General features: G+C 38.5%; 53 protein-coding genes and 1 tRNA gene (2 of these 54 cut by a window edge). 40 read left to right on the top strand and 14 right to left on the bottom strand.

Features of this window, described 5'->3' with window-relative positions; all coding sequences use genetic code 11:
- The 7 genes from RR062_02910 to RR062_02880 all read left to right on the top strand — a co-directional run.
- Positions 1 to 902: the 3' portion of a pyruvate carboxylase subunit B gene (locus RR062_02910; protein ID MEG2026661.1), read on the top strand. The gene continues 487 nt to the left of window position 1, outside the view; 902 of the gene's 1,389 nt are visible here — the last part of the coding sequence; its start codon lies off the left edge, out of view; it ends in the stop codon at positions 900 to 902.
- A 10-nt stretch (positions 903 to 912) separates the two neighbouring features.
- The gene (locus tag RR062_02905) at positions 913 to 1,305 is read left to right on the top strand and encodes an OadG family transporter subunit (GenBank protein ID MEG2026660.1); all 393 of its coding nucleotides are present in this window, start codon (positions 913 to 915) and stop codon (positions 1,303 to 1,305) included.
- 2 nt (positions 1,306 to 1,307) lie between these two features.
- Positions 1,308 to 1,733, top strand: a complete 426-nt coding sequence (locus tag RR062_02900; protein ID MEG2026659.1) for a biotin/lipoyl-containing protein — start codon at positions 1,308 to 1,310, stop codon at positions 1,731 to 1,733.
- Between the two features lie 16 nt (positions 1,734 to 1,749).
- A complete protein-coding gene (locus tag RR062_02895) occupies positions 1,750 to 2,919 on the top strand; it encodes a sodium ion-translocating decarboxylase subunit beta (protein ID MEG2026658.1) in 1,170 nt (389 codons plus the stop codon).
- Positions 2,920 to 2,930: 11 nt separating this feature from the next.
- Positions 2,931 to 3,689 carry a biotin--[acetyl-CoA-carboxylase] ligase gene (locus RR062_02890; protein ID MEG2026657.1) on the top strand — a complete coding sequence of 253 codons (759 nt, stop codon included), beginning with the start codon at positions 2,931 to 2,933 and terminating at the stop codon, positions 3,687 to 3,689.
- Between the two features lie 256 nt (positions 3,690 to 3,945).
- A complete protein-coding gene (locus tag RR062_02885) occupies positions 3,946 to 4,674 on the top strand; it encodes an acyl-CoA thioesterase (protein MEG2026656.1) in 729 nt (242 codons plus the stop codon).
- 155 nt (positions 4,675 to 4,829) lie between these two features.
- Entirely contained in the window at positions 4,830 to 5,429 is a 600-nt protein-coding gene (locus tag RR062_02880) for an epoxyqueuosine reductase QueH (protein MEG2026655.1), read from the top strand.
- 235 nt (positions 5,430 to 5,664) lie between these two features.
- On the opposite strand, the gene RR062_02875 is transcribed toward RR062_02880, so the two are convergent.
- The gene (locus RR062_02875; GenBank protein ID MEG2026654.1) at positions 5,665 to 7,905 is read right to left on the bottom strand and encodes a U32 family peptidase; all 2,241 of its coding nucleotides are present in this window, start codon (positions 7,903 to 7,905) and stop codon (positions 5,665 to 5,667) included.
- A gap of 82 nt (positions 7,906 to 7,987) precedes the next feature.
- Positions 7,988 to 8,683 carry a JAB domain-containing protein gene (locus RR062_02870; GenBank protein MEG2026653.1) on the bottom strand — a complete coding sequence of 232 codons (696 nt, stop codon included), beginning with the start codon at positions 8,681 to 8,683 and terminating at the stop codon, positions 7,988 to 7,990.
- Between the two features lie 160 nt (positions 8,684 to 8,843).
- Between RR062_02870 and RR062_02865 the strand changes: the two genes are divergently transcribed.
- Positions 8,844 to 9,524: a GDSL-type esterase/lipase family protein gene (locus RR062_02865; GenBank protein ID MEG2026652.1), complete on the top strand. Its 681-nt coding sequence runs from the start codon at positions 8,844 to 8,846 to the stop codon at positions 9,522 to 9,524.
- A gap of 151 nt (positions 9,525 to 9,675) precedes the next feature.
- On the opposite strand, the gene pdxS is transcribed toward RR062_02865, so the two are convergent.
- Positions 9,676 to 10,542 carry a pyridoxal 5'-phosphate synthase lyase subunit PdxS gene (gene pdxS, locus RR062_02860; protein ID MEG2026651.1) on the bottom strand — a complete coding sequence of 289 codons (867 nt, stop codon included), beginning with the start codon at positions 10,540 to 10,542 and terminating at the stop codon, positions 9,676 to 9,678.
- 128 nt (positions 10,543 to 10,670) lie between these two features.
- On the opposite strand from pdxS, the gene RR062_02855 reads away from it, so the two are divergent.
- Positions 10,671 to 12,041: a PLP-dependent aminotransferase family protein gene (locus tag RR062_02855; GenBank protein ID MEG2026650.1), complete on the top strand. Its 1,371-nt coding sequence runs from the start codon at positions 10,671 to 10,673 to the stop codon at positions 12,039 to 12,041.
- 150 nt (positions 12,042 to 12,191) lie between these two features.
- On the opposite strand, the gene fabG is transcribed toward RR062_02855, so the two are convergent.
- Entirely contained in the window at positions 12,192 to 12,911 is a 720-nt protein-coding gene (gene fabG / locus RR062_02850) for a 3-oxoacyl-ACP reductase FabG (protein ID MEG2026649.1), read from the bottom strand.
- A gap of 45 nt (positions 12,912 to 12,956) precedes the next feature.
- Positions 12,957 to 14,159, bottom strand: a complete 1,203-nt coding sequence (locus RR062_02845; protein ID MEG2026648.1) for an acetyl-CoA C-acetyltransferase — start codon at positions 14,157 to 14,159, stop codon at positions 12,957 to 12,959.
- A gap of 197 nt (positions 14,160 to 14,356) precedes the next feature.
- On the opposite strand from RR062_02845, the gene RR062_02840 reads away from it, so the two are divergent.
- Both RR062_02840 and RR062_02835 read left to right on the top strand, forming a co-directional pair.
- Complete coding sequence (locus RR062_02840) at positions 14,357 to 15,109, top strand: GNAT family N-acyltransferase (GenBank protein MEG2026647.1); 753 nt, start codon at positions 14,357 to 14,359, stop codon at positions 15,107 to 15,109.
- A gap of 25 nt (positions 15,110 to 15,134) precedes the next feature.
- Positions 15,135 to 16,004: a DegV family protein gene (locus tag RR062_02835; protein MEG2026646.1), complete on the top strand. Its 870-nt coding sequence runs from the start codon at positions 15,135 to 15,137 to the stop codon at positions 16,002 to 16,004.
- A gap of 198 nt (positions 16,005 to 16,202) precedes the next feature.
- Here RR062_02835 and RR062_02830 read toward each other — a convergent pair whose 3' ends face one another.
- Positions 16,203 to 16,892: an anaerobic ribonucleoside-triphosphate reductase activating protein gene (locus RR062_02830; GenBank protein ID MEG2026645.1), complete on the bottom strand. Its 690-nt coding sequence runs from the start codon at positions 16,890 to 16,892 to the stop codon at positions 16,203 to 16,205.
- Positions 16,893 to 17,199: 307 nt separating this feature from the next.
- Between RR062_02830 and citD the strand changes: the two genes are divergently transcribed.
- The 15 genes from citD to RR062_02755 all read left to right on the top strand — a co-directional run bounded on the left by citD (position 17,200) and on the right by RR062_02755 (position 32,702).
- On the top strand, positions 17,200 to 17,475 hold the full coding sequence (gene citD / locus RR062_02825) for a citrate lyase acyl carrier protein (GenBank protein ID MEG2026644.1): 276 nt from the start codon (positions 17,200 to 17,202) through the stop codon (positions 17,473 to 17,475).
- A gap of 10 nt (positions 17,476 to 17,485) precedes the next feature.
- Positions 17,486 to 18,373 (top strand): citrate (pro-3S)-lyase subunit beta, encoded by an 888-nt coding sequence (gene citE, locus RR062_02820; protein MEG2026643.1) that lies wholly within the window; start codon positions 17,486 to 17,488, stop codon positions 18,371 to 18,373.
- Positions 18,374 to 18,376: 3 nt separating this feature from the next.
- Entirely contained in the window at positions 18,377 to 19,921 is a 1,545-nt protein-coding gene (gene citF / locus RR062_02815; GenBank protein MEG2026642.1) for a citrate lyase subunit alpha, read from the top strand.
- A gap of 1 nt (position 19,922) precedes the next feature.
- Positions 19,923 to 20,417, top strand: coding sequence for a citrate lyase holo-[acyl-carrier protein] synthase (gene citX, locus RR062_02810; GenBank protein ID MEG2026641.1), 495 nt, complete (start codon positions 19,923 to 19,925; stop codon positions 20,415 to 20,417).
- A 39-nt stretch (positions 20,418 to 20,456) separates the two neighbouring features.
- Entirely contained in the window at positions 20,457 to 21,431 is a 975-nt protein-coding gene (citC, locus tag RR062_02805; protein MEG2026640.1) for a [citrate (pro-3S)-lyase] ligase, read from the top strand.
- On the top strand, positions 21,421 to 22,230 hold the full coding sequence (locus RR062_02800) for a triphosphoribosyl-dephospho-CoA synthase (protein ID MEG2026639.1): 810 nt from the start codon (positions 21,421 to 21,423) through the stop codon (positions 22,228 to 22,230). Before citC ends, RR062_02800 begins: the two co-directional genes overlap by 11 nt.
- 116 nt (positions 22,231 to 22,346) lie before the next feature.
- Complete coding sequence (locus tag RR062_02795) at positions 22,347 to 24,602, top strand: hydratase (protein MEG2026638.1); 2,256 nt, start codon at positions 22,347 to 22,349, stop codon at positions 24,600 to 24,602.
- A 9-nt stretch (positions 24,603 to 24,611) separates the two neighbouring features.
- Positions 24,612 to 25,820 carry an NADP-dependent isocitrate dehydrogenase gene (locus RR062_02790; GenBank protein ID MEG2026637.1) on the top strand — a complete coding sequence of 403 codons (1,209 nt, stop codon included), beginning with the start codon at positions 24,612 to 24,614 and terminating at the stop codon, positions 25,818 to 25,820.
- Positions 25,821 to 25,831: 11 nt separating this feature from the next.
- Positions 25,832 to 27,217 carry an NADPH-dependent glutamate synthase gene (gene gltA, locus RR062_02785; GenBank protein ID MEG2026636.1) on the top strand — a complete coding sequence of 462 codons (1,386 nt, stop codon included), beginning with the start codon at positions 25,832 to 25,834 and terminating at the stop codon, positions 27,215 to 27,217.
- Between the two features lie 588 nt (positions 27,218 to 27,805).
- Entirely contained in the window at positions 27,806 to 28,861 is a 1,056-nt protein-coding gene (locus RR062_02780) for a branched-chain amino acid aminotransferase (protein MEG2026635.1), read from the top strand.
- Between the two features lie 20 nt (positions 28,862 to 28,881).
- Entirely contained in the window at positions 28,882 to 29,085 is a 204-nt protein-coding gene (locus RR062_02775; protein ID MEG2026634.1) for a 4Fe-4S binding protein, read from the top strand.
- The gene (locus tag RR062_02770) at positions 29,078 to 30,139 is read left to right on the top strand and encodes a 3-methyl-2-oxobutanoate dehydrogenase subunit VorB (protein MEG2026633.1); all 1,062 of its coding nucleotides are present in this window, start codon (positions 29,078 to 29,080) and stop codon (positions 30,137 to 30,139) included. The genes RR062_02775 and RR062_02770 overlap by 8 nt, the downstream gene beginning before the upstream one ends.
- The gene (locus tag RR062_02765; GenBank protein ID MEG2026632.1) at positions 30,136 to 30,882 is read left to right on the top strand and encodes a thiamine pyrophosphate-dependent enzyme; all 747 of its coding nucleotides are present in this window, start codon (positions 30,136 to 30,138) and stop codon (positions 30,880 to 30,882) included. The genes RR062_02770 and RR062_02765 overlap by 4 nt, the downstream gene beginning before the upstream one ends.
- Positions 30,882 to 31,403: a 2-oxoacid:acceptor oxidoreductase family protein gene (locus RR062_02760; GenBank protein ID MEG2026631.1), complete on the top strand. Its 522-nt coding sequence runs from the start codon at positions 30,882 to 30,884 to the stop codon at positions 31,401 to 31,403. The genes RR062_02765 and RR062_02760 overlap by 1 nt, the downstream gene beginning before the upstream one ends.
- Positions 31,404 to 31,406: 3 nt before the next feature.
- Positions 31,407 to 32,702, top strand: a complete 1,296-nt coding sequence (locus RR062_02755; GenBank protein ID MEG2026630.1) for an acetyl-CoA hydrolase/transferase C-terminal domain-containing protein — start codon at positions 31,407 to 31,409, stop codon at positions 32,700 to 32,702.
- 257 nt (positions 32,703 to 32,959) lie between these two features.
- On the opposite strand, the gene RR062_02750 is transcribed toward RR062_02755, so the two are convergent.
- Positions 32,960 to 34,543, bottom strand: coding sequence for a nucleoside recognition domain-containing protein (locus RR062_02750; GenBank protein ID MEG2026629.1), 1,584 nt, complete (start codon positions 34,541 to 34,543; stop codon positions 32,960 to 32,962).
- A 178-nt stretch (positions 34,544 to 34,721) separates the two neighbouring features.
- Between RR062_02750 and RR062_02745 the strand changes: the two genes are divergently transcribed.
- The 6 genes from RR062_02745 to RR062_02720 all read left to right on the top strand — a co-directional run bounded on the left by RR062_02745 (position 34,722) and on the right by RR062_02720 (position 42,549).
- Positions 34,722 to 35,498 (top strand): ABC transporter ATP-binding protein, encoded by a 777-nt coding sequence (locus RR062_02745; protein ID MEG2026628.1) that lies wholly within the window; start codon positions 34,722 to 34,724, stop codon positions 35,496 to 35,498.
- Positions 35,495 to 36,676: an ABC transporter permease subunit gene (locus RR062_02740; GenBank protein MEG2026627.1), complete on the top strand. Its 1,182-nt coding sequence runs from the start codon at positions 35,495 to 35,497 to the stop codon at positions 36,674 to 36,676. Before RR062_02745 ends, RR062_02740 begins: the two co-directional genes overlap by 4 nt.
- A gap of 219 nt (positions 36,677 to 36,895) precedes the next feature.
- On the top strand, positions 36,896 to 38,740 hold the full coding sequence (typA, locus tag RR062_02735) for a translational GTPase TypA (GenBank protein MEG2026626.1): 1,845 nt from the start codon (positions 36,896 to 36,898) through the stop codon (positions 38,738 to 38,740).
- A 290-nt stretch (positions 38,741 to 39,030) separates the two neighbouring features.
- Entirely contained in the window at positions 39,031 to 39,591 is a 561-nt protein-coding gene (locus tag RR062_02730; protein ID MEG2026625.1) for a TetR/AcrR family transcriptional regulator, read from the top strand.
- A gap of 90 nt (positions 39,592 to 39,681) precedes the next feature.
- Positions 39,682 to 41,031, top strand: a complete 1,350-nt coding sequence (locus tag RR062_02725; GenBank protein ID MEG2026624.1) for a hypothetical protein — start codon at positions 39,682 to 39,684, stop codon at positions 41,029 to 41,031.
- A 303-nt stretch (positions 41,032 to 41,334) separates the two neighbouring features.
- Positions 41,335 to 42,549 (top strand): ATP-binding protein, encoded by a 1,215-nt coding sequence (locus RR062_02720; protein MEG2026623.1) that lies wholly within the window; start codon positions 41,335 to 41,337, stop codon positions 42,547 to 42,549.
- 380 nt (positions 42,550 to 42,929) lie between these two features.
- Here RR062_02720 and RR062_02715 read toward each other — a convergent pair.
- From RR062_02715 to RR062_02690, 6 genes are all read right to left on the bottom strand, one after another.
- A tRNA-Ser gene (locus tag RR062_02715) sits at positions 42,930 to 43,021 on the bottom strand.
- A gap of 297 nt (positions 43,022 to 43,318) precedes the next feature.
- The gene (locus RR062_02710) at positions 43,319 to 43,723 is read right to left on the bottom strand and encodes a hypothetical protein (protein MEG2026622.1); all 405 of its coding nucleotides are present in this window, start codon (positions 43,721 to 43,723) and stop codon (positions 43,319 to 43,321) included.
- A 13-nt stretch (positions 43,724 to 43,736) separates the two neighbouring features.
- Entirely contained in the window at positions 43,737 to 45,161 is a 1,425-nt protein-coding gene (locus tag RR062_02705) for a metallophosphoesterase (protein ID MEG2026621.1), read from the bottom strand.
- 135 nt (positions 45,162 to 45,296) lie between these two features.
- Positions 45,297 to 46,598, bottom strand: a complete 1,302-nt coding sequence (locus RR062_02700; GenBank protein ID MEG2026620.1) for an FMN-binding protein — start codon at positions 46,596 to 46,598, stop codon at positions 45,297 to 45,299.
- Complete coding sequence (locus tag RR062_02695) at positions 46,588 to 47,532, bottom strand: hypothetical protein (protein ID MEG2026619.1); 945 nt, start codon at positions 47,530 to 47,532, stop codon at positions 46,588 to 46,590. Before RR062_02695 ends, RR062_02700 begins: the two co-directional genes overlap by 11 nt.
- A 185-nt stretch (positions 47,533 to 47,717) precedes the next feature.
- Complete coding sequence (locus RR062_02690) at positions 47,718 to 48,194, bottom strand: peptidylprolyl isomerase (protein MEG2026618.1); 477 nt, start codon at positions 48,192 to 48,194, stop codon at positions 47,718 to 47,720.
- 141 nt (positions 48,195 to 48,335) lie between these two features.
- Between RR062_02690 and RR062_02685 the strand changes: the two genes are divergently transcribed.
- Positions 48,336 to 48,995, top strand: a complete 660-nt coding sequence (locus RR062_02685) for a Pr6Pr family membrane protein (protein ID MEG2026617.1) — start codon at positions 48,336 to 48,338, stop codon at positions 48,993 to 48,995.
- Between the two features lie 255 nt (positions 48,996 to 49,250).
- On the opposite strand, the gene RR062_02680 is transcribed toward RR062_02685, so the two are convergent.
- Entirely contained in the window at positions 49,251 to 50,090 is an 840-nt protein-coding gene (locus RR062_02680) for an HAD family hydrolase (protein ID MEG2026616.1), read from the bottom strand.
- 165 nt (positions 50,091 to 50,255) lie between these two features.
- Here RR062_02680 and RR062_02675 point away from each other — a divergent pair, with 165 nt between their 5' ends.
- From RR062_02675 to RR062_02645, 7 genes are all read left to right on the top strand, one after another.
- Positions 50,256 to 51,212, top strand: coding sequence for a lipoate--protein ligase (locus tag RR062_02675; protein ID MEG2026615.1), 957 nt, complete (start codon positions 50,256 to 50,258; stop codon positions 51,210 to 51,212).
- A gap of 17 nt (positions 51,213 to 51,229) precedes the next feature.
- Positions 51,230 to 52,306: a glycine cleavage system aminomethyltransferase GcvT gene (gene gcvT / locus RR062_02670; protein ID MEG2026614.1), complete on the top strand. Its 1,077-nt coding sequence runs from the start codon at positions 51,230 to 51,232 to the stop codon at positions 52,304 to 52,306.
- A 37-nt stretch (positions 52,307 to 52,343) separates the two neighbouring features.
- A complete protein-coding gene (gcvH, locus tag RR062_02665; GenBank protein MEG2026613.1) occupies positions 52,344 to 52,700 on the top strand; it encodes a glycine cleavage system protein GcvH in 357 nt (118 codons plus the stop codon).
- Positions 52,701 to 52,710: 10 nt separating this feature from the next.
- Positions 52,711 to 54,006 (top strand): aminomethyl-transferring glycine dehydrogenase subunit GcvPA, encoded by a 1,296-nt coding sequence (gcvPA, locus tag RR062_02660; GenBank protein MEG2026612.1) that lies wholly within the window; start codon positions 52,711 to 52,713, stop codon positions 54,004 to 54,006.
- A complete protein-coding gene (gene gcvPB / locus RR062_02655) occupies positions 54,006 to 55,409 on the top strand; it encodes an aminomethyl-transferring glycine dehydrogenase subunit GcvPB (protein ID MEG2026611.1) in 1,404 nt (467 codons plus the stop codon). The genes gcvPA and gcvPB overlap by 1 nt, the downstream gene beginning before the upstream one ends.
- 133 nt (positions 55,410 to 55,542) lie before the next feature.
- On the top strand, positions 55,543 to 56,457 hold the full coding sequence (locus RR062_02650) for a hypothetical protein (protein MEG2026610.1): 915 nt from the start codon (positions 55,543 to 55,545) through the stop codon (positions 56,455 to 56,457).
- A gap of 125 nt (positions 56,458 to 56,582) precedes the next feature.
- Positions 56,583 to 57,671, top strand: partial view of a hypothetical protein gene (locus RR062_02645; GenBank protein ID MEG2026609.1) — the 5' portion only. The gene runs 315 nt beyond the window's last position; the window shows 1,089 of its 1,404 coding nt (coding positions 1-1,089); it begins with the start codon at positions 56,583 to 56,585; its stop codon lies beyond the right edge, outside the window.

The following is a 57,671-nucleotide window of genomic DNA, read 5'->3' as shown; positions in this document are numbered from 1 at the left end:
AGCAACTAGAAGATATGGGCGTTAACTCAATTTGTATTAAAGATATGGCGGGCGTAATGAGTCCGTTTGAAGCTTACGACTTAGTTAAAGCTATTAAGTCGGCGGTTAAGTTGCCCGTTATTTTGCACACTCACTGCACAACCGGTCTTGCATTTATGACTTATTTAAAGGGAATTGAAGCCGGCGCAGATATTATAGACACTGCAACGTCAAGTTTTTCAGGCGGTAGCAGTCAACCAGCAACCGAAACGCTTGCTTACGCTCTTAAACAATTAGGTTATAAAGTAGACATAGACTTAGATTTACTTAAAAAAGTTAACGACCACTTCAAACCTATTCGTGACAAATATTTAGCTAGCGGTTCGCTCAACCCTCGTATGATGGCGACGGACACAGACGCCCTTGTATATAAAGTACCCGGCGGAATGTTAAGCAACCTAGTAGCTCAATTAAAGTCGCAGAATTCGCTTGATAAGCTCGACTTGGTGCTAGAAGAAACGCCTAAGGTTCGCAAAGACTTAGGGTATCCGCCACTTGTTACGCCAATGTCGCAAATGGTTGGCGTTCAAGCCGCTAGTAACGTTTTGTTAGGCGAACGTTACAAGAGTATTAGCAAAGAAGTCAAGGCGTATGTTCGTGGCGAATATGGTCTTTCTCCGGCTCCCATCGACGCAGAGCTTGAAGCAAAGGCGCTTGCAGGCGAAACAAAAATTACCACACGTTTTGCCGACACTTTGCCCGACGAATTTGAAAAGACTGCAAAACAACTCGGTAAGACTGCTCGAAACGAAGAAGACGTGCTTAGTTACATTTTATTCCCCGCAGTTGCGCAAAAATTCTTTGAAGAAAGGGAAGAAAGGGAGAGTCGCACAGTTACTTACAGTATCACTCGCATAGAGTAGGGAGGTTACTATGACTAGCTTATTATTATTTGAAGAAATATCGCTTGGCAATATTGCATTACTTTCTTTGGTTGGTATGGCGTTAATTATAGCCGTGCTTGCCCTACTAATGTATGCGATTAAGCTTATGGCTCTTTTACTTAAAGACCGCAAACCCGCAACCGATTCGGCAACGCAAACAAATCAATCGGCAACGCAAACAAATCTAGACGTTGTTAACGCCCAACCGACTCTTACCACAACTACCGAACAAACACCGGGTGGCATAGGCGTAGGAAGCGTTAAACTATATGATTGCGAAGAACAAGACGCCGCATTAATTATGGCGATAGTAGCCGATACAAGCGAAATACCAGTTCAAGAATTACAATTTGTCAGTATCAAACGTGTCAAAGGAGAATAATTATGATTTATAATATTAATCTTAACGGTAAGACCTATGAAGTCGAAGTTAATAGAGGCGTAGCGAGCGTACTTTCGGTAAAGCAAGCCGAAACGTTAACAATCGCCCCGCAACAAACCGCCCCAGTAGTAGCTCCCGTAGCGGTAGCCCCAGTGGTAGCTCCCGTAGCAACGCCCGTTGTAGCGGTAGCCCCTGTTGCAGCAGCTTCTAGCGGAGCAACCTTAGTTAGTTCGCCTCTACCGGGAACGCTAGTAGACGTTAAAGTGACTACGGGTCAAAGCGTAAAAAAGGGTCAATGCGTTGCTGTAATTGAGGCTATGAAGATGGAAAATGAAATATCCGCCTCTCGTGACGGCGTAATCGGCAAGATTTTCTTAACTAAGGGCGTGCAAATCTCAATAGGAGCTCCAATTCTAGAAATTCTATAATAGACAAGGAGTTAATATGGACATAATTGAAATTTTTAAAAACTTGTGGTTAACTAGCGGTTTTGCCACAATGGATTATAGACAAGCCATAATGATTGTTATAGCTGGCTTGTTGCTTTTCTTAGGAATAGCTAAGAAATTTGAACCCTTGCTCTTAGTGGGCATAGCTATTGGTATGCTACTTACAAATTTACCTAACTCCAACGTATATACGCCCTCTCTTTGGGCAGGTAGCGGTAAAATTGATTATGTTAAAGTTCTTAACGACGGCGGATTACTTGACATTATGTATATCGGCGTTAAGACCGGACTTTACCCTTGTTTGATATTTATAGGCATAGGCGCTATGACCGACTTTGGGCCGTTAATTTCCGCCCCTCGCAATTTGCTTTTAGGCGCTGCGGCTCAACTAGGTATTTACATAGCTTTGTTTTTGGCTGTTGCGTTAGGTTTTACGGGAGCGCAAGCCGCTTCAATAGGCATTATCGGCGGAGCTGACGGACCTACGGCAATTTGGCTAACCAAATCTCTTGCGCCGGAGTTACTTGGTCCTATCGCCATTGCGGCATATTCCTATATGGCGTTAATACCCCTTATACAACCACCCTTTATGAGATTGCTTACCACCAAAAAAGAACGTCTTATTGTAATGGAGCAAACTCGTGAAGTCACTAAGAAAGAGAAGATAATATTCCCTATTATGGTTATTATTCTAACTTGTCTATTACTTCCAAGCGTAGCTCCCTTGCTAGGTAGCTTGATGTTTGGCAACTTAATGCGTGAATCCGGCGTTATGGCAAGACTTAGCGACACGGCGCAAAATTCTTTAATGAATATTGTAACAATCTTTTTAGGTTTATCGGTTGGCGCTACGGCTCAATACGCAACGTTTTTACAATTAAAGACAATCGAGATTATTTTACTCGGGCTACTTGCCTTTATCGGTTCAACCTGCGGAGGGTTACTACTTGGCAAACTTATGTGCGTAATTACTAAGGGCAAGATTAATCCTTTGATAGGCGCTGCCGGCGTTTCGGCTGTTCCTATGGCTGCAAGAGTGGTCAATAGCGAAGGCAGAAGGGCAAACCCCGACAACTACTTGCTTATGCACGCAATGGGACCTAACGTTGCCGGCGTAATAGGCTCGGCAGTTGCGGCAGGCTTTTTAATGGCAATATTTGGATAATAAACAAATCTATGCGTAAATTTTTTCTTAACAATTTAAAAGACAAGCAAGGTATATCTTTACCTTGCTTTTTTTATTCGAGCCTATCTAGCACAATGACGCAGGCTAAACAACTTGCTTTAAGCGGTGTTACTTGCGGTTGCGTAATTGCAAATAAACAAACAGGCGGTAGGGGTAGGTTCGACCGAACCTTCCTTTCTAAGCGTGGCAAGGGTATTTATCTTACTTTTTTTTCAACTTGGCAAGATTGCTCGACCCTACCTATTCTTAGCGGACTTGTTTCGCTTGCCGTACAAGAATTGCTTAGCGAGCTAGATATTGTTTCTTCAATTAAATGGCCTAATGATTTGCTGATAGACGGCAAAAAAATATGCGGTGTTTTATGTGAAAGCATAGATTGTGGACAAAGAATAGTTTTGTTAGGCGTAGGCGTCAATGTCAATTACGTTAGCAAAGATTTGGCAGTTTTGCCCAACAGGGCTACAAGTATAAGAATACTTTTAGGCAAACGCTATAATACTTTGCTTTTAGCCGAGCGACTAACTCAAAAGATTGCAAGTTTGGTAAATAATTTTGACCTAGTTAAAGATAAATTTAGACAAGATTATATTGCTAGCTGTATAACGCTAGGCAAGACCGTATCTTTTACGGAAAACGAAGTAAATTTAGTCGGCACAGCCGTCAGCTTGACAAGCGAGCTTGCCTTAGTCATTAAGGTAGGCAATCAAGAACATATTCTTAACTATGGCGAGATTAATTTGCAAACTTAAACATACAGGGCTTTTTACCATAGTTTAAGCTTTGTTACCCTAGCTAATATTGTTAAATTAGGTCTAAATTTTGTTAAATACAAACCATAACTTATTAAATTTCAGTCTAAGGTCTACTAAGAGTAAAATAACTTATCAATTTTTGCATAACACAGCGTAATTACGGTTATACATTATAAGTTTCACCAAACTTTTTAGCAAACTTGTCAAAATAGTGATATAATTATATCAATAATAATTAAGAAGGTTGTAGATAATGTACGCAAGCCAGTTTGTTGTGTTTCTTCACGACGTAGATAAAAATTTTATAGCTCGCCCAAGCTCGATTGTGCGGTATATGCAGGAAGCTACTAATCAACAAATGCGAGACCAACGTCCAAGTTATCAAGAATTGTTTAACAACGGTTACGCTTTTATATTAAGCCGATTTAATCTCAATATTTATCACCCTATGGCGATTAACGATGTTTTAACGGTAAAAGTTTGGGCTAGTTTTTCGGGTAGCGTAACGTATATTCGTTCCTATGTAATTGAACGGGACAATGTCGTTTGCGCTGAGGCTAGCGGTATCTGGGTTCTTTTAGAAATAGCCAAGAATAGATTTGTACCTTTTGGAGAGGTAGATTTATCTAATTACTCGACTTATCCGCCTCTACAAACCACTCTTTCTCGCCGTATAACCTTGCCTAACGCTCAATTTAGTAAGGTTGGGCAAGTCAACGTTATGTATGGGCAGATTGATTGTAACGGGCATCTTAACAACACCAATTACGCCGATATGCTGTATCATTTTTGTGTCGACCGAGATTTATTTAACCCTATCGAAATGACCTTTCACTATATTGCCGAAGCGCCCCTTAATAGTCCTATTGATATTTATTCGTACTCGGTTGAAAAAGGCGATGTCAAGACTTACTATTTCAAAACTTTTGTAGCTGACAAACCTAATGTCGTAGCCGAATTTGTCCTACGCAAAAAACAATAAACAAAGTAAAGAGCAAAACAAAAGAACGCAAAAAACAATAAACAAAGTAAAGAACAAGACAAAACAAGTAAGTAAAATACAAAAATTAGCAAGGCAAAAATTGACGGTTACATAGGCAAAAACAAAAAATTAAAGAGGCTAAGTTTTTTTAAAAAATGAACAAAATTAATTATCAAAATATTCTACTTAAAACTATTTCCAAGTTGACGACAAGACCGAAGTTGCTACTTCATTCTTGTTGCGCCCCTTGTACAAGCGCAGTTATAGAGAGTCTTGTAGACCACTTTGACATCACGTTATATTTTTACAATCCTAATATATTACCGCAAGAAGAATACTTGCTTAGACTAACCTGTCTACAAAAATTTATAATTGAGTTTAACCTTGCTAACAATAGTCAAGTCAAGCTTGTCGTACCCGAATACGACCAAAGCCAATACTTTTCTACCGTTGCCGATATCAAGCAGGAAAAAGAAGGGGGGAGCCGTTGCCAAGCTTGCTTAACGCTTAGACTTGCAAATTCCGCTAAGTATGCAAGCAAATATGGTTTTGATTATTTCTGCACTACTCTTACCGTTTCGCCCTATAAAAATTCTACCTTAATTAATCAGTTAGGCATTACGTTAGGTCAAGAGAATAACGTAAATTTTTTGTGTAGCGACTTTGCTAAAAACGACGGATATAAGCGCAGTTGCGAACTTTCTAAGCAGTACGGTCTTTATCGTCAACATTATTGCGGTTGTAATTTAGATTAGTTTTACAGCCTAATTAGCAAATTTTTAAATAGAACTTTTACTTATTTTTTTATTTATGCAAGTTAATTTTTATATATAAAATTGCTAAAAAAATTACAAAACCAAAAAAAGTTTTGTAATTTTTTATATATTTATTAGTACTTTTTTTAATTAGATATGTTGAGGTAAGAAACAGTAAATTTGTATATATTTCCTTATTAGCTAACAAATATGCGTTTTAGAGGCTCTCATTTGCCTACTGTACGCCTTTATTACTGTGTCCTCTTGTGTAGCTACCCATAATGTTTGTCAGCTGTGCGGGGGAGTCAAGGCAAGAAATTACCTTAGCTTTTAGACTTTTTTCAATGCCGACTAGGTTAACAATTCTATTTCCATTTTGCCTATAAAGTAAATTTGAGCAATTATATAGCGTAAATCTGCATTGAGAAATTTCATATCTTCGCAAAATATTTATTCTTTTATCTTTGTCAATTAGCGTGTGAAATTCGTTTTTAGCGCAATTTACACAGTCCTTACCCAGAGGGCAATAGGCAAATTGCATTATTTCTAAGCTACCGATATTTTGAATAAAAGCGTCGCTAACGGCGTCTTTAATTTTTTGGCTTTCTTCAAGATTTAATTCGTTTGATAACGATATATATTTCGCACTTTCTTTTAAGTATTTTGCCGAAATAGTATTAAAGATATTATAGCCAAATCCGCAAAAAAGTTGTTTGCCTAAGCGTTTGCTAAGTTCTATTCCATAGTAACCTTGAACAAATATCCCCTCAAAATTGTCGATTATTTTTTCAATAACGGCTATGTCTTTGCTTGTTAGAAAGTTAGGAAGGTAGAGATATCTTTGTTTGCCACAAGTATTATTTATAAATTTAGCAAGTTTGTCTTTGTCCTTATAATTATTGGGGAAATATACTGCGATGTCGTAGTTGTCGTAACCTTCAAATTCGTCGTCGATTACCGCAGTTAAACTAGATAAAATTGTGTTTAATTTGCCCATTTCTATCAAATTTAAATTTTGCGTAGGCGCTATTTCTTTCAGTCTTTCAGCCTTATTAACGTTGCCTAACTTTTCAAATAGCGTTAAATACGCAAGGCGCCTTAGCTCGTTAAGTTTAGAAGTCGGCATAAACACGTTGTCTAACTTTTCGATTACAATTTTTGGGTTAAAGGGATAGTCTTGTGTTTTTGAAAAACAAGTTGATAAACTTAGCTCAGTCAGTTGTTGATTTTGGGCTTGTTCAAGAATTTGTCCTTCTACCGTAATTATTGTGTCGCCATAAGAAAGGCTTACTTTTGATTGTTTGTTTATTTCAAAGTCGATTACGCAAGTTATGTCAATTTTTTTAGTTAAGCTTGGGCAAAGGGTAGTTTTAATCAGTCTTACCGAATCGCCAAACTTAATGTCGCCGTTATATTTAATTATTAAGTCGTTTGTTTGTTGCAAAAAGACGCCTGTTCCGCTTTCTTTGCCTTGACGAAGTAGTTTAAAGCAATCGTTAGTTTTAAATTTTTCTTTTGTAGAAATTACGCAAAAATTGCCGACTTTACTAACCAACCCTATTTCTCGTCCTATATGTCCTTGCGAAAGGTGAGCAAACAAATCTTTATTTTGCCCAAAAGCTAGCCCTTTGGTATATTCGCCTCTGCAATAACAACTTTGCATATCTAGATAAGCCTGTTTAGCGTCAAGTCCACGCATAATACAAGAGTAGTATTTTGCGCTAGAAGCGACATAGTCAACGCCTCTAAGCCTGCCCTCGATTTTAAAACTTTTTACGCCGATATTTGCAAACTTTTCTATATCTTCTCCTACCGATAAGTCCGCAAGGCTTAACGCATAGTTAGGCGGGCTATTATCTAGGCTGTATAATTGTCGGCACGGTTGTTTGCATAGACCTCTGTTACCGCTATTTCCGCCTACAACGCTACTAAATAAGCATTGACCTGATATTGAAGAACATAGAGCGCCTTGCGTAAATACTTCGGTGTCGATAATTTTAGTCATTAGAGCAAGTTCTTCAATAGGTGTTTCTCTTGCGACGATTATTCGATTAAAGCCCATAGCCTTTGCTAATTTTGCCCCCTCGACGTTACAAGTTCCGCCCTGCGTAGATAGATGTAGGCTTATATTCGGGCAAAGTTTAGCAATTTCCTTTGCTAAAAAAATATCTTGTACGATAAAAGCGTCTACGCCTTTTTGATACGCCTGCCTTGCAAGTTCAAGATATTGACTTACTTCGGTGTCTTTTATTAAGGTGTTAAGCGTTATATAGATTTTTACGCCTAAGTTGTGAGCATAACAAAGGTAGTAATCTAGATTATCAATATCGAAGTTTGTGGCTTTTTGTCGCGCGGAAAATTGCGTAAGCCCAAGATAGATTGCGTCTGCGCCATTATTTATTGCAGAAAAGAAGGCAAGTTTATCGCCTGCGGGGCAAAGCAATTCGCAATTAGAGTATTGAGGTAATTTGTTCAATGTGTCGTACTTCCATTAAATATTTTTCAGTTAAAGGTAATTAACGCTTATGCTTTAACATTTTGCTATATTAAAGTAATCGTTATAGTTTGGCTAGAATTTGTCTAAATTCGTCTAGTAGCCCGTTTGCATAAAAACTAAACGAACCGTCTATGCCAAAAATTGTATGTTCGACTAAGGCTACGTCAAGAGCGTTTAAAGCTATAAATAGCCTGCGGGTAAAAGAAATATCTTTTTGGCTAGGCGCGCAGTTTCCAAGCAAGTGAGAGTGCGCCACAAAGACTTTTACTGCGCCGACATTAAGTATCTTTTCTATCAATTCCTTAAAATTGACTATAACTTGATGTTGATTGTCGCTCTTATATTCGTATTTTCCCACAATTTTGCACGAACTGTCAAGGCATACTACAAACAAACATTCGTTTTTGCTGTTATCAAGCATATAGCGTGAGTAATCGTATATGTCGGCGGTAGAGAGTATAGCTAGGTCGTCTTTTTTAGATAGGTAGTAGTATTCGAGGAATTCGCCAATAAATTTGATGTTGATTGCGGTAACTCTGTTTATGCCGTCTATTTGCATAAGGTTAGGTACGGGCGCATTGAATATTGCGGTAAGGTTGCCAAATTTTTCAAGAAGGTCGTCGGCAATTTCAGTTACATTTTTGTAGGGGATAAGCATCATTAACATCATTTCGACAACGCTGTGCGGTTTAAAGTTTTTAAGCCCTTCGCTAAGAAATCTTGCCCTTACTCTTTCTCTATGACCTTGGTGATTCATTTCTTATTCTCCTAAGTTAGTAAAACTACTTATTACACTATCACAATAGCGTAGATAAGTAAATATCTTAGATAAAAAATTGATTAATATTTTAATTGCTATTGCGTAAAGTCGGGTTTTGCTATATAATAAAAGAATGAATTTTTAGTGGGGGTAACTTATGAACGTTTTAAATATTGTCTTGGTTTCCGCTTTTGGTTTTTGTTTAATCTTGCTTATAGTTTATTTGTGCGTAATCAAAAGTATGGAAGTCAATCGTGCAAATTCTTATAATTTAATCAACAAATCTGCTAAAAAGGGGGAAATTGTGTTCTTCGGCGACTCCTTGACCGACTTTTTTCCGCTTCAAGAGTTTATCGACGTGCCAACAATTTACAATCGTGGTATTGCCGGCAACACCACGGCAAACCTACTTGCAAGGCTAGATAATGTTATAGGTTTACAGCCCTCAAAGCTATTTCTTCAAATTGGCACAAACGACCTTTCGCAAGGCAAGAAGCCTGCGTTTATTGTAGCGAATATTAAAAAAATAGTCGACCAAATTAAACTTGCTTGCCCAAACATTAAGGTTTATGTAATCTCAACTTATCCAATAAGAAGAAGGAAGAATCTTTGGGCGCATATTGTATGCGGTTTAAGAACAATTAATAAATTACAAAAGATTAACGCTCTATTAGAAAAATTGTGTAAAGAAGAAGGTTTGAGCTACATTAATATGTGGGACACTCTTTGCGACGAAAAGAATATTTGCAAGAAAGAATACACCGTAGAAGGGCTACATATTACTATACTCGGTTATTGCGCTATTACTCAGGTGCTTAGACCATATATCGAAGAATAATTTTTTTAAGGTTTAAGGCTATTTGCAAGATATTATTATATTACGCCAACAATAAATTATAAGGTCGTAGATATTTTTCTACGACCTTACTTGTTTATAATTTAAACGATTATATTTAATTACTAGCTTTTGTTAAACTTTATATTATTTTTTACCGTTCAGCCATAAGAATAGCTATTTCGCTTTCGTTGATTCCCACCATAGCTTCTCCTAAATTTGAGGACAATTCGGCGATTAGTTTAGCGTCCTTGAAATTTGCTACGGCTTGAACTATGGCTTTTGCCCTTAAACTGGGGTTGCCGGACTTAAATATTCCGCTACCTACAAATACGCCCTCTGCGCCTAATTGCATCATAAGAGCTGCGTCTGCCGGAGTTGCAACTCCGCCTGCTGAAAAACTAACTACGGGTAGTTTGCCGGTTGAATGCACTTGAAGAAGTAGTTCATAGGGGGCAAGCAATTCTTTGGCAAGGTCAAACAGTTCGTCACGACTTGCTACGACTACTTGTTTAATTTGCGAATTTATTTTTCTTAAATGTCTTACGGCTTGTATAACGTCGCCTGTACCTGCCTCGCCTTTTGTGCGTATCATAGAAGCGCCCTCGCTAATTCTTCTTAACGCCTCGCCTAAATCTCTCGCACCGCATACAAAGGGAGCTTCAAACTGTGTCTTGTCAACGTGATTGCTGTCGTCGGCTGGCGAAAGAACTTCGCTTTCGTCGATAAAATCAATGCCGATAGCTTGTAATATTTGAGCTTCTACGAAGTGTCCTATGCGACATTTCGCCATTACCGGAATAGTTACGGCAGATTGTATTTCTCTAATCATCTTCGGGTCGCTCATTCGGGAAACTCCGCCAACCGCTCTAATGTCGGCTGGTATTCTTTCAAGCGCCATTACCGCTACTGCGCCTGCTTCTTGGGCTAGAATAGCTTGCTCTTTGGTAGTTACGTCCATAATAACTCCGCCTCTAAGCTGTTCGGCTAATTTTTTGTTAAATAATTGTTTTTGATTCATATTTTGCTCCTTGACATATATTTTTTCTTTTAGTATAATACATTAATGGTATTAATCAAATACCCATTTCGATTATATTTTATAATACCAGATTAGATATTTTAGTTAAATTAATCAGGAGAGAAAAAATGTTAACTTACGACATCGAGCTGAGAAAAGATAAATCGCTTTATATGTATTTGTACGAATGTATTAAAGACGATATAACAAGCGGAAAATTAATCGCAGGGCAAAAGTTACCCTCTAAACGAGAACTTAGCGAACGTTTAAAAGTAAGCGTTATGACAGTACAGAACGCTTACGCCGAACTACTCGAACAAGGATATATAAAGAGTTTGTTAAGAAAAGGCTATTTTGTCGAGCAAGTTGAGTTTATTAAAATTGCATCAGTTCCCTTTGTCAGCTCAAAAAAACAAGAAAAAGTTGGCTTTGCCGTAGATTTTTCGGCAAACTCAATTAGTCAAGACAAATTTCCTTTTTCTGTGTGGTCAAGACAAATAAGGGAAACATTAAGCGAAGGCAAGGGTCTTGAAGCCCCTTGCCTCGAAGGCTGTTTTGCTTTGCGAAACGCAATCGCCAAATTGCTCTATCGTATGCGAGGTATTAACGTCGAAGAAAAGCAAATTTTTATAGGCGCAGGCAGTCAACATTTTTACAATACGCTTTCAAAATTTTTTAAGGGTAGCGTCTTTGCATTAGAAGAACCCGGCTATTTAAATATAGGCAAATCTTACGAGCTTGAAGGCATAACGTGCAAACACATCAGTCTTGACGGCGACGGAATTAACTTGCAAGAACTAATCGCAAGCAAGGCAAATATAGCCCATATCAGCCCAAACCATCACTTTCCAACAGGCATAGTTATGTCTATTAAGCGAAGAACCGAACTGCTTAACTGGGCAAACCAACAATCTAACCGTTATATAATAGAGGACGACTACGACAGCGAATTTCGTCACGTAGGGAAAATTATTCCTACTCTACAAAGCATAGACAATTTCGGCAAAGTAATCTATATGAACACTTTTACCAAGACTATTTCGCCCTCGCTTAGAATAAGTTTTATGGCTCTGCCTCAACAGCTTGTAGAAAAGTATCAAGCGTTATTTAACTTTTATTCGTGTTCGGTGTCAAGCTTTGAACAGCTTGCGCTAGCTAAATTTATTGATAAAGGATATTTTGAACAGCATATAAATCGAATGAGAAAAATTTATAAGGCAAAACGAGATGGTATTATTAATATAATCAAAGATATTTTTAAGCAGAAGGTAACTATTACCGAGCAGAACTCAGGGCTTCACTTCATAATTAGGCTCAGTACCGCTTTAAGCGACCAAGAGGTAATTAGTAAGGCAAGTTACTGCGGTATTAGATTAGTTGCCGTTAGCAGTTTTTATCATAATTTGCCTAAGCTAGAACACGAATTTATAATTAATTACTCTTGTCTAGAATTAGACAAGGCAAGAGCGACGTTATCAAATTTATCTAAATATGTTTAAGGGTATATTAATTGTAGTAAAAAGTCAGTTAACCTACTTATTAAAAAAAATTATATAAACAAGATAAAAAATGTAAAACAAAACTAAAAAAATAGAGTTAAAAATTAATTTAACTCTATTTTTATTTGTTTAAATGTTAATTTGCTAGAATTATAGACGCATACCGCCGTTTACGCTTAGTAATTGAGCGGTTACGTAAGACGAATCGTCGCTAGCTAGGAACAATGCGGCTTTTGCAATTTCGATAGGTTGACCAAGTCTGCCTAACATTGTCAAACTTGCAAATTTATCGAGTAAATCTTGCGGAACAGTCTTTAACATATCGGTTAAGGTGTAGCCGGGAGCGATAGCGTTTACACGAACGTTTGCGCCCTTACGTGCAAATTCTTTTGCCCAAGTCTTGGTTAAACCAATTACGCCTGCCTTTGTAGCTGCATAATTTGCTTGACCGATGTTACCGTATTCGCCAACTACCGAAGAAATGTTGATAATACTGCCATAATTGTTAGCTTCCATTTGCGGTCCAATTAGTCTTGTTAAATTGAATACGCCGGTTAGGTTAACACTAATTACAAGATTCCACATTTCGTCTGTCATCTTGCGTGTCATACCATCACGAGTGATACCTGCGTTGTTTACAAGAATGTCAATTTTGCCGTATTTGCCCATTACATAGTCAAAGCACTCTTTGCAGTTTGCGCTGTCGGCTACGTTAAGTTTATAACCCTCAACATTAGGGTTTGAATAAGTTAAGTCCATTACGTCGCAAGCTATTACCTTAGCGCCTTCTTCTGCGAACAACTCTGCCATAGCTTGACCAAGACCTTTTGCGCCTCCCGTAACGATGGCGACTTTACCGTTTAGTTTCATATAGACCTCCATAGATTAATAATTTTTTAAATTAGTTTAGTTGTATTAGATTTTTTTAACTATCATAGCTTCGCCCATACCGCCACCTATACATAGCGAGGCAAGCCCGACTTGTTTATCGCTTGAAAGTAGTTCGTAAATAAGGGTTACCAATATGCGACTGCCCGACGCTCCAACAGGGTGACCAAGAGCGATAGCTCCGCCGTTGATATTTGTCCTTGACATAAGTTTGGTTCTATCAATCTTGTGTTCTTCGACAAGTTCGGCGATAACGCCCAAAGATTGAGCTGCAAAAGCTTCGTTAAGTTCGATTAATTCCATTTGATCAAGAGTCATATTTGCATTCTTCAAGACTTGTCTAATTGCGGGAACAGGACCTAGCCCCATTACTTGTGGGTCAACTCCGCCTTGACCAACGCTGACTATCTCTACAAGAGGCGTAAGATTATATTCTTTAACCGCTTGTTCGCTTGCTACCATTACAAAGGCTGCGCCGTCGTTAATACCCGAAGCGTTGCCGGCAGTAACCGAGCCTGCCTTGTCAAATGCGGGACGAAGATTAGCAAGTTTTTCAGGCGTTGAAGTGCGATTTGGGTGTTCGTCACGAGCAAAAACATATTCGCTCTTTTTCTCTTTAATTGTGATAGGAACTATTTCTTTGTCAAATACTCCGCCGTCTACGGCTTTAATTGCTTTTTGTTGCGATTGATATGCAAAGTCATCTTGCATTTTACGAGTAATATTGTGTTTTTTAGCGATGTTTTCGGCGGTGATTCCCATGTGTACGCCCGAATAAGCATCGGTTAAAGCGTCAAATATCATGTGGTCTACTATATTAAAGTCTCCCATCTTAGTGCCTGTTCTAACCGAACAAGGAATAAGCATAGGAGCACGTGACATAGATTCTGCGCCACCTGCAATTATGCAGTTAGCAAGCCCTGCTTTAATTTGCGCATAAGCGTTACTTATGGCTTTAAGACCGCTACCACAAACCATACTTACGGCATACGCCGGTACGGTATCGGGAATTCCCGCCTTGATTGCAACTTGTCTGCCAACGCCTTGTCCTTGTCCTGCGCTTAGCACGTTGCCCACGATTACTTCGTCAATTACTGAAGCGCTAATACTTGTATCTGCAAGAAGTTGTCTAACTACAATAGCGCCGAGTTCGCTTGCAGGTAAACTTTTTAAACCGCCGAGCATACTTCCAACAGCCGTTCTTTTTGCGCCTACAATAAAGATTTTCATTACATTTCCCCCTAATATTATTTATATCTACATTTTAACACATTATATTTTTGTAGTCAAACTCAAAGCCGTGAAAATTGTGTGAGTATTGCTTTCCTAATAATAAATATTTATGTCAAGGGACTTGTATTAAAGGTTTTTTGCTGTTATAATTAAATACCGAAGATAGGCGCTAAATAAATAACAAAGAGGTAATAATGCAAGATTATACAGTTAAAAATTTAGGGTTTACGCTCAAACTTGCGCAGACCATAGACGAGCTAACCCAAGCTCAGGAGCTACGATACAAGTACTTATTACTTTCATTTAACGCAACACGCACCGACATTTTAACCGATAACTGCGAACAAGACAAGTATTGCGACCACCTCATTGTAATTGACGATAACTCCGGCAAAGTCGTCGGCACGTATAGACTTCTTACTCATTGTAATTGCGTTAAATACAATATCGATTACTTTACCAAGCTGGAATTTAATTTGGGCAAGATATATCACGAACAAAATATTATGGAGGTAGGTAGAGCTGTCGTGCACCCCGATTACCGCAATAGTATTGTGCTTAAATTGTTGTGGACTGGGCTTATGGAATACAGCAAATACTACGGCATACGCTATTTGTTTGGCACGGCAAGCTACCATAGTCAAGATGTCGAACTGTATAAAAATTCGCTATCAAATTTCTATTATAATAATTTGGTTAGCCCGCAATTTTTAGTCGACGCCTTATATCCATCTTTTGCCTTGCCTCGGCTTGCAAGACAAGACATAGATTTGCAAAAGGCTAAGCAAGAAACTCCTCCGTTAATCAGGGCTTACGCCGCCTTAGGCGCAAAGATAAGCAATCAAGTTTATATAGATAGCGTGTTTAATTGCATTGACATATTTATACTATTTGATTTAGATAATATGAATAGACCTCTGCTCAAACGAATGTTTGGCATAGAATAATATAATAAAGGAGAATTTTTTAAGTATGGCGACAAGATATTTTTGCGACACCGATTGCGAGCTTTGGTACACCGATGTCGAAGAATTAGGCATCAATGTAATCAAGATGCCGTATGTTTTAGACGGCAAAGAGTATTTATATGACTTCGGCAAAGAAACCGACTTTGACAACTTTTACAAAAGAATTCGTGAGGGCGCTACGCCCACAACGATAGCTCTTAATGAATATATCTACACAGACTATTTTGAACCGATTTTTGCTAAGGGGGAAGATATTTTTTACATCGCCTTTTCTTCGCAAATGTCAGCAACATTTGACTTTATGCACAAGGCGGTAGACAAACTGCTGTTAAAGTATCCCGAACGTAAATTTACTTATTTTGATACTTTATCTATTTCAATAGGCGCAGGCATACAAGTTTATTACGCAATGAAACTTAAAAATAGCGGGGCAAGCGACCAAGAAGTTTTAGAGTTTTTGCAACATTTTACCAAAGAAGTTAAGACTTTCTTCTCGGTAGACGACTTACACCACCTTAAACGTGGAGGTAGACTTTCTTCAACCGCCGCAACGCTAGGCACTTTCTTTAATCTTAAACCAATAATAAAAGTCAACGAATTAGGTAAACTTCAAGTTATGAATAAGGTTAGAGGCAACAAGATGGTTGCTCGTCACCTAGCCGAACAAGTAGGCAAGTATGCGACTAATCTTGACAAATATGACGTTTGGGTAATGCACGCCGATTGTTTGAGTAGGGCGGAAGAACTTAAAGCGTTAGTCGAGCAAGCAACGCAGGGCAAAGCAAACGTAAGGACGATTATTGTTGGACCTGTAATAGGCGCTCATTGCGGAGCAGGCACGCTTGCAGTAATCTTCCCAAGCGATTGTAGATAATACTAAATAATATTTAATTGTCAACAAACAAAAATAGAGAGATAATTTCTCTCTATTTTTTTGTTTATAAGATTATTTAAATTAAGTCAACTATCTTGTCTACGCTACCGTCGGCGTTACTTGTCAAGCAAGATTTGTAAAAACTAATCAACCGCTTGTCGTTATAGGTTTTTAGCGTTACTGGTAATATGAAGACTATTAGTAGCCCCTTAGTAGTACTTCTTTAATTGAAGTTTTTAATAAGTCGGCGTAAGTTTGGGCGGTATCTTTATCAATGGGGCAAAGAGTGGTGTCTATACAATTTTCATTGCCGACAAATTGTTGCAAGCAATATTTCTTTGCGCCTTTAATTAATTTAGAAATATCTAGCATATCTTGCTCGGTATGGAATTGCTTAACTAGCGTTGTTCTAAATTCGTAATTTACCGCATTAGAAAGTAAGATATCTATGCTTTCTTTAATTTTTAGCGTGTCTACATTTTTTACGCCACAAGTTTGAGGATATTTTTCAAGACTGTTTTTGATGTCCATAGCTACGTAATCGACAAGGTTGTTTTTTATCAAGTCAAGTAGCATAGTCGGGTTTGCGCCGTTTGTATCAAGTTTGACAATATAACCTAGCTCTTTTACGCTAGCGATAAATTCCGGCAAATCTTTGTTTAGCGTAGGCTCGCCTCCGGTTATACAAACTGCGTCAAGCAAATGTTTGCGTTTCTTTAAATAGTCAAAAATATAGGTTGTATCAATTTTGTTTAAGTCCTTGCCTTGCACAAGCGAAGAATTGTGACAAAAAGGACAAGCAAAATTACAGCCCGCCGTAAACAAAGTACAAGTCGTGTAAGAGTCAAAATCCACAAGGGATAATTTTTCCATTCCATAAATATTCATATTATTATTTTACCACAAATTAATATAATTTGCAAAATATTTTGGGTTTTACTTGCAAAATATTAAAGGTTTAAACTAGGCTAATTTAATTTAAAAAATATAGTCAATGCAATTCTACGTGTCTGTGAAAAATAGCTGAAAATATGTAAAAATGAGCAAATAGGTTGAAAAATATGTTATAGAAGGGTTGAAATAAAAGGCAAAGTAGACTATAATAGATTCGCTGGTTTAAATTTGTCGATATTAACCAAATCTTATAAGAAAATAAAAAATATTATCAACTATTATAAATAAATGGAGATAAAAAATGAAAAAATCATCTGCCGGCACACTCGAATCAGGCGATATTTACATTGAAATTGCGCCTGTTGCTACAAGTGGAATTAGCATTAAGCTTGATAGCATTGTTGCCCATCAATTTGGTAAGAAAATTAAAAGCGTTATCTCGTCTACTCTCAAAGAAATGGGCGTTGACGGCGTGCAAGTAGTTGCGACCGATAAAGGGGCGCTTGACTGCACTATCAAAGCAAGGGTTCAAGCCGCAGTATTGCGTGGCGACGATAAATCTTGCTTTAAGTGGTAGGGGGAATATTATGGAAAGATTAAGAAGGACTATGATGTTCGTTCCGGGCAATAATCCAAGTATGATGCAAGACGCCCATATTTATGGCGCAGACTCGCTAATGTTTGACTTAGAAGACTCGGTTACGATGCACGAAAAAGACGCTGCAAGACTACTTGTTTACAATTCGCTTAAAACTATTAATTATGGCAACACCGAGCTTGTTGTAAGAATTAATCCTCTCAACACTCCTTATGGCGTTATGGATATTAGAGCTATGGTTTCAGCCGGCGTGCAAGTTATTAGAATGCCCAAGACCGAAACAGCCCAAGACGTAGTCGACGTTGAAAGAGAAATTGAAACAGTTGAAAGAGAAATCGGCGTTCCCGTTGGCAAAACAAGAATAATGGCTGCGATAGAAGGCGCTTTGGGCGTAATTAACGCTTATGCAATCGCTACCGCTTCAAATAGAATGATGGGCATTGCCTTAGGCGCAGAAGACTACTCGGCAAACTTAAAGACAAATCGTAGCAAAGAGGGGACTGAGCTTCTTCTTGCAAGACAAACTATCGTAGTAGCCGCAAGAGCAGCCGGAATTGACGCATTAGACACAGTATTTTCGGACCTCAACGATATGGACGCTTTTGAAAAAGAAGTTACGTTGATTAAACAACTAGGATTTGACGGCAAGAGCATAATCAACCCAAGACAAATTAGCGTTATTCACCGCATATTTGCTCCCACCGAAAAAGAGCTTGAAAAAGCCGGTCGCATAATGTATGCAATCAAGGAAGCAGAGGCTCGTGGTAGCGGAGTTATCAGCCTAAATGGCAAAATGGTTGACAAGCCCGTAGTAATTAGGGCGCAAAGATGTATCGAACTTGCTAAGGCGTGCGGTATGTTAGAGGAGGATATTTAAATTATGGATAAATTACTTGACGAGGCTAAATTATCTAAGCAATTAGATATGCCAATATATGAAGATAACTGGAATAGCAATACAATAAAGAGAGATTTTACCCCAAGGTTAGAATTACAAACCAAATGCGGTAAAATTACCGACCTTGAAAGCGCAATTAAGAGCGCAGGGCTTAAAGACGGTATGACAATTTCTTTCCACCACCATTTTAGAAACGGCGACAAAATTCTCAATATGGTTATGGATAAACTCGCCGGTATGGGCTTTAAAAATTTACAAATCGCTCCTTCTTCGTTAAGCGAAGTTCACAGTCCGTTAATTAAACATATACAAAACGGCGTTGTGACAAGAATTCAAACTAGCGGACTAAGAGGCGAACTTGCCGAGGCAATTTCACACGGCTTAATGGAAAATCCCGTTATTTTCCGTTCGCACGGCGGTAGAGCGGCTGCTATTGCAAACAAACAACTCCACATTGACCTAGCGTTTATCGGCGCATCTTCTTGCGACTATTTAGGCAACGCTAACGGTTACAGTCGTGAAAAAGAGAAGTCTATTTGCGGTAGCTTAGGCTATGCAAAAGTAGACGCCGAATATGCCGACAAGGTTATTATTTTAACCGATAGTTTGGTAGCTTACCCCAATGTACCGGTTGCAATTAGCGAGAAACACGTTGACTATATTGTAAGCGTAGAAGAAGTTGGCGACGCAACCAAGATAGCTTCCGGCGCAATCAAAGAAACGAAAAATCCTCACGATATTTTAATTGCCCAAACAGCTGCGCAAGTAGTTGAGTTTGGCGGTTTCTTCTATGATGGTTTCTCTCTACAAACCGGTTCGGGCGGAGCTAGCCTTGCTTGCACTCAATATATTAGAGAAGCTATGATTCGCAAAAATGTCAAAGCTAGATTTGCTCTTGGCGGAATTACAAGCCACATGGTTCAACTTCACGAAGAAGGGCTTATCGGCAAATTGCTTGATGTACAAAGTTTTGATATGGTTGCCGCGCGTTCGCTTAAAAATAACCGTTTCCACCAACAAATATGCGCTAATATTTACGCTAACCCTTATCAACAAGGTTCGGCTATTCACTGGTTAGACGTAGTTATGTTGTCGGCTCTTGAAGTTGACGTTAACTTTAACGTAAACGTTCTAACGGGTAGCGACGGCGTAATTAGAGGGGCAATAGGCGGTCACCCCGACACTGCTTGCGGAGCTGCATTATCAATAGTGCTTTGTCCTTTAACAAGAGGTAGAATTCCCTGCGTAGTTGAAAAAGTTACGACGTTAATCACGCCGGGTTCGTTTGTAGACGTAATTGTCACCGACCAAGGCGTAGCGGTTAATCCCGCTAGACCCGAAGTTGCAAAAAGACTTAAAAAAGCCGGCATTAAAATTGTATCTATCGAAGACCTTAAAGCAAAGGCGGAGAAAATTCTCGGCAAGCCCGACGAACTACCCTTTGGCGACAAGGTTGTCGGCGTAGTTACAAGTCCGGACAATGCAATACTTGATTTAATTTATCAAATTAAGGCGGTTGAGGAATAGTTTGGTCAGTTTACAACAAATACTAGCCAGCAAAGACGCAAGGCAAAGCTTGCAACGACAATTAATTCAAAAATATGGCAAGACGGTAATATCGTTTACCGTCCTTGCCGTTGGAAGTAATAAGCAATCAAGCAATTCGACTTTTGTAGGGCAAGTTGGCGTAGAAACAATAGAGCAAACTTTTAAAGACCTAATTGTTTTTAAACAAGTCGACGACGACCCAACAGGGTTTCAGTCCTTGTTTGTAGTCGATTTAGAGGAAGTTGCCGTTAAGAAACTTACTACCGCAATAGAAGAAAATCACAAATTAGGCAGGCTATTTGATATTGACGTAATCGGTAAAAACTTTATTCCTTTGTCAAGGGAAAGTATAGGTTACGCTAAACGCAAATGTTTGCTATGCGACAATCCCGCTTGCGAGTGCGCAAGGGCAAAAGTTCACAGCATTAGCCAACTTAATCAACAAATAGAAAATATTATATCAGCATATAAATAAAAAGGAAAGCCAGTGTTTGACAATTATGAGTTAAGAGATATGCCCATAAGTGCAAAACGTACCTTAAATAAGGTACAGTCTTTCCTCATAGCTAACGATTTAAGCCCCGAAACATTAGACTGTTACGTGGGGCTTTTTGATGGCGAAAGGTTAGTCGGCGGAGGCGGAACATACAAAAATGTTATAAAATGCGTAGCCATTGACCAAGAGCTTAGAGAGCAATCTTTGACAAACAAGTTAGTATCTTGTCTAAGACAAAAAATTAAACTACAAGGCTACGGCAACATTTTTGTATTTACAAAACCTATGTACAAACAAGTGTTTACTAGTCTTGCTTTTTACGTTGTAGGGAGTTCTTCGCAGGCAATACTGCTTGAAAGTAATCACTATGGAATAGACGATTACGCCCAGAGTTTGCGTCCGTATAGTAAAAACGGCGTAAGCGGAGCTGTGGTAGTAAACTGCAATCCTTTTACTAACGGTCACTTATATTTAATCGAACAAGCAAGCAAACTTGTAGATTTTCTACACGTCTTTGTAGTTAGCGAAGATTTAAGCAAGTTTAGATTTGACGACAGACTTAGGCTTGTTAGACAAGGAATAAGTCACTTGCCTAACGTAATAGTACACCAAGGTAGCGAATATATTATTTCCGCAGCTACTTTCCCCTCGTACTTTCTTAAAGACAATTTGATAGTTGCCCGTAACCAAATGCAACTAGATTTAGATATATTTTGTAAACATATAGCGCCCGCTTTAAATATTACCAAGCGTTTCGTGGGTAGCGAGCGAGAAATTTTTTTGTGTAGTTACAATGAGATTATGCAAGAAGTGTTAGCTAAACACAACATTGAGTGTAAGGTTATAGAACGGCTTAAATTAAACGACAAGCCAATTAGCGCAAGTTACGTAAGAGAGTTATTCGCCAAAAACGATTTTGAAACAATCAAGCAATTAGTTCCGCAGTCAACCTATGACTTTCTTGTTTCACACGACGCAGACTATGCAAGATAATTTTTCTTGTAGCGTAGTAGACGCCGTTTTTTGGGCTTTGCAAGAAGAACTTGACACTACCCCTAAGCCCGGTTTAGTTGACCGAGCTAATTCGGGAGCGCACGCCGATATGAATTACGATACTTTTGTATCTAGCATTAAGGCGATTAGCAAAGAGTTTGCTAAATATGTGGTTATATCTAATTCCGCCGACCTTGTCGAAGTTGCCAAGCGAGCAAAAACTTGCGGAATTGAGATTGAACAAACTATGCTTGACGCAACTTTGGGCATAAACACTCATAAGGGCGCAATATTTTGTCTAGGGTTACTTGTTTGTTCGGTTAGTTATAACAGGGCAAACGGTATTAGCAACACTCTTAGTAATGTTTGCGACACTATAAAGAAGTTAGTCGACCAACTGAGCAAACTTGCCACTAAGGCTAATTCGCACGGGCAAGTAGTAAAAGATAAATACAAAGTTAGCGGAGCTTTTGAGCAAGCAAAAGAGGGCTATTTTGACTATTTAACCAATTCCCTTGCAATTTTAGGCGAAGTAAACAATGTCGGTAAAATTAAAGTTCTGCTTTACGCTATGTCGCAACTTACAGACACAAACATTTGTTATAGGGTAGGCGACGTAGTAGCAAGCCAAGTCAGGGTAATAGCTAGTCAAGCGCTCAAAGACTTTGACTTAGCAAAGGTAACAAAGCTTGACCAAGAATTTATTAAAGCTAACATCAGCGGAGGCGGTAGCGCAGATATGTTAAGTTTAACCTTACTTTGTTACAAGTTAAAGGAATATAAATTTATTACGCTTTAAAAGTTAGATAGAATATTACCTTTATTAGACAAGATAAATTAAAGTATAAGAATAACAAGCTATAAGCTTGATATATAAAAACAATATTTTGTATTATATTTAGGAGGAATTACACTGTGATTCAACTGTTAGAAAAGGGCGCATACTTAAAAAATGGTAAAACCCTTATTGAAGAAGGAGAGGGCTTACCCACTCCGCAAGAGGCGAGGGAGAATACCTTAGCGTATCAAATTCTTCGCAAGCACAATATGTCCGGGCTAAGCAACAAGTTAAATATCGTTTTTGACTGTTTAATGTCCCACGATATTACCTATGTAGGTATTATCCAAACTGCTCGTGCAAGCGGACTAACCGAATTTCCAATGCCCTACGCTATGACCAACTGCCACAACTCATTGTGTTCGGTAGGCGGAACTATTAACGAAGACGACCACGTATTTGGTCTGTCGGCGGCTAAAAAGTACGGTGGTATCTATGTGCCTGCTAACCAATCGGTTATTCACCAATATGCAAGAGAAGCTATGGTTAAATGCGGTAGTATGATACTAGGTAGCGACAGCCACACCCGTTACGGCGCATTAGGCACAATGGGCATAGGCGAAGGCGGTCCGGAACTTGTTAAACAATTACTTAAAAATACTTATGACGTTGACGCTCCCCAAGTTGTGTTAGTATGGCTTGAAGGCGAGGTTAAGAAGGGCGTTGGACCTCACGATATTGCAATTTCTCTTGTTAAAGCCGTATTTGAGAATGGTTTTGTAAATAACAAGGTGTTAGAATTTGCAGGACCGGGAGTAGCTAAACTTCCTATTGATTTTAGAAATGGCATTGACGTTATGACAACCGAAACAACTTGCTTATCTTCGATTTGGGTAACCGATAACGTTGTTAAAGACTATTACATTGAGCACGGCAAGAAAGAAGACTACGCCGAACTTAAACAAGGCGATATTTGCTACTACGACTCGGTAATTAAGATTGACCTATCTACCGAAGAATGTATGATAGCTCTACCTTTCCACCCTTCAAACGCTTATACAATTCACTATGTGCAAGAACACGCAGCCGAATTGTTTGCCGAACTTGACCAAAGTACAAAAAAGAAATTTGGCGACAAAGTCCAATATAACCTATGCGACAAGATTGTAGATGGCAAAGTAGTAGTTGACCAAGGCATTATCGCAGGTTGCGCAGGCGGACTATATGATAACTTAACCGAATCTGCAAGTATCCTTAAAAATGCTTCAACAGGCAACGATTATTTCAGTTTGTCAATTTATCCAGCTTCTATGCCGGTTGCAGTTGCAATCACTAAGGACGGCACAGCGCAAACTTTATTAGAAGCCGGCGCAGTGATTAAACCCTCGTTCTGCGGTCCTTGTTTTGGCGCAGGCGACGTTCCCGCAAACAATGCTCTTTCAATTAGACACACTACAAGAAACTTCCCAAATAGAGAAGGCAGTATTCCCGCAAACGGACAGATTAGTTCGGTTGCTTTAATGGATGCAAGAAGTATTGCAGCAACCGCTGCAAACGGTGGCATTTTAACCGCCGCTACCGACATTGATTACGCTCAACCTAAGAAGAAATATCACTTTGACGGCAGTATCTATGCAAAGAGAGTTTATAATGGTTACAAGAAGGCAGATAATTCTGTCGAACTTAAACTTGGACCAAATATTACCGACTGGCCTAAAATGTATGCGTTATCGCAAAATATGTTGCTCAACCTTGTAGCTGTAATACACGACCCCGTTACAACAACAGACGAGCTTATTCCTTCGGGCGAAACAAGTTCTTACCGCTCTAATCCTCTTAAACTTGCAACTTTTGCGTTAGGCAGAAGAGAACCTCAATACGTAGCTCGTAGCAAGAAGGTTCAAGACGCCGACAGGGCAAGACGAGCCGGCAATGTCGACCAAAGCATAATTAACGCTTTAAATACCGTTGGTAACGCCGACGAATTAGTTAAGGCTACTTCTTATGGTTCTTGTATATTTGCCAATAAGCCCGGCGACGGTTCGGCAAGAGAACAAGCCGCAAGCTCGCAAAAAGTTCTCGGCGGCGACGCTAATATTTGTTACGAATACGCTACCAAGAGATATAGAAGCAACTGTATTAACTGGGGCATTGTGCCTTTTACCATTGACAAAGATGTTCCATTTGAGTACAATGTAGGCGATTATATTTACGTTCCCAACGTAAGGCAAGCGATTGAACAAGGTAACGCTAATATTCCAGCTAAGGTTATTACAAACGGAATAGCCAAAGATATTATGCTTCACGTTGCAAATTTAACCCAAGACGAAAAAACAATATTGCTAGAAGGTTGCCTAATGAACTATTATGCAGCTATCAACGCAAAAAAATAGGAGATATTTATGAAAATCAAAATGACCACACCCTTAGTTGAAATGGACGGGGACGAAATGACCAGAATTTTGTGGAAGATGATTAAAGATGAGTTAATCCTTCCCTTTGTAGACCTTAAAGTTGATTATTACGACTTAGGCTTACAAGAAAGAGATCGCACAAACGACCAAGTTACGGTAGATTCTGCAAATGCAACAAAGAAGTATGGCGTTGCGGTTAAATGCGCCACAATTACTCCTAACGTTGCAAGAATGTCGGAATACAATCTTAAAGAAATGTGGAAGAGCCCAAACGGCACTATCCGTTCAATACTTGACGGCACAGTTTTCCGTGCTCCAATTACAATTAACTGTGTTAAACCCGTAGTAAAAACCTGGAAAAAACCTATCACAATAGCAAGACACGCTTACGGCGACGTATACAAGGCTTCGGAAATTAGAACAGAAGAAGGCGGAGTTGCCACCCTTAGATTTGTTGGCGATAGCGGTAAAGTTACCGAAGTTGAAGTTGCTAAATTAAAGGGCGCAGGCGTGCTACAAGGTATGCACAATAAAGATAGTTCAATTATCTCTTTTGCTCACTCTTGTTTCAAATTTGCAATCGAAAGCAAACAAGATTTGTGGTTTGCAACCAAAGAAACAATCAGCAAGAAATATGACGGCGCTTTTAAAAAGATTTTTGAAGATATCTACGAATCGACCTATAAGACAGAATTTGAAAAATTAGGATTAGAATATTTCTATACCTTAATTGACGACGCAGTAGCCAGAGTTATTCGTAGCGACGGCGGATTTATTTGGGCTTGTAAGAACTATGACGGCGACGTAATGAGCGATATGGTTTCGACAGCTTTTGGTTCTCTTGCTATGATGACAAGCGTACTTGTTTCGCCTGATGGCAACTTTGAGTACGAAGCGGCTCACGGCACGGTAACAAAGCACTATTATAAATTCTTAAAGGGCGAAGAAACTTCTACTAACCCAGTAGCTACAATTTTTGCTTGGAGCGGAGCTTTCAAAAAGAGGGGCGAGAAAGACAATCTACCCGAATTAATCGCTTATGGCGACAAACTTGAACAAGCTACAATTCAAACATTAGAAGAAGGCATAATGACCAAAGACCTAGTTGGTCTTGCCGAAGGTATTGCGCCTAAACTAGTAAATTCCCAAGTCTTTATTAAAGAAATAGCATCAAGACTTGCTAAATTGCTTAAATAAGGAGATAAGTAGTGAGTAACCGAGTGCCTTTAACGCACCAACAACCTAATCAGCGCATAAGCAACTTTTCCGAAGTAATTATGGGTTATAGCAAGGCAGAGGCCGTCGCCGAGGCGACGAGGTGTCTTAATTGCAAAAAACCACGCTGTGTTACGGGGTGCCCTGTGCACACAAACATACCTTTATTTATAAGTTGTTTAAAAGAAGATAAACTTGACTTAGCCTATGATGTAATTTCCTTGACTAACAGTTTGCCCTCGGTGTGCGGTAGAGTTTGTCCGCACGAGCATCAATGCGAGGGCAACTGTATACAAGGGATTAAGGGACAATCTATCGCAATAGGCAGTCTTGAAAGATTTATCGCAGATTATCACGTCAATAAATTGCAAATAGCTCAACCCGTAAAGGTCAGCTGGTCAAACGCTATTAACACCAAGATTGCAGTAATAGGTAGCGGTCCAGCAGGGCTTACTTGCGCTAGCGAGCTAGCTCAAAATGGTTACCACGTAACTATTTTTGAAAAGAACGCTCACGCAGGCGGAATGTTAGTTTATGGCATACCTAAGTTTAGGCTTCCTCGTGAAGTCGTAGATAAACAGTTAGAGGAACTTGCCGAACTAGGCGTGGAGATTAAGACTAATTCGCCTATTGAGAATGCTCAGTCGCTGGAAAATCTTAGAATGCTTGGATATGACGCTTTCTTTATAGCAATCGGCGCTACAAAACCCTATCAAATGGGGGTAGAGGGCGAACAGCTAGAAGGCGTATTTACAGCTAGCGAATATCTTGCAAGAATTAATTTTTTAGACATTTCGGACAATCATATAGACGCAAACCGTGTAGTAGCCGTAGTTGGCGGTGGCAATACCGCAATGGACGCAGCAAGATGCGCTCTTAGACAAGGGGCAAGCAAGGTTTATTGTATTTATCGTCGTTCGGAAAAAGAAATGCCGGCTTGCAAAGAGGAGATTGAAGACGCCGTTGACGAAGGAATCGACTTTAAATTTCTTACTAATCCAATTAGAATAATAGGCGATAACGGTTACGCTATCGGGATAGAATGCGTAAAAATGGAGCTAGGCGAACTTGACGGCTCGGGCAGACCCAAAGCTATCCCTATCAAAGACTCAAATTACACAATTTCGGCAGACTGTATAATTATGGCGTTAGGCGCTTCGCCCGACCAAGTAATTAAGCAAGCCATACAAGACCTACAATTTAGCCCAAAAGGCACAATCGTAGCCGACGAGAAGTGTCGAACAAATGTAGAAGGCGTTTTTGCAGGCGGTGACGTAGTAAATGGTTCGGCTACCGTAATTACCGCAATGAGCGCAGGGCGTACGGCGGCAAGGTCAATTATGGAATATCTTAGCGACAAATACAAGACCGAACAATAATTTTTGACAATACTAATTTAATCTAGCTCCTTACATACTATTGCTAAGGAGCTTTTTTATTAGCAAATTTAATACAACCAAACCGATTACATAGATAATTTGTTTTTTTAAGCGTTTTTGAAAAGAACAGGCTTGTTTTTGAAGAAATTTTACGCTTTGTAACACCTTTTACGAAGCAACGGTTAAAGATTTAAACCCTCTATTTAGAACAAAAAGATTGACGCAAAAACTTCAAAAGTCAACAAAAATAGCAATAAATAGAAGTTAACAAATAAAATGCTTTGAGTTAAAATTTTGCCAATCAATGTAAGTTTTAAATACTTAAAAAGTTTAAACTTCACTTAACTTTTAACTAATTTTGTCAAATAGGGTATTGACTTTTTTAGTCGACTGCGTTATTATAATAGCGTATGGAACTATTATCAATAATTATGTGCAATAGTGTTTTACTCGGGCTAAACACAGTAATTTATATAGGCTATCCTTTAAAGGAAGTCTTTTTCAAGTAATCGTAAGGCTATCCTTTAAAGGAAGTCTTTTTTTAGGTAATTCAACAAATGTTGACAATATAAATTTTGGGAGGCTAATATGGAATTTATTAAAGCAAGCAAGCTTAAAGAGAAACCAAAGAACACTAATCTTAAATTCGGTAGCGTATTTACAGATTATATGTTAGAGATGGACTACGATCAAGGCAAGTGGAGCGCTCCGCTTATTTGTCCTTACCACGACTTAACAATGTCGCCGGCAACGCTATGTTTGCACTATGGTCAAGGAATATTTGAGGGTTGTAAAGCATTTAAGAACAATCAAGGAGAGATTACTCTTTTCCGTATTGACGACAACTTGGCAAGAATGAATCTAAGCGCAGACAGAATGTGTATGCCTAGACTCGATGTCGAATTAGTTAAACAAGCCTTAATCGAATTAATCAAACTTGAAAAAGATTGGATACCCGTAGCCGATGGTTGTTCGCTCTATATTAGACCTACTATGGTAGCTACCGACGTAGGCGTAGGCGTAAGACCGGGACTACAATACAAATTCTTTGTTATTCTTAGTCCGGTTGGCGCATATCTACACGGCATTGATTGCCCTTCTACAATAAGAATTGAAGACCACTATGTAAGAGCCGCAATCGGCGGGACAGGTGAAGCTAAATGTATGGGTAACTACGCTACTTCTTTACTTGCAGTAGACAAGGCAAAGAAGGACGGTTACGACGAAGTATTATGGCTTGACGCTGCCGAGCATAAATATATTGAAGAAGTCGGCGCTATGAACGTAATATTTGTAGTCGACGGCAAAGTTATCACCCCTGCTTTAAACGGCAGTATTTTAAGAGGAATAACCAGAGATTCGGTTTTGAAGATACTTAGAAACGAAGGCATAGAAGTAGAAGAAAGAAGAATTTCAGTTGAAGAATTAATCACAGCTCACAAGGCTGGCAAATTTACCGAGATGTTTGGCGTAGGCACAGCCGCAGTTGTGTCGCCGGTAAGCGTACTTGCTTATAAGGGCGTAGACTACCGCATTAACGACGGCAAAGTGGGAGAGATTAGCAAACTTGCTTATTACAAACTTGACGACATTAGAACAAGAAAGACACCCGACAAATTCAACTGGCTAACAATCGTAAAATAATATATAAAGAGGTAAATCAAATGCAAGTAAAAATCAGTTTTGAAGTATGCAAGGGCTGTGGACTGTGCGTTAAAGCCTGCCCTAAAAAAGTTCTTGCTATTGGAGAAAAAAGCAACAGAGCGGGTTACTTTGTAGCCCAAGTTGCAAATCCCGAACAATGTATAGGTTGCTGTGCTTGCGCTTATATGTGTCCGGATAGCGCAGTGGAGGTGCAGAATGGCTAAACAATTAATTAAAGGCAACGAAGCTATCGGCGAAGCCGCAATTCGTGGCGGTTGCAGATTCTTCTTTGGATACCCTATTACCCCCCAAACCGAAATACCCGAATATCTCTCAAAGAGAATGTTTGAAGTTGGCGGTTGCTTTATACAAAGCGAAAGCGAAATTGCCGCAATAAATATGGTTTACGGCGCAGCAGCTGCTGGCGCAAGAGCAATGACAAGCAGTTCTTCTCCGGGAATTAGCTTAAAGCAAGAAGGTATATCTTACATAGCTTGTGCTCAACTACCTTGTGTAATAGTTAATATGCAACGTTCTGGTCCGGGTCTAGGCGGTATTACTCCTTCGCAAGCCGACTATTTCCAAGCCGTTAAGGGTGGCGGACACGGCGACTATAAAATGATTGTTTACGCTCCTTCAACCGTACAAGAAGCCGTTGATATGATGTATGTTGCGTTTGACAAGGCAGACCAATATCGTATGCCGGTATTTATACTAGGCGATGGTATGCTAGGGCAAATTATGGAGCCGGTAGAATTTCCCCCTATGAAAGAAATGCCCGACCCCGAAACCAAAGATTATGCGACAACAGGCACTCACTCTGGCAAGGACAGAAGAATAGTCAACAGTCTACATATTGAAGTAGAAGATAACGAAGCTCACAACAAGATGCTTCAAGCTATCTACAAGCAAGTAGAAGATAACGAAGTTCAATGCGAAGAATTTATGTGCGAGGACGCAGAGATACTACTTACCGCTTATGGCACAGTAGGCAGAATTTGCAAGTCAACCGTTAAGAATTTACGCAATAAGGGCGTAAAAATCGGCTTAATTAGACCTAAGACTTTATTTCCTTTCCCCACAAAAATTTATCAAAAGTATCTCGACAAGGGTATTATCAAACGCCTTATCACGGTTGAATTATCTAGCGGTCAATTTGTAGAAGACGTTAGGTTATCGGTAAACGGCAGATTACCCGTTGAGTTTTACGGCAGAATGGGCGGAGCGGTTATGACGCCCGAAGAGATTGTTAAATTTGTAGAGGAGGTAGGCAAATAATGGCGACTTATAAAAAATCTTCAATGCTAACCGATACCCCGCTTAGCTTTTGTCCGGGTTGTACGCACGGTATTGCCCACAAACTTATCGCCGAAGTACTAGAAGAACTTAAACTTGAAAAGAATGTAATAGGCGTTGCCCCTGTTGGTTGCGCTGTATTTGCATATAAATTCTTCAACTGCGATATGCAGGAAGCGGCTCACGGTCGTGCTCCGGCAGTTGCTACTGGTATTAAGAGAGTTCACCCTAGTAAAGTAGTATTCGCTTATCAAGGCGACGGCGACCTAGCTAGTATTGGTCTAGCCGAAATAGTTCACGCAGCTTTAAGAAATGAGAATATTACCGTAATATTTATCAACAACTCTATTTATGGTATGACAGGCGGACAGATGGCGCCCACAACATTAATAGGTCAAAAGACAACTACCAGCCCCTTTGGTAGAGAAGCAAGCCGTTGTGGCAATCCTATCAAAGTTTGCGAAATGCTGGCAACTCAGGACGGGCCAGTTTATCTTGAAAGAGCTATGCTAAGCGATTATGCAAACGTTATTAAGGCTAAACGAGCAATTAAGAAAGCGTTTACTTATCAAATGGAAGGCAAAGGTTTCTCTCTTGTCGAACTACTATCAAGTTGTCCTACAAACTGGAATATGAGTCCAAGCGATTCGCTTGAATTTATGAAAAACGAAGTAACAAAAGAATATCCACTAGGCGTATATAAAGACATAGGAGGTAACAAATAATGGAATATAGAATTGTTTGTTCGGGCTTTGGCGGACAAGGCGTATTATCGCTAGGCAAATTTATCATCTATTCGGCAATCGATAAGGGACTTGAATCGACTTGGCTACCTAGCTATGGTCCAGAAATGAGAGGCGGTACGGCAAACTGTTCGTTGGTAATTGCCGACGACGAAGTTGCTTCTCCCCTTGTAAATACCCCAGATTGCGTTATCGCTATGAATAGACCTAGCCTTGACAAATTTGAGAATGCTATCGTACCCGGCGGTATGATGATAGTCAACAGCAGTTTAATCGACGTAAAGGTACAAAGAAAAGATATTTCGGCTATTTATGTTGACGCAACTGAGATTTCTCACAAACTTGGCAATGACCGTTCGGCTAATATAGTAATGTTAGGCGCTTTTATTAAGGCTACTAATATTCTTGACAAAGAAACTGTAATAAAGATGCTTTCTAACAAATTTGGGAGTAAAAAAGATAGCGTGATAGCGATATTTAACGCTGGATACGAGGCTAAGTAGATTATGGATTATACCAACAAACTTATCACAACCGAGCAGGCGCTAGCCCTAGTAAAGAGCGGTTACAAAGTAGCCGTTGGCGAGGGGCAGGGAGCGCCGAGAGGATTTCTATCTAAGTTCCACACATTAGAAGACAAGGTTAACAACGTCGAACTGTGGACTTGTAGATTACCGCAAGGTTTTCCTATGCTAGAAATGCGTAACATAACGTTCTGCACAATCCACGATACTTTTATAACTAAACCATTAAGAAATGCAGAATTTAAAAATATTTCTTATGTTCCCACACATCTATCTAAGCTAGGCGCTACCGTTTCGGCGCAAAGAGTACCCGATATATTTGTTACTACTTGTTCTTTGCCCAAACCAAACGGAATGGTTTCCTCAGGTCTAAGTGGTGGGCTTGCTAAGGAGCTAAGACAAAAAAGTAGAATTATTATTGCAGAAATCAACGAGAATATGCCTTATACTTACGGCGACACCGAGTTTTCTTTAAATGACGTTGACTATGTTACGGAGGAGAATATTCCTCTTAATCCGGTTATACTTGGAAAAGTAAGCGACCGAGATAGAGAAATAGGCAACCTTGTAGCCGAATATATCGACGACGGCGACTGCTTGCAAGTAGGTATCGGCGGTATTCCCGACGCTCTTATGCAATGTCTTAAAGATAAGAAAGATTTGGGCATACATACTGAGCTATTAGGCGACGGATTAATTGACCTTGTAGAGGCTGGCGTAGTTACAAATGCGCGCAAAACTCTTTATAAGGGCAAGATTGTCACTTCGATAGTAGACGGCACGCAAAAAGCGTTTGACTTTGTAAACGACAACAAAGACGTAATTGTATTTGACAGTAGCTACACTAACGACGTTGCCGTACTTCAACAAAACGACAATCAAGTGTCAGTCAATACAACGCTAGAAGTCGATTTAACCGGACAATGTTGTAGCGAGTCGTTGGGTAGCCGTCAATATAGCGGTACTGGCGGTCAAGCCGATACGGCGATAGGCGCTCAAAGAGCCAAAAACGGCAAATCATTTATTGTGCTAGGGTCTACGGCAAATGTTCTAGAAAGTGGCAACGTTAAAATGATTAGCAAGATTGTGCCTCAACTAAAAAGAGGCGCTACCGTAAGTCTTCAACGTAACGACGTGCAATATATAGCTACCGAATACGGTATTGTCAATCTTAGAGGTTGTTCAATGAAAGAAAGAGCCTTAAAGCTTATTTCAATCGCTCATCCGGGATTTAGAGATTGGCTAACCGAAGAAGCCGAAAAGTTAAACCTAATATAAATTTTACTAAATAATCAAGATAAGTTTAAGGGAGAACAATTTTTTGTTCTCCCTTAAATATTGTAAATATAATATATTTTTTAAATAATAGTTTACTTTATAAATTTAGTTTTGTCTTATGTTAATGGTAGTTTTATTTTAGTTTGTAATATTTAAATCGATTAGTCCTCACAACCTTTATTAGTTTAGGTCAAATTAATTCTCTTTAATAATTAATAAATTTGTTCCTAGCGGTTACAAGTCTATACGCTACTAATTTATAAAAATAACGCTACTAAGTTAAATAGCCAATTTGCAAGTATTCCTGCAAGCAGTCCGCCGATAGTGTGGAAAGCAATCGACCAACCTACGAGATTTCTAAAATGTAAGGTATCCATCATAGATACGTGAGTTGAGAGATAACCGCTCCAAAACATACTCATAGAGGTAAATACGGCAATATTATTTGGCGTAAGCATTCCCGACTTAGCAAGTTCGGGAACAAGGCTTACCGCAGCGCCGGCAGAGCCGAGAGAAGTTAGGGGAACAGCTATTGCTTCGGGCGAATTGAAGCCAAAGAGAGGGTTTAGGACGGGCATTAGAAACTGCCCTACCTTTGTTATAAAGCCTATCCCTTCGCCGTATGCGCCACTATAACCGCCCTCAGGACAGCCATTTGTAAGCATAAGCACAAGGGTAGCGATTATTAATACGCCGGGTATAATACCTAGCCCAATTTTTACTCCGCTTTCGCCTCCGTCAAGCATAGCCGAAAAAAGCCTAGACATTACGCTACCTTGACGAACTTCACGATATTTAAGTAAGTCTACGGTAGCCGAAGTATCTTCTTCTACTGCGGGTTGGTCTTTTCCAAAGACTCGTTTGGTCTTAAATAACATTAAGCGAGTTGTTACAATACTAGCTAGTACTACCGCAAGTAGCCCAATTAAGATTGCAAGCGAGAAATGTTCGCCCTTAACCGAAGACATAGCCACTATTACAATTAAGCCCATACCAAAAGTTGTGCCTATATTTGTAAGCGCAGCAAGCTGATATTTTTTAAAGTATCTTGCAAAGTTTTTGTCGTTTCCAAGAGTGAGAATAGCGGGGTTATCCGAAAGGAAAGAAGTAAGTATAGCTACGCTTGTAGCGCCGGGCATACCATATAAAGGTCGCATAAGCGGAGAAAAAACTTTGTTAGCTATCGAGGTTACGCCAAATTCGTTGAGTATTCCCGAAAGAGCGCCCATAAGCACAATCAAAGCGAGCAAATACCACACAGTGTTTGTCAACAGGTGAAAAGCGGTATTAAACATAGTGTTAAGCGAATTTGTAAAGCCCATAATCAAACCGAAAGCGATTACTCCGCCTGCGATTAATGCAAGACAGATAAACCCTTCTAGACTTACGACTTTTTTGTATACGTTGATTTGCGGGGTATCGGTTTTTACTATTGTTTGGTGAATAACTATGTTTGAAGGTTTTTCGTTATGTTTTGCTTGCGTTATAGCTTCTTCATAAAGAGAAGTTTGGTTAGCAGTCGCAACTTCTTCTTGACTAGCAGTAGAATTTGTGGCTGGGTTAGCAGTCGCAACTTCTTCTTGACTAGCGGTAGAATTTGTGGCTGGGTTAGCAGTCGCAATTTCTTCTTGACTAGCGGTAGAATTTGTGACTTGGTTAGCAGTCGCAACTTCTTCTTGATTTGTAGCGTCGAAGTTGCTAGACGGTTGGTCTGCTTGACTAGCCATTTGTGGTGGCAAGGTTTGAGCGGGACTGGTATTTAATTGACTAGCGACTTCGCAATCGTCTTTATTAATCGGTAAGTTTTTGCTAGCCGTTTTTCGTGTAATTTTCTTTGGCATAGTAATTGTCCCCTTTTTTATTCTAGCGGTTTATAGACGCAATCAATAAAAAGTTATCACTTGTTTGGCTAACTGTCAAGCATTATTATTAATCTAATACAGTAAGTTTTTTTAATTGCAATAATTTAATAAAGTATGATATAATTAAAACATATTTGAGCGTTAAGGAGAGAAAATAATGCAACAAGAAGTACTTGTAGTTAATGAGTTAGTCAAGACTTTTAAGCTTTCGTCAAAGCAACAAAAAATTGAGAAGACAAAAGTTAAAGTAAAGACCGCAGTCGGCGGAATATCGTTTAGCGCAAATAAAGGTGAAATTTTCGGTTTGCTCGGTCCAAACGGAGCGGGAAAAACTACTACTCTAAGAATACTTGCCACATTAATTAAGGCCGATTCTGGCGACGCTACAATAAACGGAGTAAGCGTTATTGCAAACCCCGAGAAAGTTAGAGAGAACATTGGTTTTTTAACAAGCGACCTCAAACTTGAAGATTTCTTTACTCCAAACTATCTATTTGACTTTTTTGCCGAACTTCATAATATGAGTAAAGAGACAACGGCTCAGCGAAAGACAGAGTTGTTTACTAAGTTTGGCATTGACGAGTTTGCCGAAGTGCGTATTGGCGAGCTTTCAACGGGCATGAGGCAAAAAGTGTCGCTGGTTATTTCAATAGTACACAACCCCGACTTTATTATTTTTGACGAACCTACTAATGGGCTTGACGTGCTTACGGCTAAGGTAGTTACCGACTTTTTGTTAGAATTAAGGCAACTAGGCAAGAGCATAATTCTTTCTACCCATATATTTAGTCTTGTTGAGAAGATTTGCGACAAAGTAGGTATTATTATCGACGGTAAGATGTGTTGTTGCGGTACGCTTGCCGAACTTACCAAAGAGCAAGATTTAGAGAGCTTGTTTTTCGACCTATACAAGCAAAGCAAGGAGATAAAATGAAAAATATATTGGTAATTATTAAAAAAGAATTTACACGTTTCTTTTGCGACCGTAGACTTGTGCTTACCACCTTAATTTTACCCGCATTATTGATTTTCGCAATGTATTCTCTAATAGGCGGAGCGATGGACAGAGAATTTGAAGTTAGCAAAGACTATGTTTATCAAGTGTATTCTTGCAACACTCCCGAATCTGTTTCTAATATTGTAACGCTTAACAAAATAAAAATAAAATTCGTAGATATAGGCGAATATACGATTGAACAAGCCAAAGAGAAACTTGTTAATAAAACGCTTGACTTAGTTATAGTTTTTCCGCAAGACTTTGACAATCTTGTAAAAGATTACGATATAACTAATCCGCAAGCAATAGCCCCCAATATAAATATGTTTTACAACTCAACACGCACCGAGTCATATACTGCGTATAGTATGTTTAGCGGAATATTTAACAGTTACGAAGCTATGTTAGCTAATAAATTCGATATAAATAAAGGCAACCCTTCCGCCGACCTTGCTACCAAAAAAGACACTACGGGCAAATTTTTTGCAAGTCTGTTACCTATGCTTATGATGAGCTTTTTGTTTAGCGGTTGTATGGCCATTGCGCCCGAGTCAATCGCAGGGGAAAAAGAGCGTGGGACAATAGCGACGCTACTTGTTACCCCCTTAAAGAGAAGTCACCTTGCGGTAGGCAAAATAATCAGCTTGTCGGTAATCGCCCTACTTAGCGGTATTTCAAGCTTTTTAGGCACGGTTTTGTCGCTACCTAAAATGATACACGGCGCAGGAGATGGGGCAAGCCAGTATGTTTTTGGCGACTATGCAATGTTATTTATGGTAATTCTTTCAACCGTTCTTTTACTTACGGCTTTAATTTCGGTAATATCGGCTTACTCGAATAGCGTTAAACAAGCAAGCGCCCTAGTTACTCCTATTATGATTCTTTCAATGCTACTAGGACTTACAACTATGTTTAGCGACGGAGCGGTAACAAATTTGTGGTTATATTTAATACCGCTTTATAACAGCGTTCAAACTATGAACGGCATTTTCTTGTTTACCCCAAACTATCTTGCCGTAACGTTTACCGTAGTTATTAATATTTTGCTTGCCGTAGGTCTTTCGGCATTACTTGCCTATATGTTTAAGCAAGAAAAGTTTATGTTTGCAAAATAACCTAGTTAAAAACTAATAATTAGAATTAATATCTAAATAAACAATTTCTTAGCTTTAAGTACATTTATCGCATAGTGTTTGACAAAATTACAAATTTGCTGTAAAATTATAAAAGTGAAAAGATAAAAAATATCTTTTCGCTTTTTTGATTATTATAAGCAAAGGCTTTTGGTTATAATAATTGTACAAAAGGCAATTTAAAATATTGGAGTTAAAACTTTGACAGTAAGAAATGATTTAAGAAATGTAGCCATTATTGCCCACGTAGATCACGGCAAAACTACCCTTGTAAACGAGATGCTTAAACAAAACGGTGTTTTTCGTGAAAATCAAGCCGTTATGGATAGAGTTATGGACAGTAGCGACCTTGAAAGGGAGCGTGGTATTACCATATTAGCAAAGAATACCTCAGTATTCTATAAGGGCATAAAGATTAATATTATTGATACGCCCGGTCACGCCGACTTTGGCGGAGAGGTCGAAAGGGTATTAAAAATGGTTAGCGGAGTGCTTGTTCTTGTAGATGCGGCGGAAGGGCCAATGCCCCAGACACGCTTTGTAATGCAAAAAGCGCTTGACTTAGGACACAAACTTATTGTAGTAGTCAACAAGATAGACCGAGCCGACGCAAGACTTGGCGAAGTCGAGAATGAGATTCTCAATCTTTTATTAGAGCTTAACGCAAATGAGGAACAATTTAGTAGCCCTATTATATATTGTTCGGGTAGATTTGGTACGGCAACGCTAGATTATCATAATCCCGGCAAAAATTTAGTTCCCTTATTTGATATGATAGTTTCGCATTTTCCACCGCCCGAAGTCGACTTAGACAAACCTTTACAAATGCTTATTTCTAGCGTAGACTACAACGATTACGTTGGACGGATTGGAATAGGTAGGGTAGAACGTGGAATGATTAAGGTTGGTCAAGTTGTAACGCTATGCAATCATAACAACGTATTAATCAACAAGACAGGCAAGATTATTAGCCTCTATCAAATAGAAGGGCTTGCTCGTAAGGCGGTAGACAAGGCAAACGCAGGCGATATTATATGCGTGTCAGGGTTAGAAGATATTTCAATAGGCGACAGTCTGTGCGACCCCGTCGACGTTACGCCAGTGCCTTTTGTAAAGATATCTCAGCCTACGGTAGAAATGACTTTTTCGGTAAATGACAGCCCGTTTGCAGGTCGAGAGGGCAAATTTGTCACAACTAGACATTTAAGAGATAGACTATTTAGAGAAACGCTCAAAGACGTTTCGCTTAGGGTAGAGAATAGCGATACAACCGACGGTTATCGTGTTTGCGGTAGAGGTGAAATGCACCTTTCTATTCTTATAGAAACAATGCGTCGTGACGGTTATGAATTTACCGTTAGTTCGCCAAAAGTTCTTTATAAGATGGTAGGCGATGTTAAGTATGAGCCAGTTGATAGATTAATTGTTGACGTTCCTACCGACAAGAGCGGAGCAGTGTTTGAGAGTATGGGTTCACGCAAGGGCGAACTACTTCAAATGGAGAGCTTGTCGCAAACTCGCACAAGAATGGAATTTGCCGTTCCCGTAAGAGGTTTGTTTGGCTACAAGAGCCAATTTTTAACCGATACAAGGGGCGAAGGCGTTTTTAATACGTTATTTATGGAATATCAACCCTATAAAGGCGAGATTTATCGTCGATTTACCGGTTCGCTAGTCGCATTTGAAACCGGCGAAGCCGTAACCTATGGTCTATTTAATGCGCAAGGCAGAGGTCAACTATTTATTGCGCCAAATACCGAAGTATATGAGGGCATGATTGTGGGTATTTGCCCCAAAAACGAGGACATAGCGGTCAACGTTTGCAAACGCAAACATCTTACAAATACAAGGGCGGCGTGTAGCGACGATGCGTTAAGACTAGAAACCCCCAAAAAACTCAGCCTAGAAGAAGCGCTTGAATTTATCGCCGACGACGAACAAATAGAAGTAACTCCTAAGACAATACGCTTACGCAAGAAGATATTAAATAACGACCAACGCTTAAAGTTTATAGCTCGTCAAGGCAAAATTGCCAATAGCAATTAATATTTTTTTAAGCCAAAATGCCGATATATTAAAAATTGTAGATAAATTCGTTACTTAATTTGCCAAATCCAAATGCTTGCGCAATGTTTAGTAGTTTTCAACTTAGTAATCTTATATCTTAGCTAATTTGTCCAACCTACCAAATTTAATAGAGTCTACATTACTCAACTTAACCAATTTTTACCACGCAACTTGCGTGGTTTTTTATTTATAAAATATTTTTTATTTATGCGTTGACTTTTATTATGAACAGTGTTACAATTAAAATAATAATAAGGGAGGGTTTGATTTTGCCTAAGATTTTATGCGACGTTAAACAGCAACTGTTTAAGACTACACGAGAAATTCTTAAAGAGGGAAGCGATTGCTTTAATATGCGTGCACTAGCTCAACGCAGTGATATTGCGCTAGGCACAATTTACAACTACTACGACTCTAAGGTTGACTTGATTATTGATATGATAAGTCAACAATGGGAAGAATGTTTTTATAACATCGAATCGCTTGCCTGCCAAGATTTCTTTTTAAGTATGGAGAAGTTGTATTTTCACATTTATAGCCATTTAAGAAATTTCGAGAGCGACTGGTTAAAACTGCTTGCTACGCTTAGTATCAAAGAGAAGCTTGTCGCAAGGCGAGTTGAAAAAAAATATATGGATAGAATGCTCGATTTAATCGGGTTGTTTTTGAGCAAAGATAAGGAATTGTTGTCTAGTTTGGTTGTTCAAAAGTTTGGGTTAGAGCGTATTAGCCGTTACATCTTTGACAATTTTATGAATATGCTTAAAACCGACAACAAAGATTTTTCTTTTTTAGATTTTATTTTACGAGCAATTTTTGAAAAGAAATAATCGCTAATAATGTAAGTAATATAAGATTAAATTTTAAGATAAGTAAGTAATATAAGATAATATATAAGACTAAATTTTAAGGAGAAGAATATGAACACACATTCTACTTTAACCAAAGACAAGCTAGTACCGTATTTACTGTTTATTCTAGCGCAAGTATTCGCTTTTGGATTTATTGTAGCGCTTCAATTTGTCAGCCCCAAAGAGATGTTGTGGCTGTTTATTCTAGTTTTGCTACTAATGCACGTAGGTATCGCCTTGTTTATTGTCAGTAAAAAACTGTTTAAAAAAGTTGGCGTCAACCTAAGCCGTAGGTATTTAATAGAATACGTCTTGCTTTTAGCCTACATACCATTTTTGCTAATTAAGATTATCGGGTTACCTTTTCACTTTGAAATTCCAAGAAATATAAAAATGCCTATAATTTATGCAATTACCGCTATTGTAGTTGTGGTAAGCGTATATAACGATATTATAGTATATAAAATTATAAAGAAATTTAAAAAGGAGAATTTGCAAATGGACAAAACAGAAATGAAGAGTTTGAGAATTGTCGACAACTTTTATCAAACATCAAGTTATTTTCCAATGCCAACAATGCTAATAGGCACGCTTGCCGAAGACGGTTCAACGACCTATGGTTCTTATTCGCTATGCTTTCCTTTCTATATTGCCGGAAAAGACTATTACGCAATGATTTTAAACTGCCGTAACAGTTCTAACACCTGCAAGAACATTTTAAGGACGGGCAAAGCAAGCCTTAACTTTGTGCCTGCAAGCAAACGCATTTTGCGTGAGTGCGTAAGGCTAGGTTTCCCGGGAGATTCGGCAAAAGAGAAGATGAAAGACTTCTGCCTAACTATGAAAGACGGCTTAATGGCGACGGAAAATCCCAAAGAGAAGTTTCCTAAGATTGTAGAAGAAAGTTTCCAAGTATTTGAGTGTAGCTGGGTTAAAGAGATTGACGGAGCGCAAGACGATAAGGTTCAAGAAGTTTACGACCCGCCATACCACGCTTGCAACGGTATAACTTCGCCTCACGGCGCTCACTTTATCTTAAAGATTGACAAAATTTTATTAAAAGAAAAGCAACACAAGGGTATTTTAGATGGAGTTAAACCTTGTTCGTTCCCGCCTATTCCCGTAGACTATGGTTATAGAGATAGCAAAAACTTCTGGATTGCTACCAAAAAGACGCCTTACGCCGAAACAGTTCAAGCCAAAGCCGTAGACGTTGAGTCTGTGCTTTACGCTGCAAATCGTATTGACCCTACCGTACAATTTACAAGGGAAGCTTGCGAAACAATGACCAAAGTGCCTCGTATTTTCCTAACAACCGCCCTAAAAGGCTGTATCGATTGGGCAAAAGCTCGCAAAATAACCCTTATTGAGAAAGAACACATGGCAAAAATTAGAGATAAGCACGCCGACGACAAATAAACCTATCGCCGTTTTTAAAAAAACATATTAAAGTTTTACCCAAAGAATATTTATATCCTTTGGGTTTTTTATGTCTACCTAGGGGCATAATGCTAATTGTTATTTCTTATAACGATTAATAACAATGCAAATATATATTTTGTTAAGTAATTGTAGCGAAAAACTCGAATATTGAAAATTGTGTTATAATTAGACATTATAATGAAATCTTTTATATAATTTTTAAAAAGTTTTCATTCTATTTATTGCATTTTGCTTAAAATTAGCGTATAATTTACTCAATCAATAATAGAGGTGCTAATAATGTCACTAATACAAAGAAACGAATATGTTAATTGGTTGCTAAACTATAAGGATAAAAAAGTAATTAAAGTTTTGACAGGACTACGTCGAGTTGGCAAGTCTACAATCTTTTTACTTTTTATTGACGAATTAAAAAAGATTGGAATAGCCGATAGACAAATTATTACAATCAATTTTGAAGAACTAGAAAATGTTGCTTTACAAGATAAAATGGCGCTATATAATTATATTATCAGCAAGCGTGTTGAAGGAAAAAAGATTTATGTTTTTCTTGATGAAATTCAGCGTGTAGACAATTTTGAAGAAGTAATAGATAGTCTTTTTGTTAAAGACGACATTGATGTATATGTAACCGGCTCTAATGCAAAGTTTTTATCTTCCGAAATAGCGACCCTGCTTACGGGGCGCTATGTTGAAATTAATGTTTTGCCTATTTCTTTCAAGGAATATTACGAACATTATAAATCAAATGGCAAAGATAAGCGAGCTTTGTTTATGGATTATATTATTTACGGAGCTATGCCCGGATCGTATATGTTTGACAACGGATCGGCAGAACAACGAGAATACATTGAAAACGTGTACAAAACAATATTGGAGAAAGATGTGTTAAAGCGTAATTCTACCGCTAGCAAACAAGTGGTGGAGAATATTTTGAGTTATGTTGTTTACAATATTGGGTGTTTGACTTCTGCTAAAAAGATAACAGACACGCTCAACAGTAACGGCACAAAAGTTGTTTACAATACAGTAGCAAGCTATTTTGAGACGTTGCAAGATTGTTTTTTTATATATAAAGCGGACAGGTATGATGTAGTTGGAAAAGAATATTTGAAATTAATAAACAAATATTACGTTACCGATTTTGGTTTTAAGTATTATATTTTGAATAACAAAACAATCGAAATGCCTCAACTACTAGAAAACCTTATATTTTTAGAGTTAAAACGCAGAAGATATAAAATTGCAACCGGCAAAGTGGATAGCAAAGAGGTTGATTTTATTGTTAAAGGTAATGATAACAATCTTAAATATATACAGGTTGCCACAACCGTTATAAGCGAAGAAAAACTTAAACAAGAGCTTGCCGTTTTTGGAGATATTAAAGATAACTATCCAAAATATATCATTACGCTTGATGATTTGTTTACGCCCGACCACGACGGTATAAAAACTATAAATGCAATAGACTTTTTACTTGGAAAAGAATTTTAATATATGTGCGTGATACTAAAAATTAAGGCACGCCGTAAACATAAATAGAATAAGAAAACATTTATAACACAGAGATTCTCATTTGTTAATTTAGTATTACACGGCTATTTATTAATATAAAAAGAACCAAAATCCTAATAACTTACGTTATTAGGATTTGTTTGTTTTTGGCGGAGAAAGAGGGATTTGTAAGGAGCGAAAGATATACATAAACGGTTTTGTCAAAACGATTAATAACAACGCAAATATTTGTTTAACTAAGTTAATTGTAGCGACGGGCTAGCATTTTGGTATTTGCCAAAATGCGTTACTGTTCATAGCCCGCTTTCGTAGCAATACAAAACCACCCAAAAGGCGAACGCCTGTTTGGGTGGTTGCGGTGGCGGAGAAAGAGGGATTTGAACCCTCGCTACGCTTCTCGCGTACTACTCCCTTAGCAGGGGAGCCCCTTCGGCCGCTTGGGTATTTCTCCAATGGCTTGTTTACAAAAAGGTTGTTTAACAAGTTTAAGGCTAGTTAAACAATCAAATTTAAAGTTTTTGCTTGACTAATATACCATATATTAGTCGGTGTGTAAAGTAAATAGTTAAATAGAATAAAAAATTTATAGTAAATTCTATTTTGTTATTTGCAAATTGCAAGAAGTTTTAAATTTACCACATTTTATTTACTTTAAGTTGGCTATATTAGTTATTGCGTCAATAATAAATGGTAAGTAGTTTAAAAAACTACCTCGCCCGATTTGCTTTAAGCGGTCTAGTTAGTATTTTTATAGTAAAAATATAGCTAAACAAACAATGTAAGCAAGAAGTAAAACTAAAAAGATAATAGCGGTTATTTTTACCGACAAAATTTTACTTCTTATTGCGCTAATTCCACTAAATAAGCTTACTAACGCAGGCAAAATGGCAATAACTGCTCCAATCGAAGAAACAACTGTAAGCAAGGCAAATATCATTTGAATTGTAATATTTGTTGGCGAGCTTGCAAGCGACACAAGCAATCCCACGCTTAAAAATACCATTAGGACAAAACAAATAATTTGACTTACAAGGTTTGGTTTTTGCGTGCGTTTGGCTTCTATTTTTTTGGCTTCTCTCTTTTGTCGTTTGGTAAGGTTAGGGGTATTAGCCTCGCCGTTTATGTTAGGCTCTGCCACGGTGTGTTTTTTCATATTTGCCTTTCTCCTATTTATAATAAGAATCCATAGATACAGTTTCTTTGGGGTACTTTGGTTGATAAATGTCTTGGTAATAGTTACTTTGTTGGACTGTAAAGGACGAATTTGGGCTACTTATAATAATATTGCAACCTCTTTGCGCTCCAAACTTGTCAATTCCCTTATATGCAAGATAGTCTATGCTCATACCATAGGTAAGCATTATGCCCTTATATGTAAGCGAAAAGTTGTTTAAGTGGTCGTGTCCGTAAAATATACCCTTAGTGCTACCTAAACTAAGTATGGTTTCAAATACTTGGTCGGGATAAAGGGGCGGATAACATACTACTGCGTCAGCCGTTGCGTTCGCTATGGCTTCGCCGGCGTAGCCAAAGTGAAATTTAACGTTTGCGGTGTCTTGCCTGCCATTTTCCACATATTCTTTATAAGCGTCAGCTGTTTCTTGAAGTGGAATATGCCAAAACGCAAGAGATTTTACTTGCCTAAACTCATTATATTGTTCGCCTAAATTATCTACTATTTTGGTATTATATTGATTAAGACTAGCCAGAGTATTTGTGTACCAAGTTAGTTGATTCTCGTGAATGTTGTCATACTTCCAGTCAAGACCTAACCAGTCGCCGTCGGTATAAGACTGAGAGTCAAATATAAATAACGACTGCGTGATTAATCCCAGAGAATTCTTGATGTTAATCAGTTGATTGCCTTGACCGTCTATTTCTGCGGAATCTTTATCAAACAAACAGTAACTGCCAGCGGTATCGGCTATTTTTTGGTAGTAGTTGCCGACTTGTTCTCGGCTGTAATAGTTATAAGCTTCGGCGTCGTGGTTGCCAAGACTTACGGTATAGTATACGCCTAGTTTACGCATAAGCTCGGTTAAAATATCTGCGCAAAGTTTGTTGTTGAAACTGCCCGAAATATACGGAACGGGAAATACCATATCGCCCGTAATAATTACTAGGTCGGGTTTGTTGTAGGTAATCATCGCCGAAATTGCGTTAATTGCCATTTTATCTTGTTGCTTACTTAAAAAACCTCCGCCGATATGTAGGTCGGTAAGTTGAAGTATTTTAAAATCATTGTCAGTAGTAAAAGTCCAATGTCCGTCTTGTTTGATAGGCGTAAGTTGCGACTCGTATGTAACCGTGTCAAAAGTTTTAGCTACCTTAATGGTAGAAGATACGCTTACGCCAGTTGCAATGGTTAGCGCTCCAAAAGCAATCGCAAATACAATTAAAATCGACGCAAAGACTTTAACGGTTAAGAATATTTTTTGTGTAAACGTGCGTTTCCTCTTTTGCTTAGGGGCAGAAACACTATTTATTTGAGCGTTATATTCGTCAAGCCTTTTTTGGTACTTTGCCTTTGACTCAAAAAATTTCTTTTTAGGTTTAGCTATACGCTCGTTATTTTTCTTATGATTAAACATACGTTGCCTCCTTAGTATTATCACTAATTATAATATCACAATTTAGCTGACTTTACAATAGAAGTAAAAATAAACAGCCAAAATTTTGGCTGTTTATAGGATAAAATTGCTATTTTGTAGTATAGATTGATTGCCTTAGATTTTAATCGAACAGTAATATCTAGCCAAAATTTTAAAACAAAGTCTAACAAACTGAGAGGAAAACGTGCCGTCTTTGGTAGCTCCGCTATAAATTGTGCTTGTGCCTGCTATTATATAGCCGTTGTTTTCCGGGCTATACACAAGTTCGACGTCTAAGTTTTTTATAAGTCCGTTTTCAAAGTTGTCGTAAGCGGTTGGAGAATTAATTACGACTTGTTTATAAACGTTAAGCAACTCTTGCGAGATTACAAATTGCGGTTTCTTATTTCCTTCTACTAGGAAACTGCACGCTATAACCTTTTTTGTTGAAATATCTACGATAATAACCAAAGTGTAAGGGTTAGGCGTTTGCGAGTCGTCCCACTCGACGTGACCGCCTGCCGTATTGATTAGATTTAACTTTGCTCGATTGCGAATGATTGCTCCTACGACTTTTTGACCTTGCGTCGTTACTCCGCTTGCCGAATATATTACCGTGCCTAGTTGGGCTTTGCCTTCAAAAATGTCAATATTTTGGTCGATTGTCGTATAGGTTGCGTTAAATAAAGACATAAGCGTTTCTTTTTGTTCTTGCGAAGTGTCTTGCTCAATGCCGTAAGTTTTGCTTAGGTAAGTCGTAGCCGTTCTAACAGCGTATAGTACAGCGTTACTTGTAACCGTAGCCCCCGTAACAAGCGATGTTTCTAGCTCGGGTTGACAGGGCATATTGTCGTACGCCTTAGAAAGATAATCGGGAGTAATTTTTTCAATGTACCCTTGACTTTGTCCGCTTGACGACAAGATTTGCGTTCCGCCTATTACGCCGTTATTTGTTATGCCTATTCCTATTTCAACATAGGGGCGAAGTTCTTTATGAATGCCGTAGTTTGCCCGAGCGACTAAGTAATAGCCTTGTTCGACCTTATAAACTTGTTGAATTTGACCTAAGTAAGTGTTGTAAGTTAAGTCAAGCTCGCCGTAATTTTTGTAATTTGGGTTCACTTCTATTTGGGTAAATTTGTCGACTTGCGTTGATGTCTTACCGCTAACTAAATTTTTAAATTTTGCAACTAGGGTTAAATTTGCAAAAAGTTTGGTTGAGAAGTCAAACGGTTTATCTTCGCCTTCTTTAAAAAAACCTAAGAAGCGATATCCTAGTTCGCTAGGCATAATTCCCGGCACGCTTGCGCCATAGTCGGCAGTTTGCGTCCTAAGGGTTACCCCGTTGCTAATTAGGGTTACCTTAACAACGGGGTTACAACCGCATAATAATACGGCTAACATAGTGATTAGAGCAATTTTTGATTTACTTGCCATTTGCTTTTATGGGTTCTTTGTTACCGCTAATATCTGCGGAAGCTGGCTTTGGAGGCGTAACTTGATAAATATAACTATTGTTTGGATACTCGTGACTGGTCAAAGCCGAATCGATTGTAGCGCCTTTTGCAATTTTTCCAATTACTACTGCGCAAACAAATTTTAAGTTGCCAAGAACGGGATATTCTACGCCTGCGTTCATATAAGTTTTTCCTTTTAGCCAAGCGCTAGCGTCGTAACCTGTCGAACCGGGATTAAATTGTCCGTCGTCTGCGTGCATACCCGTACCCTCAGCCCCCGTACCGCCGGAAGTAGTAGGCGTCATAAAGTAGTGCGTGCCAAAGCCCATAGTTACGGCTATTGCGTTTAGGTAACCGCTTACTAGCCCTGCGTCATAGTAGCCTCTGTCGGGCGCATACGCTCCGCCTGCTACAAAGTCGGGATTTTTAATCTTATAGCCCTCTTTAAATGCGTTAGAATATATTCTATCGCCAAAGACAAGAATGGTTACCGTGCCTTTTGTAACTCGTTTTGCGGTATCGACCTGACCTACCGCCTTAACTTGTTCGTTATAGTCTGGAATAGCTACCATAAAGTAGTCGCCTTTTCCGCCCGAGCAAGCCATTTTAGAGGCAAATGCAAGCATGGTTTCAATTTGAGCCGTTGTGGGTTTGTCGGCTTCGTTTTCGCTCCAACTGCCGTTATTTACCGTTCGCCAAATTTGTTCTTTGAACCACTCTGCGTAATCGGTAGCCGGATTAATTTTGCCTTTCGCTTGTTCTTTTAGGTTCTTAATTTCTGTTTCTTTTGCGGTGAGTTGCTCTTGAAGCTTTTTAATCTCAGCGTCGTTAGCAGGGTCTTGACCGCAAGCGACAAAACAAGAAATAGCAAGAATTAACACTACAAACAAAGCGACTATTCTTAGTTTCTTCATTTTTTTATTCTCCTTTAATTAAAGTTGTATAGTAATTTTTGCCAAATATTTCAAAAAATTACATACTTGATAAATTTTTTTGCATAAAAAACGGCTACATTTGAGGTTGTAGCCGTAATAAGGTGGTAAATTAAAATTATAAATAGTTTGGTAACTAATTTAAACTATTATATAGCTTAAATAATCTAGATTAATTCAATCTTTTTGATTACTTGCGGAACGATAGGTTTATCGTTATAATCGGTTTTTGTAGAAGCTATTTCGTCTAATACTTCTAAGTTTGTAATTACTTTGCCAAAGCTAGCGTAAAGACCGTCAAGATGGGGGCTATCCTTGTGCATAATAAAGAATTGACTGCTTGCGCTATTTGGAGAATTTGAACGAGCCATACTTAGCACGCCCCTGGTATGTTTAAGGCTGTTAGCTATGCCGTTAGAACTAAATTCGCCTTTAATTGTCTTTTTGCTACCGCCCATACCCGTACCCTTTGGGTCTCCGCCTTGTATCATAAAACCACTAATTACACGGTGAAAGATTAAGCTGTCATAGAAGTTAGCTTTAACCAATTCTACAAAGTTAGCAACTGTAATAGGCGAAATTTCTTCGTATAATTCGGCAACCATAGTTTTGTCGTTTTCCATAGTTATTTTAATTAATTGCATTTGATGTCGCTCCTTTTTTATTATAGTGATATTGTAATTGAAGAAATATTATAAGTCAACGATATTGATATTTATTAAGCCGTCAATTTTTATTCTGGATAAAAAAAGTAAGTTTTGAGCAATATATCTATAAGAGGCGATATGAGAAAGCTATCGATTATCAATAAATTTTTAATAGTTATTTGCGAGATTGTGGGCTTAACAACACACTTTTTAGGAAAAAGCGACATTGTACCTAGCTTTTTCTATTTTACTGTGCTGAGTAATTTTGGCGCTTTGGTGGTATTTTGTTTTGTATTAGTAAAAACAATTAACGGGGGATTTAGTCAAAAACTTCAATTTGCCAAGATGCTAGTCACACAGGGCATCTTGGTTACTTTTGTAATATATGGTTTTGTGCTTACTCCCGCAATGAGTTTAATAGATATTTCTACCGAGCTTACTTTTTCTAGTTTTATATTGCACTACTTAGCGCCCTCGTTAATTTTTGTTGACTACTGTCTATATGACAACAAGGGGTTAATCAAGTGGTGGCATTCGTTTAGTTACCTTTCAATTTTTTTATTATATCCCCTATATTGCTACGGCTACGCCTTTTTAGGCGGAACTTTTAATGTTGACGGCGTAAAAACACGCTATCCATACTTTTTTTTAGATTTTGATTTGTTAGGAATAGGGCAAGTTCTTAAATATGTAAGCCTACTTATGGTAAGTTTTTTAGTCGTTAGTTTACTTTTTTTTGCCCTTGACCGAATAATGTCAAGATATAAGACTAAGAGTCATAGGCAAATTGAAAAGTAAGTGGGTTTATCTATAATATTAAAAAAGATTGAGCTAAATTTTACTCAATCTTTATTGTATTTTGTCCAAATTTTATTGAGCTAAATTTTACTCAATCTTTATTGTATTTTGTCCAAATTTTATTGAGCTAAATTTTACTCAATCTTTATTGTATTTTGTCCAAATTTTTAGGTTTATAGTATCAAAAACCAGATTGTTTTTTTAAGCTTCACTAGCGTTTGTTGCTATATAAGTCAATTTTGTCAATTTTGTCAATTAATCAACTAATTTATCCCAGCCAAGTTTTGCTAGCTCGGCGTCTGCCGACATACGATTGATTATAGCTTTAATGGTTTTGTCTAAAAGCGAGCCTTCTCGATAGTCGGCAGGCACGTAGAAACTAACACGGTCGTCGGCAACCAAATAATTGTTATCTTGATTTTGATAAACCCCTACCGAATAACCGCCGTTAAGACGAGTAAGTTTCATACTAGGCACGTCGGTAAAGCCGTCGCCAAAATATATCATATTGGAAAATGGCACTTGAACTTCGTTTTTATCTTGTTTGCGGTTGAGTTTGATATGTTCGGCGGTATCCTCAACGCCCTTGTGAATGCGGTATAGAAATTGTGTCTTTGAGGTAAAGTTAATAGCCATACTTGGCCAAACTGGAAAACCTTGTTGGTCGTATAAAAAGTCGCTTGCAAAGATTTGAGTAAAATATTTAGCGATGGGAGTGCCTTCTATCATAGTTTTCAGTCCGCTAGATATTATATAGTGTCGTACGTTAAGTCCCAAAGTTAAGCCGTAATTTGTTATGCGTTCAAACCAGTCTAGCACGCCCGGAAAAAGTTCAATTTGTTTGCCTTGTTCACGAAGACTTTCTTGCGACAAATTAATATTGCCTCTTTTTGCCTTGTCTATCATTAAATACATTGTCGACAGTATATGGTCCATCTTGTGTTGCTTTGCAAATTGGTCAGATGCCGTCCAAAATTGCGTGGGAGTCATAGATAGACTGGGGATAAAGTCGTATTCTTGCATATCCTTAGTAGACAGAGTTTTATCAAAGTCATACATCAAAGCTATGTTGGTAATATTAGATATAGAAGTCATAGTTTCTCCTTATTGTTTAAAGACGAAATGTAATTACGCATATAATTAACCACTTATAATTTATTATAAGCAAAATAGCAACTAATTGATAGTAGTATAGCAAATAAATTATAAAACTTCAATATTAATTGACAAGATTGATAAGGTTTATTAATATATATGCGTATGGATAATTTACAATTATATATCTCTAATAGTTCAAATGTTTATCGCAATATCGCCATAGAATGTTGTTTGCATAAATATTACAGTTTTTGTCCTACGTTATATCTTTGGAGCAACGACAATACCGTGGTAATAGGCAAACATCAACTCGCTAATTTGGAATGTAACATAGCCGAACTTTTTAACAATCAAGGCTTGCTTGCAAGGCGATTATCCGGCGGAGGGGCGGTCTATCACGACAAGCACAACCTTTGTTTTTCATTTATTTGCAACAAGAATATCTTTAATATTTCTCAAAACTATGATATAATTATTAAGGCGTTAAGACTGTTTGGAATAGAGTCAAGTCTTAGCGGACGCAACGATTTAGAGTCTAGCGGAAGAAAGTTTTCGGGCAACGCATTTTATACCAAAGACGGCGCAATAGTGCATCACGGCACGCTGTTGATTGATACCGACATAGCTTTAATGCAAAAACTGCTACTTGTAAACAAGCGTAAGTTGGTAGGTCACGGCGTAGATTCGGTAATAAGTAGGGTAGTCAATCTTAAAGAGTTAAATTCTAGTATTACCAAACTTGACTTAATTAACGCTATTATTTCAATCAGTCAAGTAGATAAGGCTAAGCAAATTGAGTTTAACCAAGAGCAAAACGACTATATAACGCAACAAATAGAATTTCTTTCTAGCTCGCAATGGCTATATGGATTTGATAATTACGTAAGTCAAGCAGAGGGCAGTTTTAGTTGGGGCAATGCCAAAGTGTTCTACACCGTCGAAAAAGGAAAAATAGCTAACATTAAAATTACTACCGATTCGCTCTTTGTCGAACAAATTAGCGAGGCAGAACAATTCTTAGTTGGCGTCAATCCGCTTACCTATCAAGTTGACGGTTCATTGTTTGAGCAAAATAAGCTTACAATTATTAACGATGTAATTAATTTAATAAATAAATAAGGAGATAAGGAAAAAGTATGATTAAGAAAACACCTCTTTTTGAAGCTCACAACAAACTCGAAGGCAAGGTTGTAGAGTTTGCCGGTTACTATCTACCAATTCAATACCCAACAGGCATTGTCGCCGAGCATAATGCGGTAAGGCATAACGCCGGCTTATTTGACGTTTCGCACATGGGCGAATTTGAAATTAGCGGTAAGCGAGCCAAAGAATTTATTAATTTTCTTGTAACAAACGAAATGAGCGACATCAAGGAAGGTCAATGCCGTTATACGTTAATGCTTAACGACGCAGGCGGAATAATTGACGACTTTATAGTCTACTGCATTAATCAAGAGAAATTCTGGCTTGTAGTCAATGCAAGTAATCGAGATAAGGACGCCGAGTGGATAAATAGCCATTTATTTTCCCAAGTTAAATTTGTCGACGCTTCAAACGACTATGGTCAACTTGCCTTACAAGGGCCAAAAGCCCAAGAAATTCTCAAAAAGTTAACCGATACTTTTCCGCAAGAAGCCTATACTTTTGTAGACAACGTTAAATTAGTTGGCGCAAAATGTGTAATTTCCAGAACTGGTTATACCGGCGAAGATGGGTTTGAAATTTATGTTCCTGAAAAATATACCGAGAAGTTGTTCTTTAAATTACTAGAACTAGGCAAAGACGACGGACTGCTTGCTTGCGGGCTAGGTTGTAGGGATACGCTTAGATTTGAAGCTTATATGCCCCTTTATGGTCACGAACTAGGCGAAGACTATTTAGCAACCGAAGTTGGTCTTAATTTCTTTATAAAAATGGATAAAGACTTTATCGGCAAAGCTTCTTTGCAAGCTTTTGCCCCTAAATACAAACGCAAAGGCGTTAAGCTTATCGATAGAGGTATTGCAAGAGAACATTTCCCAGTATTTAGCGATGACAAGCAAATAGGTTTTGTTACAACAGGCACAATGTCGCCAACCTTAAATTCGGCAATAGCTATGGTAAGAATTGATAAAGATTATAATCAACCTTACTGCTATATCGAAGTAAGAGGCAAGAAACTTAAAGCCGAATTTGTAAAGACACCCTTCTATAAAAGACAAGTTATTATATAAAAAATATATCGGTCTATAAGACAAAAAGGAGAGAAAAATGAGTAATATCCGTTTTAACAAATCACACGAATGGTTATGTGAAAAAGATGGCAAATATCTTGTAGGAATATCTTCCTACGCCGCTAGCGAGCTAGGCGACATAGTGTATGTAAATCTACCCGAAGTTGGTTCAAAGGTCGAAGCAGGCAAAATGCTTTGCGATATTGAGTCGGTAAAAGCAAGTAGCGAAATACTTAGCCCGGCAAATGGGACTGTTGTAGCGACAAACCAAGAGCTTATCGACCACCCCGAATTAATCAATGAGGACGCATACGCTAACTGGATTGCTCAAATCGAAGTTACAAGCGTACAAGAGCTACTTAGTCAGGAAGAATACGACGCAATGGTAAAATAAAGGAGCTAATATGTCAAAATATACTCCGCACACGCAAGAGGAAATTAAATCGATGTTGGCTTCGTTAAATATGACAAGCCTTGACGAGCTTTATGCCGATGTTCCTCAAAACATAGCGTGTAAAAATTTAGATATAGCAAGCGGTTTATCTCAGTACGAGGTAAGCCAACAAATCAAGTCTTATGCAAAAATTAACAAATGCTACTCTACTATACTTAGAGGCGCAGGTATTTACGACCACATTATTCCTAGCGTAGTAGGGGCGATTGTCAACAAAGAAGAATTTGTTACCGCATACACCCCTTACCAAGCCGAAATTAGTCAAGGCGTATTACAGGGCATATTTGAGTATCAATCGTTAATGTGTTCGCTTACGGGTATGGAAGTAAGCAACGCTTCTATGTACGACGGAGCAAGCGCAGTCGCCGAAGCTATAATAATGTGCGCCGAAAAGAAAAATAAAGCCATAGTTCTAGGACAAGTAAACCCCGAGTACAAGCAAGTTTGTTCTACATATTGCTATGCGCACAATAAAGAAATTGTCTTTATAGAAGATAAAGACGGTCTTGCCGATATTGACGCAATCAAGAATGCTATTGACATTAACACAGCGTGCGTAGTTGCCCAAAGTCCAAATTATTATGGTTTAATCGAAGATATGGAGTTGATAGGTCAACTTTGCAAAGAAAATAATGTTAAATTTATCTATGTGTTTAACCCGATAGCTTTGGCGTTATTACCTACTCCGGCAGAATGTGGCGCAGATATAGCCGTCGGCGAAGGTCAACAGCTAGGAATGAATATGTATTACGGCGGAGCGGCGCTTGGAATTTTAACTTGTAGCAAGACTATGATGAGAAGAATGCCGGGACGAATTGTCGGTCAAACCGTAGACGGACAGGGAAACAGAGTTTTTGTCTTGACTTTACAAGCAAGAGAACAACATATTAAACGTGAAAGAGCTACAAGCTCAATTTGTTCTAACCAAGCCCTCAACGCTTTTACCGCCCTAGTTTATCTGTCGACAATCGGCAAAGAAGGGTTTAAGCAACTAGCTAAACAATGTGTAAACAATGCGCATTATCTTGCAAATCAAATTGTAAATAATGGCGGAAAGCTTAAATATTCGGGAGAGTTTTTCAACGAATTTGTAGTCAACGGCGGTAAAGACGTAGTAGAAAGGCTTAAATGTCAAGATATTTTAGGCGGACTGAGTCTTGGTCAAGATACTTTGTGGTGCGCAACCGAAAAACAAACCAAACAAGAGTTAGATAAGGCGAGCGTAGCCTTTTTGGGAGGCAAATAATGAAATTAGTATTTGAGAGAAGCGTAGAAGGCAGAAGCGGATACGAATTTCCTATTTCTACCGTTCCGCAATATAATTTAAACTGTAAGACTAGACAGGTAGAGGCGCAACTACCAAGTCTATGCGAGCTTGACGTAGTAAGGCATTTTACCGCTCTTTCTAAGCAAGTTTATGGCGTAGACGAAGGTTTTTACCCGTTAGGCAGTTGCACAATGAAGTATAATCCTAAGCTTAACGAGGAACTTGCAAGACTTGAAGGTTTTGCCAACGTTCACCCCACGCAAGAACTTAGCGAAGTAAAAGGTAGCCTTACAATTATAGAGAATATGCAACAAGCGCTGTGTTCGTTAACTGGTATGGACTTTTTTACCCTTCAACCATCGGCAGGGGCGCACGGCGAATACACCGGAATGATGTTGATAAAAAAATATCACGACGTAAGAGGGGATAAGAAACGCACAAAAATTATTATTCCCGATTCGGCGCACGGCACAAACCCCGCAAGCGCAAATATGAACGGCTTTGAGGTCGTGACTGTTCCAAGTAACGCCGAAGGCGGAGTAGACATAGAGGCGTTAGCCACCTTAATCGGCGAAGATACCGCAGGTTTAATGCTTACCAACCCTAACACGCTAGGGTTATTTGACAAAAATATTTTGAAGATAACCGATATGATTCACTTAGTAGGCGGTTTATGCTATTACGACGGAGCAAATCTTAACGCAGTTATGGGCGTATGCCGTCCGGGCGATATGGGTTTTGACGTAGTTCACCTTAACGTGCATAAGACTCTCTCAGCCCCTCACGGCGGTGGAGGGCCTGGTAGCGGACCTGTTGGTTGTAAACAAATTCTTGCCGAGTTTTTGCCCACGCCTACTTTTAACAAAATAGATAGTGTAAATTCAATCGGCAAAGTAAGAAGTTTTTTTGGCAATTTCCCAGTTTATCTAAGAGGTTACGCATATATGTTAACTCTTGGCAAAGAGGGGCTCAAACAAGCTAGTCAACTTGCCGTACTCAATGCAAATTATCTTAAACTGTTGCTAAGCAAAGACTATGTTTGCGCTTATAATCGTACTTGCATGCACGAATTTGTGCTAGATTTATCTAATTTTAAGCGTGATTTTAATACCAGTGCGCTTGATATAGCCAAAGCTATGATGGACTACAAACTTCACCCTCCAACAATGTACTTCCCTTTAATCGTACACGAGGCATTGATGTTTGAACCTACCGAAACAGAAAGCAAAGAAACGCTAGAAAGCGTAGCTAGCATAATGAGCGAAATTGCGCTTAGAGCGCATTCGGGCGAAGATTTACACGTTTGTCCAACAAAAGCTCCCGTAGGTCGAGCCGACGAAGTAGCCGCAGCAAGGCAACCTATCACAAGGTATCAAAAGTAAAATCGGCATAACATATAAACTTTAAGTTAAACTTTTATTTATTTTAAGCAAATTTCACTTTATACAAACAAATACAAAAAAATACAATACTCGTGTTGTTCTTATAACACGAGTATTGTAATATTTTAATAGTATGTATAGCAAAAAAATAATCTTATTACATTCAACCGAACAGGGTAAAGGCTGTAAAGGTATTTGTAAATTGTTTTGTTCAGGCAAGACAGTTAGCGGTACGCTTTCGCTTGCTAACGTAGATTCTAGAAATTACGGTCTATATAAGTGCGCAATGTTTTTAAATGCAAAGACCTATTCTTTTGAGTTAGACACGTTGATTAATTACGAATTTGAGATAAACCAAGATTATATCGGGGTGGTAAAAGTGCTTATTGCAAGGCAAGAAAAAAAGTTAGTTCCGTTGTGCTTTGGTTCTACTCTTAACGAGCTTAACTACGACAGCAATCTTTTACTTCTTTTGCTAGGCGGTAAGAAAGAACTTTCTAGCCCGATTTTACAAACGCAACAAGAGAAGTCCGCTAGACCCCACGACCTTCAAGAAGATATTTCTACCCAACATTTCTTTGCTAGCGAGGTCAAACCTAAGCAAATAAGTACGGCAAAACAATCCCAACCCGTTTTAGTTGAAGAGGCTTTAACCGAATATGAGAAGTTTGTTACCGCTACCGACAATTATTATGATGGTAGGGAAGGCGCAAAACTTTTAAACAGCTATAAAACATCTTTAAATAATTTCTATGAAAATAAGCAATCAGGCTATTATAATAGCGTAAAAAGTATTCTTTTAAGAATAATCGACGCTTATCCAAGATATCCAATGCTTACTTCTTCAATCGATAATTCTATCTTTGTCAAGATATCTCACGCCGACAAACGCTTCTTTTGTCTAGGACTTCTTATACAAGACGCTAGACCTAAGTATATTTGTTACGCCGTGCCTAAGAATTTATCAAATCAAGATTGCCTTAGTCCAAACGACTTTACCTATGTTTTTCAAGACGCCGAAAGCGGAAAATTGACTAAAAACGATTAAAATTACCATAAGGTAGGCAGTTTTACCTTTTCTACAAGTGTTTTTTAATTATTTCACTTGCAATATTAAAGTTTATAATATATAATAAATGTCTAGACTTAAATTGATAGACTAAGGAGTATATTATGGCAAAAAAGATAGCGTTATTATTATCTATTCTTATGTTGGCGACTTGTATATTTGCAGGTTGCGCAACCGAAGACTACACGTTTAGCGGATTAAAAGGCGATACGAAAGGCTTAGTTAGCTCTAACGGCGGTGTTGTTGTGGAAAAAGGCGATTACCTTTACTACATTAACGGCGCAGTAGCAAACAATTCAAGCAACAACTTTGGCGAAGTAATCGAAGGCTCGATTTGTCGTATTTTAAAGACCGATTTTGACAGCGCTGTCAAATCTAGCACAGTTACTGAGGAAATAGCTAGCAAATCGCAAGTTGTAGTTCCCAAGATATTCTATCAAGGTCAATTACAAGACCGTATCAATAGCGGTATTTATATTTTTGAAGACCGTATTTATTATTACACTCCAAGCACAGAGTTAGATAGAAATGCAGCTATTATGTACTACGAAACTTGCTTAAAGAGTTGCGCTCTTGATGGAACAGATACTCAGCACCTTTACACCTTTAAGACTAACCCAGTTAGCGCAGTGTTAAGTTCGTTATCTAATGTTGACGGCAAACTATTTGTTACTTTTAACTATATTACTAAGACCGCCGACGCAGGTCTTGCCGAAAAAGATAAAGTTAAGTATAACAAAGAATTTAAGGAATATGAGAATAAACTATTTGTTCTTGACGTAGCTAGCGGACTAGTCGAACAAATTGACGCAGAAACAGAAATTGTCGTAGTTAAATACAACTGGCAAACCGGCGTAGCTTACTACCTCAATCAAGATATGAACGAAATAAAGAAATACGTCGTAGGCGGTAAGCCCACTACGGTAATCAAGTCTACGGAAGAAAAACTCGAATTCCTCAACCTTGTAGACGACCAATTATTTATCAAGACCACTAAAAAGGCAGACGGAATTGCTACTATTAAGACAGTAAAACCCGATGGAACAATTTCAGTTATTTCTAATTATATATACTCGACGTTTAGAGGGCTTGCAAACGGATATCTATTTGTAAGCGGACAAGGTAGCGTAGGCGTATATGACAGCGCAACAAATTCTTATAAATACACAACCGAAACAAAAGCCTCAATTAGC

It is taken from the genome of Clostridia bacterium, assembly GCA_036654455.1.
GTDB lineage: Bacteria > Bacillota > Clostridia > Christensenellales > CAG-314 > JAVVRZ01.
This window is presented reverse-complemented; position numbering and strand designations above follow the sequence as displayed.

Coding starts and splice junctions, on each gene's coding strand:
- RR062_02905 (MEG2026660.1), top strand. CDS start 913: ATGACTAGCTTATTATTATTTGAAGAAATATCGCTTGGCAATATTGCA.
- RR062_02900 (MEG2026659.1), top strand. CDS start 1,308: ATGATTTATAATATTAATCTTAACGGTAAGACCTATGAAGTCGAAGTT.
- RR062_02895 (MEG2026658.1), top strand. CDS start 1,750: ATGGACATAATTGAAATTTTTAAAAACTTGTGGTTAACTAGCGGTTTT.
- RR062_02890 (MEG2026657.1), top strand. CDS start 2,931: ATGCGTAAATTTTTTCTTAACAATTTAAAAGACAAGCAAGGTATATCT.
- RR062_02885 (MEG2026656.1), top strand. CDS start 3,946: ATGTACGCAAGCCAGTTTGTTGTGTTTCTTCACGACGTAGATAAAAAT.
- RR062_02880 (MEG2026655.1), top strand. CDS start 4,830: ATGAACAAAATTAATTATCAAAATATTCTACTTAAAACTATTTCCAAG.
- RR062_02870 (MEG2026653.1), bottom strand. CDS start 8,683: ATGAATCACCAAGGTCATAGAGAAAGAGTAAGGGCAAGATTTCTTAGC.
- RR062_02865 (MEG2026652.1), top strand. CDS start 8,844: ATGAACGTTTTAAATATTGTCTTGGTTTCCGCTTTTGGTTTTTGTTTA.
- pdxS (MEG2026651.1), bottom strand. CDS start 10,542: ATGAATCAAAAACAATTATTTAACAAAAAATTAGCCGAACAGCTTAGA.
- RR062_02855 (MEG2026650.1), top strand. CDS start 10,671: ATGTTAACTTACGACATCGAGCTGAGAAAAGATAAATCGCTTTATATG.
- fabG (MEG2026649.1), bottom strand. CDS start 12,911: ATGAAACTAAACGGTAAAGTCGCCATCGTTACGGGAGGCGCAAAAGGT.
- RR062_02845 (MEG2026648.1), bottom strand. CDS start 14,159: ATGAAAATCTTTATTGTAGGCGCAAAAAGAACGGCTGTTGGAAGTATG.
- RR062_02840 (MEG2026647.1), top strand. CDS start 14,357: ATGCAAGATTATACAGTTAAAAATTTAGGGTTTACGCTCAAACTTGCG.
- RR062_02835 (MEG2026646.1), top strand. CDS start 15,135: ATGGCGACAAGATATTTTTGCGACACCGATTGCGAGCTTTGGTACACC.
- RR062_02830 (MEG2026645.1), bottom strand. CDS start 16,892: ATGAATATTTATGGAATGGAAAAATTATCCCTTGTGGATTTTGACTCT.
- citD (MEG2026644.1), top strand. CDS start 17,200: ATGAAAAAATCATCTGCCGGCACACTCGAATCAGGCGATATTTACATT.
- citE (MEG2026643.1), top strand. CDS start 17,486: ATGGAAAGATTAAGAAGGACTATGATGTTCGTTCCGGGCAATAATCCA.
- citF (MEG2026642.1), top strand. CDS start 18,377: ATGGATAAATTACTTGACGAGGCTAAATTATCTAAGCAATTAGATATG.
- citC (MEG2026640.1), top strand. CDS start 20,457: ATGCCCATAAGTGCAAAACGTACCTTAAATAAGGTACAGTCTTTCCTC.
- RR062_02800 (MEG2026639.1), top strand. CDS start 21,421: ATGCAAGATAATTTTTCTTGTAGCGTAGTAGACGCCGTTTTTTGGGCT.
- RR062_02790 (MEG2026637.1), top strand. CDS start 24,612: ATGAAAATCAAAATGACCACACCCTTAGTTGAAATGGACGGGGACGAA.
- RR062_02780 (MEG2026635.1), top strand. CDS start 27,806: ATGGAATTTATTAAAGCAAGCAAGCTTAAAGAGAAACCAAAGAACACT.
- RR062_02775 (MEG2026634.1), top strand. CDS start 28,882: ATGCAAGTAAAAATCAGTTTTGAAGTATGCAAGGGCTGTGGACTGTGC.
- RR062_02770 (MEG2026633.1), top strand. CDS start 29,078: ATGGCTAAACAATTAATTAAAGGCAACGAAGCTATCGGCGAAGCCGCA.
- RR062_02760 (MEG2026631.1), top strand. CDS start 30,882: ATGGAATATAGAATTGTTTGTTCGGGCTTTGGCGGACAAGGCGTATTA.
- RR062_02755 (MEG2026630.1), top strand. CDS start 31,407: ATGGATTATACCAACAAACTTATCACAACCGAGCAGGCGCTAGCCCTA.
- RR062_02750 (MEG2026629.1), bottom strand. CDS start 34,543: ATGCCAAAGAAAATTACACGAAAAACGGCTAGCAAAAACTTACCGATT.
- RR062_02745 (MEG2026628.1), top strand. CDS start 34,722: ATGCAACAAGAAGTACTTGTAGTTAATGAGTTAGTCAAGACTTTTAAG.
- RR062_02740 (MEG2026627.1), top strand. CDS start 35,495: ATGAAAAATATATTGGTAATTATTAAAAAAGAATTTACACGTTTCTTT.
- RR062_02725 (MEG2026624.1), top strand. CDS start 39,682: ATGAACACACATTCTACTTTAACCAAAGACAAGCTAGTACCGTATTTA.
- RR062_02720 (MEG2026623.1), top strand. CDS start 41,335: ATGTCACTAATACAAAGAAACGAATATGTTAATTGGTTGCTAAACTAT.
- RR062_02710 (MEG2026622.1), bottom strand. CDS start 43,723: ATGAAAAAACACACCGTGGCAGAGCCTAACATAAACGGCGAGGCTAAT.
- RR062_02705 (MEG2026621.1), bottom strand. CDS start 45,161: ATGTTTAATCATAAGAAAAATAACGAGCGTATAGCTAAACCTAAAAAG.
- RR062_02700 (MEG2026620.1), bottom strand. CDS start 46,598: ATGGCAAGTAAATCAAAAATTGCTCTAATCACTATGTTAGCCGTATTA.
- RR062_02695 (MEG2026619.1), bottom strand. CDS start 47,532: ATGAAGAAACTAAGAATAGTCGCTTTGTTTGTAGTGTTAATTCTTGCT.
- RR062_02690 (MEG2026618.1), bottom strand. CDS start 48,194: ATGCAATTAATTAAAATAACTATGGAAAACGACAAAACTATGGTTGCC.
- RR062_02685 (MEG2026617.1), top strand. CDS start 48,336: ATGAGAAAGCTATCGATTATCAATAAATTTTTAATAGTTATTTGCGAG.
- RR062_02680 (MEG2026616.1), bottom strand. CDS start 50,090: ATGACTTCTATATCTAATATTACCAACATAGCTTTGATGTATGACTTT.
- RR062_02675 (MEG2026615.1), top strand. CDS start 50,256: ATGGATAATTTACAATTATATATCTCTAATAGTTCAAATGTTTATCGC.
- gcvT (MEG2026614.1), top strand. CDS start 51,230: ATGATTAAGAAAACACCTCTTTTTGAAGCTCACAACAAACTCGAAGGC.
- gcvH (MEG2026613.1), top strand. CDS start 52,344: ATGAGTAATATCCGTTTTAACAAATCACACGAATGGTTATGTGAAAAA.
- gcvPA (MEG2026612.1), top strand. CDS start 52,711: ATGTCAAAATATACTCCGCACACGCAAGAGGAAATTAAATCGATGTTG.
- gcvPB (MEG2026611.1), top strand. CDS start 54,006: ATGAAATTAGTATTTGAGAGAAGCGTAGAAGGCAGAAGCGGATACGAA.
- RR062_02650 (MEG2026610.1), top strand. CDS start 55,543: ATGTATAGCAAAAAAATAATCTTATTACATTCAACCGAACAGGGTAAA.